The sequence below is a fragment of the Pseudoxanthomonas suwonensis 11-1 genome, from assembly GCF_000185965.1.
Lineage (GTDB): Bacteria > Pseudomonadota > Gammaproteobacteria > Xanthomonadales > Xanthomonadaceae > Pseudoxanthomonas > Pseudoxanthomonas suwonensis_A.
In genome coordinates, this window is sequence record NC_014924.1 from 2,570,633 (window position 1) to 2,625,370 (window position 54,738).

Annotated in this window: 54 protein-coding genes and 5 tRNA genes (2 of these 59 only partly in view); 23 read left to right on the forward strand and 36 right to left on the reverse strand. The window is 70.9% G+C overall.

From position 1 onward, the window contains the following. The 20 genes from rpoB to PSESU_RS11830 all read right to left on the reverse strand — a co-directional run. Positions 1–2,707, reverse strand: partial view of a DNA-directed RNA polymerase subunit beta gene (gene rpoB, locus PSESU_RS11735; protein WP_013536003.1) — the 5' portion only. It extends 1,484 nt beyond the left edge of the window; 2,707 of the gene's 4,191 nt are visible here — the first part of the coding sequence; it begins with the start codon at positions 2,705–2,707; its stop codon lies off the left edge, out of view. 273 nt (positions 2,708–2,980) lie between these two features. Further along, positions 2,981–3,352, reverse strand: a complete 372-nt coding sequence (gene rplL, locus PSESU_RS11740; RefSeq protein ID WP_013536004.1) for a 50S ribosomal protein L7/L12 — start codon at positions 3,350–3,352, stop codon at positions 2,981–2,983. 57 nt (positions 3,353–3,409) lie between these two features. After that, on the reverse strand, positions 3,410–3,940 hold the full coding sequence (gene rplJ / locus PSESU_RS11745; protein ID WP_013536005.1) for a 50S ribosomal protein L10: 531 nt from the start codon (positions 3,938–3,940) through the stop codon (positions 3,410–3,412). A 370-nt stretch (positions 3,941–4,310) separates the two neighbouring features. Then, the gene (gene rplA, locus PSESU_RS11750) at positions 4,311–5,009 is read right to left on the reverse strand and encodes a 50S ribosomal protein L1 (protein WP_013536006.1); all 699 of its coding nucleotides are present in this window, start codon (positions 5,007–5,009) and stop codon (positions 4,311–4,313) included. Positions 5,010–5,013: 4 nt separating this feature from the next. After that, complete coding sequence (gene rplK, locus PSESU_RS11755) at positions 5,014–5,442, reverse strand: 50S ribosomal protein L11 (protein ID WP_013536007.1); 429 nt, start codon at positions 5,440–5,442, stop codon at positions 5,014–5,016. 202 nt (positions 5,443–5,644) lie between these two features. Further along, entirely contained in the window at positions 5,645–6,202 is a 558-nt protein-coding gene (gene nusG, locus PSESU_RS11760) for a transcription termination/antitermination protein NusG (RefSeq protein ID WP_013536008.1), read from the reverse strand. Positions 6,203–6,215: 13 nt separating this feature from the next. After that, a complete protein-coding gene (gene secE / locus PSESU_RS11765; protein WP_013536009.1) occupies positions 6,216–6,629 on the reverse strand; it encodes a preprotein translocase subunit SecE in 414 nt (137 codons plus the stop codon). Between the two features lie 66 nt (positions 6,630–6,695). Further along, positions 6,696–6,771, reverse strand: a tRNA-Trp gene (locus PSESU_RS11770). 103 nt (positions 6,772–6,874) lie between these two features. Further along, positions 6,875–8,065, reverse strand: a complete 1,191-nt coding sequence (gene tuf / locus PSESU_RS11775) for an elongation factor Tu (RefSeq protein WP_013536010.1) — start codon at positions 8,063–8,065, stop codon at positions 6,875–6,877. Positions 8,066–8,158: 93 nt separating this feature from the next. Next, positions 8,159–8,234, reverse strand: a tRNA-Thr gene (locus tag PSESU_RS11780). Between the two features lie 42 nt (positions 8,235–8,276). Continuing rightward, a tRNA-Gly gene (locus tag PSESU_RS11785) sits at positions 8,277–8,350 on the reverse strand. A 67-nt stretch (positions 8,351–8,417) separates the two neighbouring features. Continuing rightward, a tRNA-Tyr gene (locus tag PSESU_RS11790) sits at positions 8,418–8,503 on the reverse strand. Between the two features lie 103 nt (positions 8,504–8,606). Next, entirely contained in the window at positions 8,607–9,698 is a 1,092-nt protein-coding gene (ychF, locus tag PSESU_RS11795) for a redox-regulated ATPase YchF (RefSeq protein ID WP_013536011.1), read from the reverse strand. A gap of 66 nt (positions 9,699–9,764) precedes the next feature. Continuing rightward, positions 9,765–10,346, reverse strand: coding sequence for an aminoacyl-tRNA hydrolase (gene pth, locus PSESU_RS11800; protein WP_013536012.1), 582 nt, complete (start codon positions 10,344–10,346; stop codon positions 9,765–9,767). A gap of 56 nt (positions 10,347–10,402) precedes the next feature. After that, complete coding sequence (locus PSESU_RS11805; RefSeq protein WP_013536013.1) at positions 10,403–11,026, reverse strand: 50S ribosomal protein L25/general stress protein Ctc; 624 nt, start codon at positions 11,024–11,026, stop codon at positions 10,403–10,405. Between the two features lie 159 nt (positions 11,027–11,185). After that, positions 11,186–12,145, reverse strand: coding sequence for a ribose-phosphate diphosphokinase (locus tag PSESU_RS11810; RefSeq protein WP_041764908.1), 960 nt, complete (start codon positions 12,143–12,145; stop codon positions 11,186–11,188). A 117-nt stretch (positions 12,146–12,262) separates the two neighbouring features. Further along, positions 12,263–12,339: transfer RNA gene (locus tag PSESU_RS11815), tRNA-Gln, on the reverse strand. A gap of 3 nt (positions 12,340–12,342) precedes the next feature. Further along, positions 12,343–13,209, reverse strand: a complete 867-nt coding sequence (ispE, locus tag PSESU_RS11820) for a 4-(cytidine 5'-diphospho)-2-C-methyl-D-erythritol kinase (protein ID WP_013536015.1) — start codon at positions 13,207–13,209, stop codon at positions 12,343–12,345. Then, entirely contained in the window at positions 13,206–13,826 is a 621-nt protein-coding gene (gene lolB, locus PSESU_RS11825; protein ID WP_013536016.1) for a lipoprotein insertase outer membrane protein LolB, read from the reverse strand. The genes ispE and lolB overlap by 4 nt, the downstream gene beginning before the upstream one ends. Further along, positions 13,823–15,472, reverse strand: a complete 1,650-nt coding sequence (locus PSESU_RS11830; protein WP_233275292.1) for a tetratricopeptide repeat protein — start codon at positions 15,470–15,472, stop codon at positions 13,823–13,825. Before PSESU_RS11830 ends, lolB begins: the two co-directional genes overlap by 4 nt. A 212-nt stretch (positions 15,473–15,684) precedes the next feature. Here PSESU_RS11830 and hemA point away from each other — a divergent pair, with 212 nt between their 5' ends. From hemA to moaB, 3 genes are read left to right on the forward strand one after another with little or no spacing between them, the layout of a single operon-like run. Further along, entirely contained in the window at positions 15,685–16,995 is a 1,311-nt protein-coding gene (gene hemA / locus PSESU_RS11835) for a glutamyl-tRNA reductase (RefSeq protein WP_013536018.1), read from the forward strand. Then, entirely contained in the window at positions 16,967–18,049 is a 1,083-nt protein-coding gene (prfA, locus tag PSESU_RS11840) for a peptide chain release factor 1 (protein WP_013536019.1), read from the forward strand. The genes hemA and prfA overlap by 29 nt, the downstream gene beginning before the upstream one ends. 43 nt (positions 18,050–18,092) lie before the next feature. Beyond that, complete coding sequence (gene moaB, locus PSESU_RS11845) at positions 18,093–18,614, forward strand: molybdenum cofactor biosynthesis protein B (protein WP_013536020.1); 522 nt, start codon at positions 18,093–18,095, stop codon at positions 18,612–18,614. A 6-nt stretch (positions 18,615–18,620) separates the two neighbouring features. Here moaB and PSESU_RS11850 read toward each other — a convergent pair whose 3' ends face one another. Genes PSESU_RS11850 through PSESU_RS11860 form a run of 3 tightly spaced genes read right to left on the reverse strand, consistent with a single transcriptional unit; the run spans position 18,621 to position 20,725 of the window. Beyond that, positions 18,621–18,887, reverse strand: coding sequence for an acylphosphatase (locus PSESU_RS11850; protein WP_013536021.1), 267 nt, complete (start codon positions 18,885–18,887; stop codon positions 18,621–18,623). A 2-nt stretch (positions 18,888–18,889) separates the two neighbouring features. Next, positions 18,890–19,450, reverse strand: coding sequence for a TlpA family protein disulfide reductase (locus PSESU_RS11855; RefSeq protein ID WP_013536022.1), 561 nt, complete (start codon positions 19,448–19,450; stop codon positions 18,890–18,892). Positions 19,451–19,453: 3 nt separating this feature from the next. Next, on the reverse strand, positions 19,454–20,725 hold the full coding sequence (locus PSESU_RS11860; RefSeq protein ID WP_013536023.1) for a YihY family inner membrane protein: 1,272 nt from the start codon (positions 20,723–20,725) through the stop codon (positions 19,454–19,456). Between the two features lie 77 nt (positions 20,726–20,802). Between PSESU_RS11860 and wrbA the strand changes: the two genes are divergently transcribed. From wrbA to ybaK, 4 genes are all read left to right on the forward strand, one after another. Then, the gene (gene wrbA, locus PSESU_RS11865; protein ID WP_013536024.1) at positions 20,803–21,396 is read left to right on the forward strand and encodes an NAD(P)H:quinone oxidoreductase; all 594 of its coding nucleotides are present in this window, start codon (positions 20,803–20,805) and stop codon (positions 21,394–21,396) included. Continuing rightward, positions 21,396–21,731 carry a DUF2069 domain-containing protein gene (locus PSESU_RS11870; protein ID WP_013536025.1) on the forward strand — a complete coding sequence of 112 codons (336 nt, stop codon included), beginning with the start codon at positions 21,396–21,398 and terminating at the stop codon, positions 21,729–21,731. The genes wrbA and PSESU_RS11870 overlap by 1 nt, the downstream gene beginning before the upstream one ends. A gap of 118 nt (positions 21,732–21,849) precedes the next feature. After that, positions 21,850–22,335 (forward strand): asparaginase domain-containing protein, encoded by a 486-nt coding sequence (locus PSESU_RS11875; protein WP_013536026.1) that lies wholly within the window; start codon positions 21,850–21,852, stop codon positions 22,333–22,335. A gap of 10 nt (positions 22,336–22,345) precedes the next feature. Further along, entirely contained in the window at positions 22,346–22,834 is a 489-nt protein-coding gene (ybaK, locus tag PSESU_RS11880; RefSeq protein ID WP_013536027.1) for a Cys-tRNA(Pro) deacylase, read from the forward strand. Between the two features lie 187 nt (positions 22,835–23,021). Here the strand turns inward: ybaK and sufT are convergent, their stop codons facing one another. After that, complete coding sequence (sufT, locus tag PSESU_RS11885; protein WP_013536028.1) at positions 23,022–23,573, reverse strand: putative Fe-S cluster assembly protein SufT; 552 nt, start codon at positions 23,571–23,573, stop codon at positions 23,022–23,024. A gap of 122 nt (positions 23,574–23,695) precedes the next feature. Between sufT and PSESU_RS11890 the strand changes: the two genes are divergently transcribed. Further along, entirely contained in the window at positions 23,696–24,118 is a 423-nt protein-coding gene (locus PSESU_RS11890) for a hypothetical protein (RefSeq protein WP_013536029.1), read from the forward strand. 531 nt (positions 24,119–24,649) lie between these two features. Next, on the forward strand, positions 24,650–24,856 hold the full coding sequence (locus PSESU_RS16595; protein WP_155942767.1) for a hypothetical protein: 207 nt from the start codon (positions 24,650–24,652) through the stop codon (positions 24,854–24,856). Here the strand turns inward: PSESU_RS16595 and PSESU_RS11900 are convergent. The 3 genes from PSESU_RS11900 to PSESU_RS11910 are packed head-to-tail and all read right to left on the reverse strand — an operon-like array spanning position 24,822 to position 27,048. Continuing rightward, positions 24,822–26,252: an NAD(P)(+) transhydrogenase (Re/Si-specific) subunit beta gene (locus tag PSESU_RS11900; protein WP_013536030.1), complete on the reverse strand. Its 1,431-nt coding sequence runs from the start codon at positions 26,250–26,252 to the stop codon at positions 24,822–24,824. The two genes, PSESU_RS16595 and PSESU_RS11900, sit on opposite strands and share 35 nt — an antisense overlap. Further along, positions 26,249–26,743 (reverse strand): hypothetical protein, encoded by a 495-nt coding sequence (locus PSESU_RS11905; protein WP_013536031.1) that lies wholly within the window; start codon positions 26,741–26,743, stop codon positions 26,249–26,251. The genes PSESU_RS11900 and PSESU_RS11905 overlap by 4 nt, the downstream gene beginning before the upstream one ends. Continuing rightward, positions 26,740–27,048 (reverse strand): NAD(P) transhydrogenase subunit alpha, encoded by a 309-nt coding sequence (locus tag PSESU_RS11910; RefSeq protein ID WP_013536032.1) that lies wholly within the window; start codon positions 27,046–27,048, stop codon positions 26,740–26,742. Before PSESU_RS11910 ends, PSESU_RS11905 begins: the two co-directional genes overlap by 4 nt. A gap of 213 nt (positions 27,049–27,261) precedes the next feature. On the opposite strand from PSESU_RS11910, the gene PSESU_RS11915 reads away from it, so the two are divergent. From PSESU_RS11915 to PSESU_RS11925, 3 genes are read left to right on the forward strand one after another with little or no spacing between them, the layout of a single operon-like run. Then, positions 27,262–27,837, forward strand: coding sequence for an RNA polymerase sigma factor (locus PSESU_RS11915; RefSeq protein WP_013536033.1), 576 nt, complete (start codon positions 27,262–27,264; stop codon positions 27,835–27,837). Beyond that, a complete protein-coding gene (locus PSESU_RS11920; RefSeq protein ID WP_013536034.1) occupies positions 27,834–28,190 on the forward strand; it encodes a hypothetical protein in 357 nt (118 codons plus the stop codon). The genes PSESU_RS11915 and PSESU_RS11920 overlap by 4 nt, the downstream gene beginning before the upstream one ends. A 5-nt stretch (positions 28,191–28,195) precedes the next feature. Then, on the forward strand, positions 28,196–28,654 hold the full coding sequence (locus PSESU_RS11925; RefSeq protein ID WP_013536035.1) for a DUF3106 domain-containing protein: 459 nt from the start codon (positions 28,196–28,198) through the stop codon (positions 28,652–28,654). Positions 28,655–28,682: 28 nt separating this feature from the next. On the opposite strand, the gene PSESU_RS11930 is transcribed toward PSESU_RS11925, so the two are convergent. Both PSESU_RS11930 and PSESU_RS11935 read right to left on the reverse strand, forming a co-directional pair. After that, the gene (locus tag PSESU_RS11930; RefSeq protein ID WP_013536036.1) at positions 28,683–29,795 is read right to left on the reverse strand and encodes an NAD(P) transhydrogenase subunit alpha; all 1,113 of its coding nucleotides are present in this window, start codon (positions 29,793–29,795) and stop codon (positions 28,683–28,685) included. A gap of 180 nt (positions 29,796–29,975) precedes the next feature. After that, the gene (locus PSESU_RS11935) at positions 29,976–32,363 is read right to left on the reverse strand and encodes a DUF1631 domain-containing protein (protein ID WP_013536037.1); all 2,388 of its coding nucleotides are present in this window, start codon (positions 32,361–32,363) and stop codon (positions 29,976–29,978) included. 251 nt (positions 32,364–32,614) lie between these two features. Between PSESU_RS11935 and PSESU_RS11940 the strand changes: the two genes are divergently transcribed. The 5 genes from PSESU_RS11940 to PSESU_RS11960 all read left to right on the forward strand — a co-directional run bounded on the left by PSESU_RS11940 (position 32,615) and on the right by PSESU_RS11960 (position 36,402). Further along, positions 32,615–33,190: a nitroreductase family protein gene (locus PSESU_RS11940; RefSeq protein WP_013536038.1), complete on the forward strand. Its 576-nt coding sequence runs from the start codon at positions 32,615–32,617 to the stop codon at positions 33,188–33,190. Further along, entirely contained in the window at positions 33,187–34,167 is a 981-nt protein-coding gene (locus PSESU_RS11945; RefSeq protein ID WP_013536039.1) for a 5'-3' exonuclease, read from the forward strand. The genes PSESU_RS11940 and PSESU_RS11945 overlap by 4 nt, the downstream gene beginning before the upstream one ends. 52 nt (positions 34,168–34,219) lie before the next feature. Further along, positions 34,220–34,777: an NUDIX hydrolase gene (locus PSESU_RS11950; RefSeq protein WP_013536040.1), complete on the forward strand. Its 558-nt coding sequence runs from the start codon at positions 34,220–34,222 to the stop codon at positions 34,775–34,777. A 13-nt stretch (positions 34,778–34,790) separates the two neighbouring features. Continuing rightward, positions 34,791–35,555 carry an N-formylglutamate amidohydrolase gene (locus PSESU_RS11955; protein ID WP_013536041.1) on the forward strand — a complete coding sequence of 255 codons (765 nt, stop codon included), beginning with the start codon at positions 34,791–34,793 and terminating at the stop codon, positions 35,553–35,555. 109 nt (positions 35,556–35,664) lie between these two features. Beyond that, complete coding sequence (locus PSESU_RS11960; RefSeq protein WP_013536042.1) at positions 35,665–36,402, forward strand: DUF2242 domain-containing protein; 738 nt, start codon at positions 35,665–35,667, stop codon at positions 36,400–36,402. Between the two features lie 59 nt (positions 36,403–36,461). Here the strand turns inward: PSESU_RS11960 and pip are convergent, their stop codons facing one another. Together pip and prmC are read right to left on the reverse strand one after the other, a co-directional pair. Continuing rightward, positions 36,462–37,403 carry a prolyl aminopeptidase gene (pip, locus tag PSESU_RS11965; RefSeq protein ID WP_041764924.1) on the reverse strand — a complete coding sequence of 314 codons (942 nt, stop codon included), beginning with the start codon at positions 37,401–37,403 and terminating at the stop codon, positions 36,462–36,464. 68 nt (positions 37,404–37,471) lie between these two features. Next, entirely contained in the window at positions 37,472–38,311 is an 840-nt protein-coding gene (gene prmC / locus PSESU_RS11970) for a peptide chain release factor N(5)-glutamine methyltransferase (protein ID WP_013536044.1), read from the reverse strand. Between the two features lie 175 nt (positions 38,312–38,486). Here prmC and ahpC point away from each other — a divergent pair, with 175 nt between their 5' ends. The 4 genes from ahpC to rnk all read left to right on the forward strand — a co-directional run bounded on the left by ahpC (position 38,487) and on the right by rnk (position 42,468). After that, the gene (gene ahpC, locus PSESU_RS11975; RefSeq protein WP_013536045.1) at positions 38,487–39,050 is read left to right on the forward strand and encodes an alkyl hydroperoxide reductase subunit C; all 564 of its coding nucleotides are present in this window, start codon (positions 38,487–38,489) and stop codon (positions 39,048–39,050) included. Between the two features lie 221 nt (positions 39,051–39,271). Further along, the gene (gene ahpF, locus PSESU_RS11980; RefSeq protein ID WP_013536046.1) at positions 39,272–40,864 is read left to right on the forward strand and encodes an alkyl hydroperoxide reductase subunit F; all 1,593 of its coding nucleotides are present in this window, start codon (positions 39,272–39,274) and stop codon (positions 40,862–40,864) included. Positions 40,865–40,916: 52 nt separating this feature from the next. After that, entirely contained in the window at positions 40,917–41,864 is a 948-nt protein-coding gene (locus PSESU_RS11985; protein WP_013536047.1) for a LysR substrate-binding domain-containing protein, read from the forward strand. A 172-nt stretch (positions 41,865–42,036) separates the two neighbouring features. After that, positions 42,037–42,468 carry a nucleoside diphosphate kinase regulator gene (gene rnk, locus PSESU_RS11990; protein WP_013536048.1) on the forward strand — a complete coding sequence of 144 codons (432 nt, stop codon included), beginning with the start codon at positions 42,037–42,039 and terminating at the stop codon, positions 42,466–42,468. Between the two features lie 98 nt (positions 42,469–42,566). Here the strand turns inward: rnk and cysQ are convergent, their stop codons facing one another. Together cysQ and nudE are read right to left on the reverse strand one after the other, a co-directional pair. Beyond that, positions 42,567–43,364, reverse strand: coding sequence for a 3'(2'),5'-bisphosphate nucleotidase CysQ (cysQ, locus tag PSESU_RS11995; RefSeq protein WP_041764136.1), 798 nt, complete (start codon positions 43,362–43,364; stop codon positions 42,567–42,569). A gap of 2 nt (positions 43,365–43,366) precedes the next feature. Continuing rightward, positions 43,367–43,912, reverse strand: coding sequence for an ADP compounds hydrolase NudE (nudE, locus tag PSESU_RS12000; RefSeq protein WP_013536050.1), 546 nt, complete (start codon positions 43,910–43,912; stop codon positions 43,367–43,369). A 74-nt stretch (positions 43,913–43,986) separates the two neighbouring features. Between nudE and bioA the strand changes: the two genes are divergently transcribed. Together bioA and PSESU_RS12010 are read left to right on the forward strand one after the other, a co-directional pair. After that, positions 43,987–45,378, forward strand: coding sequence for an adenosylmethionine--8-amino-7-oxononanoate transaminase (gene bioA / locus PSESU_RS12005; RefSeq protein ID WP_013536051.1), 1,392 nt, complete (start codon positions 43,987–43,989; stop codon positions 45,376–45,378). Next, positions 45,369–46,100, forward strand: a complete 732-nt coding sequence (locus PSESU_RS12010; RefSeq protein WP_013536052.1) for a 16S rRNA (uracil(1498)-N(3))-methyltransferase — start codon at positions 45,369–45,371, stop codon at positions 46,098–46,100. Before bioA ends, PSESU_RS12010 begins: the two co-directional genes overlap by 10 nt. Positions 46,101–46,185: 85 nt before the next feature. On the opposite strand, the gene PSESU_RS12015 is transcribed toward PSESU_RS12010, so the two are convergent. The 3 genes in view from PSESU_RS12015 to PSESU_RS12025 are tightly spaced (at most 28 nt apart) and all read right to left on the reverse strand, a layout consistent with a single transcriptional unit that may run on beyond the window. After that, positions 46,186–46,653 carry a chemotaxis protein CheW gene (locus PSESU_RS12015; RefSeq protein ID WP_013536053.1) on the reverse strand — a complete coding sequence of 156 codons (468 nt, stop codon included), beginning with the start codon at positions 46,651–46,653 and terminating at the stop codon, positions 46,186–46,188. 28 nt (positions 46,654–46,681) lie between these two features. Further along, positions 46,682–48,085 carry a chemotaxis protein CheB gene (locus PSESU_RS12020; protein ID WP_013536054.1) on the reverse strand — a complete coding sequence of 468 codons (1,404 nt, stop codon included), beginning with the start codon at positions 48,083–48,085 and terminating at the stop codon, positions 46,682–46,684. Then, positions 48,072–54,738 carry the 3' portion of an Hpt domain-containing protein gene (locus PSESU_RS12025; RefSeq protein WP_013536055.1) on the reverse strand. Its footprint extends 266 nt past the window's final position, so 6,667 of the gene's 6,933 nt are visible here — the last part of the coding sequence; the start codon falls outside the window, past its right edge; its stop codon occupies positions 48,072–48,074. The genes PSESU_RS12020 and PSESU_RS12025 overlap by 14 nt, the downstream gene beginning before the upstream one ends.

The window sequence follows — 54,738 nt, forward strand, 5'->3', positions numbered from 1 at the left end:
CGATGTACACCACGCCCGACTCGTCGAGGCGGTTCAGCGCCTGCTCGGAGACGTTCGGGATGTCGGCGGTGATCTCCTCCGGGCCCAGCTTGGTGTCGCGGGCGACGCAGGTCAGCTCCTCGATGTGGATCGTGGTGTAGCGGTCTTCCTGGACCACGCGCTCGGACAGGAGGATCGAGTCCTCGAAGTTGTAGCCGTTCCACGGCATGAACGCGATCAGCATGTTCTGGCCCAGGGCCAGCTCGCCGATGTCGGTGGACGGACCGTCCGCCAGCACGTCGCCGCGCGCGACCACGTCACCCACGTGCACCAGCGGGCGCTGGTTGATGCAGGTGTTCTGGTTGGAGCGGGTGTACTTGGTCAGGGTGTAGATGTCGACGCCGGCATCGTGCTCGCCGGAGATCTCCTCCTCGTTGGCCTTGACCACGATGCGGCCCGCGTCGACCTGCACCACCTCGCCGCCGCGGCGGGCGTTGACGGTGACGCCCGAGTCGCGCGCCACGGCGCGCTCGATGCCGGTGCCGACCAGCGGGGTCTGGGCACGCAGGGTCGGGACGGCCTGGCGCTGCATGTTCGCGCCCATCAGGGCGCGGTTGGCGTCGTCGTGCTCCAGGAACGGGACCAGCGCCGCGGCGACCGACACGGTCTGCATCGGCGACACGTCCATGTAGTGGATCTCGCCCGGCGGCTTGAGCAGCGACTCGCCCTGGTGGCGGACCGGCACGAAGGCCTCGGTCAGGCGGCCTTCCTTGTCGTGGGCGGCGTTGACCTGGGCGATGACGTACTCGTTCTCCTCGATCGCCGACAGGTACTCGACCTGGTCGGTGATGCGGCCGTCCACGACCTTGCGGTACGGCGTCTCGAGGAAGCCGTACTGGTTGGTGCGGGCGAACACGGCCAGCGAGTTGATCAGGCCGATGTTCGGGCCTTCAGGGGTCTCGATGGTGCAGACGCGACCGTAGTGGGTCGGGTGCACGTCGCGCACTTCGAAGCCGGCGCGCTCGCGGGTCAGGCCACCCGGGCCCAGTGCCGAGACGCGACGCTTGTGGGTGACTTCCGACAGCGGGTTGTTCTGGTCCATGAACTGCGACAGCTGCGAGGAGCCGAAGAACTCCTTGATCGCGGCGGCCACCGGCTTGGCGTTGATCAGCTCCTGCGGGGTCAGGCCCTCGGACTCGGCCATGGACAGGCGCTCCTTGACCGCGCGCTCGACGCGGACCAGGCCCACGCGGAACACGTTCTCGGCCATCTCGCCGACCGAACGCACGCGGCGGTTGCCCAGGTGGTCGATGTCGTCGACCACGCCGCGACCATTGCGGATCTCGGTCAGCACGCGCAGCACGTCGAGGATGTCGGAGGTCTCGCCCTGGGCGGCGACCAGCGCCTTGGAATCCTCGTCGTTGCGCTCGGAGAAGTACTTGTGGTCGAACAGCACGGCCGGGCCGAGCACGTCCTTGCGGCCGACGCGGCGGTTGAACTTCATCCGGCCCACGGCCGACAGGTCGTAGCGCTCGAAGGTGAAGAACAGGTTGTGGAACAGGTTCTGCGCGGCCTCCTTGGTCGGCGGCTCGCCCGGACGCATCATCCGGTAGATCTCGACCAGGGCCTCCAGCTGGGTGCGGCTCGGGTCGATGCGCAGGGTGTTGGACAGGTACGGCCCACGGTCGAGGTCGTTCACCCACAGGGTGCCGACGCTGGCCACGCCGGCCTTGCGGAAGGCGGCCAGGTGCTCGTCGGTGATCTCGTCGTTGGCCGCGGCCAGCAGCTCGCCGGTGGCGGCGTCGACCACGTCATGGGCCAGGATGCGGCCCAGCAGGTACTCGTCCGGCACGGCCAGGGCGGTGATGCCCGACTGCTCCAGCTGGCGCACGTGGCGCGCGGTGATGCGCTTGCCGGCCTCGACGATCACCTTCTCGCCGTCGGCCAGGTCGAAGCCCAGGGTCTCGCCGCGCAGGCGCTCCGGGACCAGCTCCAGCTGCACGCCCTCGGACGGGTCAATGTGGAAGGTGTTGATCTCGAAGAACGCGCGCAGCATCTCTTCGTTGTTGTAGCCCAGCGCACGCAGCAGGATCGTCACCGGCAGCTTGCGGCGACGGTCGATGCGGGTGTACAGCGCGTCCTTCGGGTCGAACTCGAAGTCCAGCCAGGAGCCGCGGTAGGGGATGATGCGGGCGCTGTACAGCAGCTTGCCCGAGCTGTGGGTCTTGCCGCGATCGTGGTCGAAGAACACGCCCGGCGAACGGTGCAGCTGCGAGACGATGACGCGCTCGGTGCCGTTCACGATGAACGTGCCGTGCTCGGTCATCAGCGGGATCTCGCCGAGGTAGACCTCCTGCTCCTTGACGTACTTGATCGCCTTGGTCGAGGACTCGCGGTCGTAGATCACCAGGCGCACGGTCACGCGCAGCGGGGCGCCGTAGGACAGGCCGCGGTTGCGGCACTCGCGCTCGTCGAACACGGGCTCGCCGAGCTTGTAGCCGACGTACTCAAGGGCGGCGTTGCCGCTGTAGCTGGCAATCGGGAACACCGACTTCAGCGCCGCATGCAGGCCGGTGTCGCGGCGCTTGGCGGAGTCGGTGTCGGCCTGCAGGAAGTCGCGGTAGGAATCGACCTGGATGGCCAGCAGGAACGGCACCTCGAGGATCGAGCGCTGCTTGCCGAAGTCCTTGCGGATGCGCTTCTTCTCGGTGAACGAATACGTCGTCATGGGTGTACCACCTTTGGCAGTGCGGGCCGCGCGTCCGCGGTCCCGGGGGAACATGAAGCTGTCAGTCGGTAGTCGCTGGTATTGCCGGCACCAGCACGCCATCTCCCGCTACTTCCGACTACCAGCTCCCCTGTATGGAACTGGGTTTTACGGTGTCGCCAGGCCCTCGCGGGCCCCTTCGGGACGCGTGGCCCCGGAAACGACCGAAGGCCGGGGGCTTTCGCCCCCAGCCTTTGGCGCATCACCGAGCAATACGGCGATGCAAGGTACGACTTACTTGAGCTCGACGGTGGCGCCGGCGGCCTCGAGGTCCTTCTTGAACTTCTCGGCGTCTTCCTTCGACACGCCTTCCTTGACGTCCTTCGGGGCGCCTTCGACCAGGTCCTTGGCTTCCTTCAGGCCCAGGCCGGTGATGGCGCGGACGGCCTTGATGACTTCGACCTTCTTCTCGCCGGCGGCCTTCAGCACGACGGTGAACTCGGTCTGCTCCTCGACGGCGGCAGCCGGGCCAGCGGCGGCAGCCACGGCGACCGGGGCGGCGGCGGAGACGCCGAACTTCTCTTCGATGGCCTTGACCAGCTCCATCACTTCCATGAGGGTCTTGCCGGCGATGGCTTCGACGATCTGCTCGTTGGACAGGGACATTGTGATTACCTTCTGAAATGTTTTCTGGAAAGGGATTTCGGAAATCGTCGATGCCGCTTACGCGGTCTCGGCGGCTGCCTCGGCCGGCGCGGCTTCGCCGCCACCCTGCTGCTCGCCGACGGCCTTGACGGCGCGGGCGAACATGGTGACCGGCTCGGCAAGTACGCGGGCCAGCATGGCCAGGGCCTGGTCGAGGGTCGGCAGCGAGGCCAGGACCTCGACGTGGCTCGCCGGGTACAGCTGGCCGCCAACGGCGACCACCTTCGGCTTGAGCTTGTCGTTGGCCTTGGCGAACTCCTTGATCAGGCGACCGGCAGCGCCGGGCTCCTCGGTCGAGAACGCGTAAAGCAGCGGACCCACGAGCGCATCCTTGGTGCACTCGAACTCCGTGCCTTCGACGGCGCGCGCGGCCAGCGTGTTCTTGACAACCTTCAGGAACACGCCGTTTTCGCGGGCCTTCTTGCGCATCGCGGTCAACTGCTCGACCGTGGTGCCAGCGTACTCGGCGGCGATCAGGGAGTGCGCGCTGGCGGCGACGTCGGCCAGTTCGGCGACGACTTCCTTCTTCTGGGACAGATTGAGAGCCATAACACTCCTCCGTATGAACTCCGCTCGCGGCTCCTGCCGGTTGCGGTCCTGGGCGGCGCCCTTCCGTGCGCGCCGGGGATGCCGGGGGCATCCCGGTGCTGGCCTTTCTGACCCGTACGTCCGAGGATTCGGTCGCGCCGGGAAAACTTCCAGAAGGCGGCACCATCTACGCAGGCCGGGATCCTCGCGGACCTCCGATTAAGCGACCCCGCTGCACCGACGGCGATTCCCTGCCATAGCGAGCATCCATGCCCGTCGTCGATGTGCGCCGACCGCACCTGCGGTCTTTGACGGCTGTCGGTCCATGCAGGCCCCGACTGCCCTCAAAACGTGCACCCGGGCCACCCGTGGGGCGGCCCGGGGTATTGCATTACTTCAGGGACAGCGAACCCTGGTCGACGGTCACGCCCGGGCCCATGGTCGAGCTCAGCGAGACCTTCTGCAGGTACTGGCCCTTGGAGGTCGCCGGCTTGGCCTTGATCAGGTCCAGCAGCAGCGCCTGCAGGTTCGACTTCAGCGCGTCGTCGGCGAAGTCGGCCTTGCCGATGGTGGCGTGGATGATGCCCGCCTTGTCGGTGCGGTAGCGCACCTGGCCGGACTTGGCGTTCTTCACCGCCTCGGCCGGGTTCGGGGACACGGTGCCGACCTTCGGGTTCGGCATCAGGCCGCGCGGACCCAGGACCTGGCCCAGCTTGCCCACGACGCGCATGGCGTCCGGGGTCGCGATGACCACGTCGTAGTTCAGGTCGCCGGCAAGCATCTTCTCGGCCAGGTCGTCCATGCCCACGGCCTCGGCGCCGGCGGCCAGGGCCTCGTCGGCCTTGGCGCCCGCCGGGGCGAACACGGCCACGCGCACGCTCTTGCCGGTACCGGCCGGAAGCACGGTCGAACCGCGGACCTGCTGGTCGGACTTCTTGGCGTCCACTCCCAGGCGCACGGCCACGTCGACGGACTCGACGAACTTGGCCTTGGTGAAGCCCTTGATGATCTTCAGCGCCTCATCGATGGCGTAAGCCTTGCCCGGCTCGACCGCCGCCTTGATCGCCTTCTGTCGCTTGTTCAGTGCCATGTGCTCAGCCCTCCACCACCAGACCCATCGAACGGGCGGAGCCCGCGATGGTACGAACCGCCGCATCCAGGTCGGCCGCGGTCAGGTCGGGTTCCTTCGCCTTGGCGATTTCCTCGAGCTGCTTGCGGGTGACCTTGCCCACCTTGTCGGTGTTCGGGCGCTTGGAGCCGGAGGTGATGCCCACGGCCTTCTTCAGCAGGATGGTCGCCGGCGGCGTCTTCGTGATGAAGGTGAAGGTACGGTCCGAGTAGGCGGTGATGACCACCGGGATCGGCAGACCGGGCTCGAGCTTCTGCGTGGCGGCGTTGAACGCCTTGCAGAACTCCATGATGTTCAGGCCGCGCTGACCCAGCGCAGGACCGACCGGCGGCGAGGGGTTGGCCTGACCGGCCTTCACCTGCAGCTTGATGTAACCGACGACTTTCTTTGCCATTTCTCTTGTCTCCGGGTGCTAGCGCCTGCGCTGCAGGCTCCCCATCGTTCCGGGAAAATCACGCGTCCCGGCATCGCGTTGAACTCTTTGGCCCCTTCCGCGCGAAAGGCCGCCTGGGCGGCGGCCATCGGGGTTGCCCGGCTTTCCGGACGGGAAGCCGCGCAGTATATCAGGTTTGCCGGCCCGTCGCCGGGCCGGCGGCTCAGGCCTTCTCGACCTGGCCGAATTCCAGCTCCACCGGGGTGGAACGGCCGAAGATGAGCACGGCCACGCGCAGGCGGCTCTTCTCGTAGTTGACTTCCTCGACCACGCCGTTGAAGTCGTTGAACGGGCCGTCGATGACGCGGACCATCTGGCCCGGCTCGAACAGCACCTTCGGACGCGGCTTCTCGACGCCTTCCTGGACGCGGTCCAGGATCGCGGCGGCTTCCTCGTCGCGGATCGGCAGCGGGCGGTCGGCGGTGCCGCCGATGAAGCCCATCACCTTGGAGGTTTCCTTGACCAGGTGCCAGCTCTCGCTGTCGATGCGCGGGATGCCGTTGTCGTCGGTGGTCTCGATCTGGACCAGCACGTAGCCCGGGAAGAACTTGCGCTCGGAACGGCGCTTCTGGCCGGACCGCATCTCGACCACTTCCTCGGTCGGGACCAGGACGTCGCCGAAGCGGTCTTCCATGCCGTGCATGACGATCCGGTCGCGCAGCGCCTGGGCAACGGACTTCTCGAAGCCGGAATAGGCGTGGACCACGTACCAACGCTTCACTTGGACATTCTCCTCAGCGGCCGAAGTTCAGGAACAGCTCGATCGCCCACTTAACGAAGAAATCGAAGCCAGCAAGGATCAGGCTCAGCACCACCACGACCGCGACCACGACCCAGGTCATGCGGGTGGCTTCCTGGCGGGTCGGCCACACCACCTTGCGCAGCTCGAAGCGCGACTCGGACAGGAACTCGCGGAAATCGCGGCCCTTGGCGCTGAGCATGAACACGAGGGTGCCGGCGACGAGGCCGGCGATGACGGCGGCGCCGCGGATCTGCGGGGCCCACTGGCCCAGCTGCGCCGAGCGGGCGGCATCGCCGAACCAGAACCACACGAACAGCCCGCCGAGCACCAGCAGCGCCGCGAGCGCGTACTTGACCATGTCGCCGCCGGTGGTGGCAGCCTGTGCCGGATCGATCTTGCTGTTCAAGTCGCTGTCGCTCTCTTGACTGTTGCGGCGCGGGAGCCGGATGGACGGCCCCGCATCGCGGGGAAGTGGCACGCCAGGAGGGACTCGAACCCCCAACCTGCGGTTTTGGAGACCGCTGCTCTGCCAATTGAGCTACTGGCGTACGCGTGAACCTTGACCTTCCCTTAGACGGCGAAGGCGGACCGGGGTGCCGGCCCGCCCTTCGCGCTTTCCGGCGAGCCCGTCACCGGGATCCCGCAGGGGGCTTACTTGACGATCTTGGCGACCACGCCGGCGCCGACGGTACGGCCGCCTTCGCGGATGGCGAAACGCAGGCCTTCGTCCATCGCCACCGGGTTGATCAGGGTGACCGACATCTTCACGTTGTCGCCCGGCATCACCATCTCCACGCCTTCCGGCAGCTGGATCGCACCGGTGATGTCGGTGGTGCGGAAGTAGAACTGCGGACGGTAGCCCTTGAAGAACGGGGTGTGGCGGCCGCCTTCGTCCTTGGACAGCACGTAGACCTCGGCCTCGAAGTCGGTGTGCGGCTGGATCGAACCCGGCTTGGCCAGCACCTGGCCACGCTCGACCTCGTCACGCTTGGTGCCGCGCAGCAGCAGGCCCGCGTTGTCGCCCGCCTGGCCCTGGTCCAGCAGCTTGCGGAACATCTCCACGCCGGTCACGGTGGTCTTCTGGGTCGGGCGGATGCCGACGATCTCGATTTCGTCGCCCACCTTGATGATGCCGCGCTCGATACGGCCGGTCACCACGGTGCCGCGGCCCGAGATCGAGAACACGTCCTCGACCGGCATCAGGAACGACTTGTCGACGTCACGCTCCGGGGTCGGGATCCAGGTGTCCAGCGCGTCCACCAGCTTCAGGATCGCCGGCACGCCGATGTCCGACTGGTCGCCTTCCAGCGCCAGACGCGCCGAACCGGCGATGATCGGGGTGTCGTCGCCCGGGAAGTCGTACTTGCTCAGCAGCTCGCGGACTTCCATCTCCACCAGCTCCAGCAGCTCCGCGTCGTCCACCATGTCGGCCTTGTTCAGGAACACGACGATGTACGGCACGCCGACCTGGCGCGACAGCAGGATGTGCTCGCGGGTCTGCGGCATCGGGCCGTCAGCGGCCGAGCACACCAGGATCGCGCCGTCCATCTGCGCCGCACCGGTGATCATGTTCTTGACGTAGTCGGCGTGGCCGGGGCAGTCAACGTGGGCGTAGTGGCGGGTCGGGGATTCGTACTCGACGTGCGCGGTCGAGATCGTGATGCCGCGAGCCTTCTCTTCCGGCGCCGCGTCGATCGCGTCGTACGCCTTGAACTCGCCACCGAAACGCTCGGCGCCGATCTTGGTCAGCGCGGCGGTCAGCGTGGTCTTGCCGTGGTCAACGTGGCCGATGGTGCCGACGTTCACGTGCGGCTTGGTGCGCTCGAACTTACCCTTGGACATGGCTGCCTATCTCGCTGACGTTTGTGTTGGGTGACTTCAACTGGAAACCCGGCGACCGGCGCCGGGCTTCCCTGCGGGGAAACCCGCGAATAGTGGTGCTCACGAATGGAATCGAACCATCGACCTCCTCCTTACCAAGGAGGTGCTCTACCGACTGAGCTACGTGAGCACAGGAAAACCTGCCTTGCCGGAACTACCAGGTGCGGCGCAATGGAGCGGGAGACGGGAATCGAACCCGCACCATCAGCTTGGAAGGCTGAGGTTCTACCATTGAACTACTCCCGCGAGGGGAACCGCTCTCCCGGCCTACCGCTCCGGGCCTTACCTTGTTGTTCCGTTACCGCTTTGAAACTGGTGGAGGGAGGTGGATTCGAACCACCGAAGGCGTAAGCCAGCAGATTTACAGTCTGCCCCCGTTGGCCGCTTGGGTATCCCTCCGGGATCTGCCACCGCGACCTCAAATGCTGCCGGGGTGAAACAGCCCGCTATTCTGGTGATGCCGAAACGATCTGTCAACGCGTTTCTGCAACTTTTTTTAACTTCACACGTTGAACCGGAAGTGCAGGATGTCGCCCTCCTGCACGCGGTACTCCTTGCCCTCCAGGCGCATGCGACCGGCCTCGCGCGCACCCGCCTCGCCACGGTACTTGATGAAGTCGTCGTAGGCGATGGTTTCGGCGCGGATGAAGCCCTTCTCGAAGTCGGTGTGGATCACCGCCGCGGCCTGGGGCGCGGTGGCGCCGGCCTTCACGGTCCAGGCGCGGACCTCCTTCACGCCGGCGGTGAAGTAGGTCTGCAGGCCCAGCAGCTTGTAGGCGGCGCGGATGACCCGGTTCAGGCCCGGCTCGTCCAGGCCGAGGTCGGCCAGGAAGGTGTCGCGGTCGGCGTCGTCCAGCTGCGACAGCTCCTCCTCGATGGCCGCCGAGACCGGCACCACCTCGGCACCCTCGGCCTGCGCGTGGGCGCGCACGGCGTCCAGGTGCGGGTTGTTATCGAACCCGTCCTCCAGCACGTTGGCGATGTACATCACCGGCTTGAGGGTGAGCAGGAACAGGTCGCGGACCAGGGCCTTCTCCTCCTCGTCCAGGCCGGCGCTGCGGGCGGACCTGCCCTCGCCCAGCGCGGCCTGCAGCTTCAGCAGCACCGGCTTGCGCGCCTGGGCCTCCTTGTCGCCGCCCTTGGCCGAGCGCTCGGCGCGGTTGAGCGCCTTCTCGACGCTGTCCAGGTCGGCCAGGGCCAGCTCGGTATCGATGGTCTCGATGTCCGACAGCGGGTCGACCTTGCCGGCCACGTGGACGATGTCGCCGTGCTCGAAGCAGCGCACCACGTGGGCGATCGCGTCGACCTCGCGGATGTGGGCCAGGAACTTGTTGCCCAGGCCCTCGCCGCTGGCGGCGCCGGCGACCAGGCCGGCGATGTCGACGAACTCGACCGCGGTCGGCACGACCTTCTGCGGGTTGATGATCTCGGCCAGCTGGTTCAGGCGCGGATCCGGCACCGGCACCACGCCCACGTTCGGCTCGATCGTGCAGAACGGGAAGTTGGCCGCGGCAATGCCCGCCTTGGTCAGCGCGTTGAACAGGGTCGACTTGCCGACGTTGGGCAGGCCGACGATGCCGCATTTGATACCCATGGGTAGATCCGTGATCCGTGATTCGTGATTGGCGATTCGCGGCTTCCACGAATCACCAATCACCAATTACGGTTTCGAGGTATGGAGGCGCTTCATCGCCTCGTTGATTTCGCCCCCGACCACCAGTGGCAGCACGTCGATGGCGTCGTCGATCGCGCGCCCGATCAGGATGTCGTCGTCCTTGCCCGGCTTGCCCAGCACCCAGCCCACGACCCGGTCCTTGTGGCCCGGATGGCCGATGCCGATGCGCAGGCGGTGGAAGCGCCCGTGGCCCAGCAGGCGGATGGTGTCGCGCAGTCCGTTCTGGCCGCCATGGCCACCGTCGAACTTCAGCCGCGCCGTACCCGGCGGCAGGTCGAGCTCGTCGTGGACCAGCAGCGCCTGTTCCGGCTCGATCTTCCAGAACCGCAGCGCGGCGGTGACCGACTTGCCGGAGAGGTTCATGAAGGTGGCGGGCTTGAGCAGCCAGACCTGCTGGCCGCCGATGTCCACCCGCGCGGTCTCGCCGAACAGCTTCGACTCCAGGCCGAAGCGCACGCCCTGCCGCTCGGCCAGGGTATCGACCAGGCGGAAGCCGGCGTTGTGCCGGTCGAGCGCGTGTTCCGGGCCGGGATTGCCCAGGCCGACGATGAGACGAATTTCCGCCATCGCGCAGGAAACAGCCGAGGTCCCGCCCGGCACCAGCCGGGCGGGACGCTACGGGCTTACTTGGCCTCGCCCTCGCCGGCAGCCGGGGCCTCGTCGGCCTCGCCCTGCGCATGCTTGGCGACCACCACGGCCACGTCGTGGTCCGGGCCCAGGGCCAGGGCCGGGATTTCCACGCCGGTCGGCAGCTTCAGGCCCGACAGGTGGACGACGCCGCCGACGGCCAGGTCGGACAGGTCGACCTCGATCGCTTCCGGCAGGTCCTTCGGCAGGCAGGCCACGTTGACTTCGGTCAGCTCGTGCATGATCACCACGCCGGCGGTCTTGCCGGCCGGGGACTTGGCCTCGTTGACGAAGCGCAGCGGAACGGCGGCGCGCAGCACCTCGTCGTCGCTCACGCGCTGGAAGTCCAGGTGCATGATCTGCTGCTTGTACGGGTGGCGCTGCATGTCACGCAGCAGCACCTTCTGGACGTCGCCGTTGAGGCTCAGGTCCAGGATGGACGAGTAGAACCACTCGTTCTGCTGGGCCAGCCACAGCTTCTCGTGGTCCAGCTGGATGGAGACCGGGGCCAGCTCGCCACCGTAGACGATGGCCGGCACCTTGCCGTCGCGACGCAGGCGGCGGCTCGCACCCTTGCCCTCGTCCTCGCGACGCTCGACGTTGATCACATGATTTGCCATTTGCTTTTACTACCTAGGTTGATGAACCGCCTCGCGGCGGCTTGGGTGGCTCCCCCGCGACCAGGGAAGCCGATTGAAAGCGGTGATTCGGGATTCGTGATTGGTGATTCGAAGAAGCTGAAGCGCGGGCCGCTTCTACGAATCACGAATGACCAATCACTAATCCACGTAAAGCGAACTGACCGACTCGCCGAAGGCGATGCGGCGGATGGTCTCCGCCAGCAGCTCGGCCACGCTGACCTGGCGGATGCGCGGGCAGTTGCGGGCCGCCGGCGACAGCGGGATGGTGTCGGTCACCACCAGCTCGTCGAGGTCGGAGTTGTTGAGGTTGTCCACCGCCGGGCCCGAGAGCACGGCGTGGGTGCAGTAGGCGGCGACCTTGGTCGCGCCCCGCGCCTTGAGCGCGGCGGCGGCGGCGCACAGGGTGCCGGCGGTGTCGACGATGTCGTCGACCATGACGCAGGTCTTGCCCTCGACGTCGCCGATGATGTTCATCACCGTCGACACGTTGGCGCGCGGGCGGCGCTTGTCGATGATCGCCAGGTCGGCGTCGTCCAGGCGCTTGGCCACCGCGCGGGCGCGGACCACGCCGCCCACGTCCGGCGAGACCACGATCAGGTTCTCGGTGCCGTAGGCGCGCCAGATGTCGGCCAGCAGCAGCGGCGAGGCGTAGACGTTGTCGACCGGGATGTCGAAGAAGCCCTGGATCTGGTCGGCGTGCAGGTCCACGGTCAGCACCCGGTCGGTGCCCACCGCGGTGAACATCTTGGCCGCGACCTTGGCCGTGATCGGCACGCGCGAGGAACGCAGGCGGCGGTCCTGGCGCGAGTAGCCGAAGTACGGCACCACCGCGGTGACGGAGGCGGCGCTGGCGCGCTTGAGCGCGTCGATCAGCACCAGCAGCTCCATCAGGTTCTCCGCCGCCGGCGCGCAGGTCGGCTGGATCACGAAGACTTCCTGGCGGCGGACGTTCTCCTCGATCTCGACCTGGACCTCGCCGTCGGAGAAGGTGGAGACCAGGGCCTTGCCCGGGCGCACGCCCAGCTGGCGGCAGATGCTGTCGGCCAGCGGACGGTTCGCGTTGCCGCTGAAGATGAGCAGGTTGCGGTCTTCTTGCATCGTCTTCATCCCGGCAGCGGCTCGGATCGCATCAGTGTGGACGGGGGTGTACATCTCGCCGCGGTCCATGCGGCGCTTGCATCGTGTTTCCCACGCACCGGAGCGGACTCCAGGCCGTGGCAGGGGCGGCAGGATTCGAACCTGCGGATGCCGGGATCAAAACCCGGTGCCTTGGACCACTTGGCGACGCCCCTGTGTCAGGGTTCCACTTCCGCCGGGCGCGCAAGCGCGTCCAGCAGCGGCGAGCGGACCACGCCGGTTGCGAGCCAGGCACGCAACCCGCGAGGCAACCGCGCCAGCGCCGATTCGGCACTGCCACGGTCGGGAAACTCGACGAAGCATCCACTGCCGGTACCGGTGAGCCTGGGCTCCCCGACCTGGGCCAGCGCATCGAACACGGCCTGCACGGCTGGCTCGCGGCTGCGCAGCACCGGCTCGAACGCATTGTCGAGCACGGAGCCGGCGGTGAAGTCGGCTATTTTCGCGGGCGCGGCAGTACGCGTCAAATCCGGGGCTGCGAACAGGGTGGCGGTCGGCACGTGGACGCCGGGATCGGCGAGCACGTACCAGGCCGGCGGGAGGTCCAGCGCGACCAGCTTCTCACCCACCCCCTCGGCCCAGGCGGTGCGGCCGCGGACGAATACCGGGACATCCGCACCCAGGCGCAGGCCCAGGGCGGCAAGCTCGTCCTCGGGCAGGCCCAGTCTCCAGAGCCGGTCCAGCGCGCGCAGCACGGTGGCGGCATCGGATGAGCCACCACCGAACCCGCCGCCCGCAGGAACGCGCTTTTCGACGGAGATGTCCGCACCCAGCTCGCAATTGACGTGCGATTGCAGCAACTTGGCGGCGCGCACGGTGAGGTCATCGGCTTCGGCGACGCCCGGCGCGGAAGTGCCGTGGCGTACCACCTGCCCATCCTCGCGCACCCGCAAGCGTATGGTGTCGCCCCAGTCGAGGATCCGGAACACGGTCTGCAGCTCGTGGTAGCCGTCGGGGCGACGGCCGGTGATGCGCAGGAACAGGTTCAGCTTGGCCGGGGCCGGCCACTCGGTCCATCCACTCACGGAGCGCTCCACCCGTCCACCACCAGCCGCACCCGGGCGGTGCCGCGCTCGGCCTGCAGGCGCCGCGGCATGGCCGGGAAGCCGTCCTGCGGCGGCAACCATTCCTGGTACTCGATGGTCCAGCCGGAGGCCTGCATGCGCTGCAGGCGGCCGTCGGGACCGTACTCCACTCCGGCGGCACCCGGGGTTTCCAGGCCGCGCACCCACCAGCCCAGTTCGTGGACCGGGATCTCCCAGCCGGTGGCCTCGCGCAGCAGCAGCGAGGGGTCCCAACCCTGGCGCGGACCGCCCTCGACACCCTCGAGCAGGGCACGCCCCTCGGGATCCAGGGACAGCGACCAGCTCTGGCGGGTGACCGGGGCGCTCAGCGAGACGCGGTAGGCACCGTCCTGCTGCGACCATTCCAGGCGGCCGCTGCCACCCTTCTGCGCGGTGCTGATCGCCACCCTGCCCGCCAGCGACCAGGCCGGCAGGGCCTCCAGGGCCTCGCGCCGCTGTGCCTGCTGGCGCTCGGCTTCGGCCATGGGCACGGCCGGGGCCTGGATGCGCGGGGCGGTGGTACAGGCGGCCAGCCAGAGCAGCGGCAGCAGCGCCGCCAGGCGCAGACAGGTCTTCATCGGGCAGCCTCCGGGGCGGTTGCGGGCTTGGCCGGGGCCTCGCCGGCGCCTTCGGCCGGCGGCAGGGTGATCCCGAACTGCTCCAGGGCGCGGCGCAGGGCGCGGTTGTCCGGATCCAGCGCGCGCGCCTCCTCGAAATAGCGCTGCGCGTCGGCGCGCCTGCCCATGCGCCACAGCACCTCGCCGAGGTGGGCGGCGACCTCCGGGTCCTTCATCAGCCCCCAGGCGCGGCGCAGCTCGACCAGCGCCTCCTGGTTGCGGCCCAGGCGGTAGAGCACCCAGCCGTAGCTGTCGATGATGGCGGCGTTGTCCGGCTCGGCGGTGCGGGCGCGGTCGATCAGCTCCAGCGCCTCGCGGTAGCGGTCCGTGCGGTCGGCCAGGGTGTAGCCGAGGGCGTTGAGCGCGGCCACGTTCTCCGGGTCGGTGACCAGCACCCGGCGCAGGTCGGCCTCGGCGCGGTCGATCCAGTCCTGGCGCTCCCAGGCCAGGCCACGGGCGTAGAGCAGGTCCGGATCGTCCGGCCAGGCGGCCAGGCCGCGGCCGAGCACCTCCAGCTCGCCGGCGTCGTCGCCCTCGCGCTGGCGCATCTCGGCCTCCAGCAGGTAGGCCTCGCGGCGGGCCTCGTCGGCCACCGAAGCGTCGTCCTGCAGCGCGCGCGCCTCGGCATAGGCCTCGTCGCGGCGCTCGAGGTTGTGCAGGGCCACGGCCGCGCGCATCCGCGCCTCGGTCCGGTGCGGGCCGCCGGCGACGCCGCGGTACCAGTCCAGGGCCTCGGCCGGGCGCTCCAGGAACTCGGCGATCCGGCCCAGCAGCAGGCGCCGGGTCGGATCCGGGCGGGTGGCGTCCTCGGCCAGTTCCTCGTACAGGGTGGCCAGCGCCCGGTTGTCGCCGGCGCGCGCCAGCAGCGAGGCGCGCACGCCGTAGCTGGAGGTGTCCTGCGGACCCTGGGCCATCACCCGGGCCGCGGCCTCGAGGTCGCGCACCGTCTCGTAGGCGATGGCGAGCATCGCGCGCATTTCCGGATCGACCGCCGCCTGCGGCTCGACCTGGGCCAGGATCGCGCGGGCCTCGTCGGCCTGCCCGGCCTGCTGCAGCTGGGTAGCACGCAGCAGCGCGACCCGCGGCTCGCCCGGGAAGCGGCGCACCACCTCGTCCATGATCCGCCGCGCCAGCTTCGGGTCGTCCAGGCGCAGGGCCATGCGCCCGAACTCCTGCCAGGCGGCCAGGTCGTCGGGGATCGCCCCGCGCTTGACCAGGCGGTCCAGGACCCTGGCCGTGGCCTGCGGGTCGCGGCCGCCATTGAGTGCGACCGAGGCATAGCGCCAGCCGCGCGGGTCGCCGTCCTCCAGCAGCGTTTCCAGGTCCTTGCCGGCCTGGCGCAGCTTGCCGGCGCGCAGGGCCAGGGTGGCGCTGGCGGCGAGCATGCCCGGCGACTCCGGCGCACGGGCGCGCCACAGGCGCAGGGCCTGGGCGGCGCGGGTGTCGTCGTTGGCCAGGATCGCGATACGGGTGGCGCGCTCGGCCAGAGGCTCGTCATCGCCGGCGGCGCGGGCCGCCTCCAGGTACCAGCGCGCGGCCTCGTCCAGCTGCCCGGACTGCAGGGCGAACTCGCCCGCCATCAGCGGCGCCAGGGTGTCCGGCGGCATGCCTTTATCAGGCCCGGCGGCCTGGGCCACGGGCGCCAGGGCCAGGGCCAGCAGCAGCGGCAGCCGGCGCCAGCCGGCGCCCCTGGAACGGAGCGCGGCGGTCCGGGAGGGCACCGCCGCGCGGTTGTAAATCTGCAATTCGGGCATTGGCACCCACCGGGCCGTAAAATGGCGGCCCAAACAAGCCAGCAGATTAACGCAAGCACCTGAACATGACGCTTTGGCTCCTCGGGCTGAACCACCAGACCGCGCCGGTAGACCTGCGCGAACGGGTGGCCTTTGCCGGCGATGCGCTGGGTCGTGCGCTGGGCGCGCTGCGTGCGCTGCCCGGGGTGGCCGAGGCCGCGCTGCTGTCGACCTGCAACCGCACCGAGGTCTATGCGGTGGCCGAGGACGGCCAGGTGCTGGCCGACTGGCTCGAGACCCACGGCTCGGGGATTTCCGCCTACCTGTACCGCCACAGCGACGCCGACGCGGTGCGCCACCTGTTCCGGGTGGCGACCGGTCTTGACTCGATGGTGCTGGGCGAGCCGCAGATCCTCGGCCAGGTGAAGGACGCCTGGGCGAAGGCACGCGAGCACGGCGCCCTCGGCGGTCGCCTCGACCGCCTGTTCCAGCAGACCTTCTCGGTGGCCAAGCGCGCCCGCACCGACACCCGCATCGGCGTGAACCCGGTTTCGGTGGCCTCCACCGCCGTACGCCTGGCGCAGGACTCGTTCGCGCGGCTGCCGGATTCGACCGTGCTGCTGATCGGCGCCGGCGAGACCATCGAGCTGGCGGCCCGCCACCTGGTCAAGGGCGGCGTCGGCCGCCTGCTGGTGGCCAACCGCACCCTCGCCCACGCCCAGGACCTGGCCGCGCGCCATGGCGGCTACGCACTGCCGCTGACCGAGCTTGACCGGCACCTGGCCGAGGCCGACATCGTGTTCTCCGCCACCGCCGCGCGCGAACCGGTGCTGCTGCGCAGCCAGGTCGAGGCCGCGCTGGCGGTGCGCCGGCGCAAGCCGGTGCTGCTGTTCGACCTGGCCGTGCCGCGCGACATCGAGGCCGGCGTATCCGGCCTGGACGACGCCTACCTCTACACCGTCGACGACCTCGAACGCGCGGTGGAGGACAACCGCCGCGGCCGCCACGAGGCCGCCGAGGCGGCCGAGGCGATCATCGACCTGCAGGTGTCGCGGTTCATGGAAACCGTGCGTGCCGGCGAGCGCCAGGACAGCCTGCGCCGGCTGCGCGCCATGGGCGACGCCACCCGCGAGGAGATCCTCGCCCGTGCCCGCCAGCAGCTGGCCTCCGGCCGCGACCCGGACGAGGTCCTGCAGTTCCTCGCCCACACCCTGACCAACCGGCTGCTGCACCCGCCGACGGCCGCGCTGCGCGAGGCCGCGCTGGCCGGCGACACCGGGCTGGCGCGCGCCGCCGACCGCCTGTTCCCTGCCCGCGCCCCGTATTCGCACCCGGCGGTCGCCAACCTGCCCCCGCCCCGGATGCCCGATGACCCCGAGCCTGCGCCGCAAGCTTGAAGCGCTGGCCGAGCGCCGCGAAGAACTCGAACGCCTGCTCGCCGACCCCGGCGTGATGGGCGACCCCGCGCGTTTCCGCGACCTGTCGCGCGAGTTTTCCCAGCTCGAACCCGTCGCCACCGCGCTGGCGGCCGAAGCCCGTGCCCGCGAGGACCTGGCCACGGCCGAGGCCATGCGCGACGACCCGGAGCTGGCCGAACTGGCGCAGGAGGAGATCGCCGCCGCGCGCGGGCGCCTGGAGCAGCTGGACCACGAGCTGGCGCTGCTGCTGGTGCCGAAGGATCCGCGCGACGAGGGCAACCTGTTCCTCGAGGTACGCGCCGGCACCGGCGGCGACGAGGCCGCGCTGTTCGCCGGCGACCTGTTCCGCATGTATGCGCGCTACGCCGAGCGCCAGGGCTGGAAGGTCGAGGTCGAATCCGACAACCCGGGCGAGCACGGCGGCCACAAGGAGATCGTGGCGCGCATCGTCGGCCGCGGCGCGTACTCGAAGCTGAAGTTCGAGTCCGGTACCCACCGCGTGCAGCGCGTGCCGGCCACCGAATCGCAGGGCCGCATCCACACCTCGGCGGCGACCGTGGCGATCATCCCCGAGGCCGACGAGATCGAGGAGATCACGATCAACCCGGCCGACCTGAAGGTCGACACCTTCCGCTCCTCCGGCGCCGGCGGCCAGCACGTCAACAAGACCGACTCGGCGATCCGCATCACCCACCTGCCCAGCGGCCTGGTGGTGGAGAGCCAGACCGAGCGCAGCCAGCACGCCAACCGCGACAAGGCGATGAAGCGGCTCAAGGCGCAGCTGCTGGACGCCGAGCGCAGCAAACAGCAGGCCGCGCAGGCCGAGAGCCGGCGCCTGCAGGTGGGCAGCGGCGACCGCAGCCAGCGCATCCGCACCTACAACTTCCCGCAGGGCCGGATCACCGACCACCGGGTCGAGGGCCTGACCCTGTACGACCTGCCCAATATCCTCGAAGGCGACCTGGACCCGCTGGTCAGCCGCCTGCAGCAGGAGCACCAGGCCGACGAACTGGCCCGCCTGACCACCGAATAAGTTCACGGGGCACGGGCACCGCCACCCGCGCTAGGCTAGGGGCATGACCGCCCAGACCGATTTCGTCCCGCTGCAGCTGTGCGTGCTGACCGTGTCCGACACGCGCACCCCCGACAACGACAGCTCCGGCGACTACCTCGCCGGCGCGCTGCAGGCCGCAGGCCACGTGCTGCACGCACGCGGACTCCTGCCTGACGACCGCTACCGCCTGCGCGCGCTGGTCTCGGCCTGGATCGCCGAACCGGCGGTGGACGGCATCCTGGTCACCGGCGGCACCGGCTTCACCGGGCGCGATTCCACGCCCGAGGCGCTGCTGCCGCTGCTGGACAAGGAAATGCCGGGTTTCGGCGAACTGTTCCGCGCGATCAGCGTGGAGGAGATCGGCACCTCGTCGCTGCAGTCGCGTGCCTTCGCCGGCGTGGCCAACGCCACCTTCCTGTTCGCCCTGCCCGGCTCGACCTCGGCCTGCCGCACGGCCTGGGAGAAGATCATCGTCCACCAGCTGGACGCGCGTACCCGCCCCTGCAACCTCGCCGGCCTGCGCCCGCGCCTGCGCGAGGCCTGAGCGCCGTCAGCCGACGCTGAAACCTTCGGGCCCCCGCTCCTGGTACGGATAGCGCTCGACCGTCTCGACCTTCGCGGTCGGCGGACCCACGCGCAGCCACTGCTCCAGCGCGTCGATCGCCTCCGGCGCGCCGGTGGCGATCACCTCGACCCGGCCGTCGGGCAGATTCACCGCGCTGCCATCCAGTCCCAGGCGCCGGGCCTGCTCGCGGGTGGAGGCGCGGTAGTAAACGCCCTGGACCCGGCCGCTGACCAGGAAACGTGCACCGTGCATGCTCAGCCCTCCACCTTGCCGGCCACCGCCAGTTCGATGTCGGCTGCGGTCACCGGGCCGAGGAAGCGGCGCGCGACCTTGCCTTCGGGGTTGATGAGATAGGTCATGGGCAACCCGCGCGGGGTGGCGAAGTCGCCCGGCGGCGCGTAGGGATCGAGGATCACCACCGGATAGGCGACCGGACGCTCCTGCAGGAAGGCCTGCATGTCCGCCAGCTCGATGTCCTCGTAGGCCAGGCCGACCACGTCGATGTCCTCGCGGGTGCCGTGCAGGGCCGACAGCTCCGGCATCTCCTTGATGCACGGCTTGCACCAGGTCGCCCAGAAGTTCACCACCACCCAGCGCCCGCGCAGCGCGGCCAGGTCGTAGGGCTGGCCGTCCACCGTGGTGCCGGTGAAGGCCGGGTAATCGACGGTTTCCTGGACCACGCCCGGGGTGTCCAGCGCCGGCGGCGCCTCCTCGGCGGCCGGGGGAGGCGTGGCATCGGTGGCAGCCTGCGGGTCCTGGCGCCCGCAGGCGCACAGCAGGGCAAGCATGGCCAGCCCGAGGATGGGGGAACGCATCTTTCAGTCTCCGTGGGATTGGGGATAGAGCGCGCCGACAGGGCGGCGCAGCACGTCGCGCAGCGGTAGGCGCATTGCGTCGAGCACGGTGGTGGCGTCCTGGCCCAGTGCGTCCTCGCGGCACGGCAGCCAGGCCTCGTCGGACGGGATGCGCAGGCCGCAGGCCTCGTACAGCTCGCCGAGGGCGACGCCGTCCAGGTCGCGGCCGAGCAGCCACTCGCCCTGCTCGTCCCGGCGCAGGACCCGGATCTCCGCCAGCTGGCAGAGGAATTCCTGCAGCAGCGAGTCGGTAAGCATCGGCTCCAGCTCCAGGATCCGCGCGGTATGCAGGCCATGGCCCTCGCGCCGGGCATCGCGGAAGCGGCCCACCAGGCGCAGCAGCGCATACACCTCGTAGCCGGGCGGCAGGCGCATCGCCGCCGGCTGGTAGCGGAACGCCGCCAGCGAGGAGGCCAGCGAGGCGCCCAGCAGGATCGCGATCCAGCCCAGGTAGATCCACAGCATCAGGATCGGCACGAACGCCAGTGCGCCGTACAGCTTCTGGTAGCCCTGGAAGCTGCCCAGGTACACGCCCAGGCCCGCCTTCACCGTCTCCAGCACCAGCACCGCCAGCACCGCACCGGCCAGCGCGTGGCGCCACTTGACCGTGTGGTGCGGCACCACCTTGTACACCAGCGCCACCACCGCCAGCTCGATCAGCACAGGCGCCAGGCTCAGGCTCAGGTGGGCGATGGCGCGGCCCTCCGGGGTGGCGAACAGCGGCAGGGCGAAGATCCGCGCCGAGATCGACAGCGAGGCGGCGGCCAGCAGCGCGCCCAGGGTCAGCACCGTCCAGTACACCAGGTAGCGCGACAGCCGCGGCCGTGCGCTGGCCACCCGCCAGATGCGGTTGAAGGTGGACTCGACGCTGTTGAGGGTCACCAGCAGCGACACCACCAGCGCGACCACGCCGGCGGCGGTGAGCTGGCGCGAATTTTCGGCCAGCCGGTCCAGCGAGGACTCGATCGCGCGCGCGGCGCTGGGCACGAAGTTGGAGAACACGTAGTCGACCAGGGCGTTGCTCCACTGGTCGAAGACCGGGAAGGCGGCCAGCACGCCCAGCACCACCACCGCCAGCGGCACCAGGGCGAAAGCGGTGGTGTACGCCAGCGCGGCGGCGGCCTGGAACAGGCGGTCGTCGACGAAGCGGTGCCACAGGAAACGTGCGAACGACACCGCGCGGGCGCGGTCGCGCACACGTTCCCGCCAGCTGCCGGTCAGACCCCCGATGCCCATCACGCAAGCCTACCCGATGCGCCGTGCGCGCCGCATCGTCGATACTGGCGCCCTCGCACACCTGGGAAGCACCACGCATGGCCGAGATCCTGGTCCTCTACTACAGCCGCGGCGGTTCGGTCGCGCGCCTGGCGCGGCAGATCGCGCGCGGCGTGGAGGAAGTCCCGGGCATGCAGGCGCGGCTGCGCACGGTGCCGCCGGTCGCGGCGGTGACCCAGCAGGCGGCGCCGCCGGTGCCGGAGGACGGCGCGCCCTACGTCACCAGCGCCGACCTGGCCGAGTGCGCCGGCCTGGCCCTGGGCAGCCCCACCCGCTTCGGCAACATGGCCGCGCCGGTGAAGCACTTCCTCGACGGACTCGGCGGCGAATGGGCCAGCGGCGTGCTCGCCGGCAAGCCGGCAGCGGTGTTCACGTCCACCGCCACCCTGCACGGCGGCCAGGAATCGACCCTGCTGACCATGCACGTGCCACTGCTGCACCACGGCTGCATGATCGTCGGCATTCCCTACACCGAGCCGCTGCTGAGCAGCACCCGCAGCGGCGGCACCCCCTACGGCGCCAGCCACGTGGCCGGAGGCGACGACGATCCGCAGCCCACCGGGGAGGAGGCGGTGCTCGCGCGCGCCCTCGGTCGGCGCCTGGCCGACATCGCCGCCAGGCTGGCCCGCTGATGCGCGCGCCCTCGCACCGGATCCTCGGCATCGCCCTGCTGGCACTGGCCGTGCTGTACATGGCCTGGTTCCGCGAGGACCGCCACGCCGCCGCGGCCCTGCTGGTGTTCGCCCTGCCGCCGCTGCTGCTGGCGGTGCCGGCCTGGCGCGGCGGACGCAAGGCGGCGTTCTGGTCCGGCGTGCTGGCCCTGTTCTGGTTCAGCCACGGGGTGATGCACGCCTGGGCGCATCCGGAGGGTGCACTGTTCGCCTGGACGACGATCGCGCTTTCGCTCGTGGTGGTGACGGCCTCCAGCTGGCCGGGACTGAAGGCGCGCTTCGGCCGCCGGGGCTGAGCGAAGGTTTCAGTCGCACCTTTCCCGCGGGCGGCGCGATAATCGCGCCTCGCGGTGGCGCCCGGCGCCGCCCCCACCTTCACGGGCGTGGCCATGGCCGCGCCGCAGGAGCCGTTCCATGGAAGAACTGCTGATCGTCACCACCGGTGGCACGATCGACAAGATCTACTTCGACGACAAGTCCGACTACCAGATCGGCGAGCCGCAGATCGGCATGATCCTGCGCGAGCTGGGGGTGAACTTCCGCTTCAGCGTGATCCCGATCCTGCGCAAGGACTCGCTGCACATCACCGACGCCGACCGCGAGCTGGTGCGCGCCACCATCGCCGCGCAGCCGGCGCGGCACGTGCTGGTGACCCACGGCACCGACAGCATGGTCCAGACCGGCCTGGTGCTGAAGTCGATCCCGGACAAGACCATCGTCATGACCGGCGCGCTCAGCCCCGCGCGGTTCCGCGGTTCGGATGCCGAGTTCAACATCGGCTGTGCGATCGGCGCGGTGCAGACCCTGCCGGCCGGCGTCTACATCGCCATGAACGGCCTGATCTGGGACCCGGCGCGGGTGCGCAAGAACGTAGCCGCCAACCGCTTCGAGCCGGCCTGAGGCACGGGCCATGTCGAAGGCGACCCGTGCCACCCGCGCACTGGATGCCGCCGGCGTGGCCTATCGCCTGCACCCGTACGACTACGACGCCGATGCGCAGGCCGCTGCCGGCGGCAAGGGCCTGCAGGCGGCCGCCGCGCTAGGCATCGCGCCGGCGCGGATGCTGAAGACGCTGATGGCCTGGGTCGATGCCCGGGCGGTGTGCGTGGTCCTGCCCAGCGATCGCCAGCTGCAACCCAAGGCCCTGGCCGCGGCGACCGGCGGCAAGGCCGCGCGGATGATGGAAGTGGCCGAGGCCGAGCGCCGCACCGGCTACAAGGTCGGCGGGATCAGCCCGTTCGGCCAGCAGCGCCCGGCACCGACCTGGTTCGAGCAGGACGCGCTGGCGCAGGAAAGCGTGTTCATCAATGCCGGCCAGCGCGGCCTGCTGCTGGAGCTGGCGCCGGCGGATGCGGTGCGGGTGCTGCAGGCACAGGTGGCGGCGATCAGCCGCCCGTAGCCCGACGTAGCCCGGATAAGCGAAGCGCATCCCGGGATTGATCAGAACAAGGACCTGTTCGCAGCGGAGACGCTTATCCCCAGCATGCGGCGTAGAACCGTGTCCGGGCGAAGTGCCCACGAATCACGAATCCCCAATCACCAGTCACGTACTCCGACGCCACGCCGCCGGAGTACCTGTTGCGGCCTCAGAACATCCCGGTCTCGAGACGCGCGGCCTCGGACATCATGTGCCGGCCCCACGGCGGGTCGAACACCAGCTCGACGTCGGCGTTGGTGATCGTCGGGATCTGCTCGAGCTTGCTGCGCACGTCGTCGACCAGGATCTCGCCCATGCCGCAGCCGGGCGCGGTCAGGGTCATCTTCACGTCGATGCTGCGGCTGCCGTCATCCAGGTGCTTGAGGTTGGCCTCGTAGACCAGGCCCAGGTCGACGATGTTGAACGGGATCTCGGGGTCGAAGCAGGTGCGCAGCTGGCGCCAGACCATGGCCTCGACTTCCTCGTCGCTCGCGTCGGCGGGCAGGTCCAGCTCCGGCGGGACTTCCTTGCCGATCGCGTCGGCATCCTTGCCCGCGATGCGGAACAGGTTGCCTTCGACGAAGACGGTGTAGCTGCCGCCCAGTCCCTGGGTGATGTAGCCGACGCTTCCGGCCGGAAGGGTCACCGATTCGCCCTGCGGCACCATGACGGCGGCGCAGTCGCGCTCGAAACGGACGGGTTCGCTGCTGCGGGAGTACATGGGGCGGATATGGGGCAGCCCGCCCGCGGTTGCAAGCGACGGCCATCGAGGCTGTTGGGAGGCGCTCATTCTAGCGCATGGCCGCTGCGCGTATGCTTGGCCGCCCCGTCCGGACCGGCCAGATGCCCGCAGCCCCGCTTCGCCCACGATCCCGCCGCGCATGGCTGTGGCTGCCGTTGCTGCTGCTCGGCATGGCCACCACGGTGGTCGCGTGGAGCTCGCTCGGGCTGGCCAGCGGCCGCCAGCATGGCTGGATCGCGCTGCTGGCGGCGCTGGAAATGGGCCTGATGCTGCGTCTTGGCGGGATGAGCCCGGGCTGGGGCCGCGCCCTGCTGGGGCTGGCCGGCACCGTGCTGGTGGTGGTGGCGGTGCAGTGGGGCATCGCCTCCGGCCACATCGGCGCGCAGATGGGCATGGCCCCCTGGCAGGCCGTGCCGAAGATGGGCGCGCACTACGTGCTGACCCTCAGCCAGCTCGCCAATACCCGGATCGACCTGCTGTTCCTGGCGCTTTCGCTGCCGCTGGCCCTGCGCGCAGGACGCTGATTTCCGCCAGCGGCAACGGGTTCAGGCGGCGTCGTCCAGGCATCGGCCGAGCAGCGCGACGGCCTCGCGGATCCCGGCCGTGGTCAGGCTGGCGAAACCACGCAGCAGGCCGGCACGGCCCGGCGGCCAAGTAGTACGGCGCGATCGCGTAGAGACCCAGGCCGCGCCCCTGGGCATGTGCGATCAGCGCATCGCCGGCCGCGGCGTCGCGACCGTGTAGCCAGGCCACCAGGTGCATGCCGGCGCGCGGGTCCTCCACCTGCCGCTGGCGGTCTTGCGCGCGGAGTCCTTCCAGCAGCACCTCGCGAAGCCAGCCTGGACTGGGAGAACGGGCCCTGGGGCGCGACCTGGGGCACGCGCTACTACTCCTCGCAGAAAGAAACCTGCTTTTCGGCATCGCTGTTCCCGGAGGAATGCACGGACCCGGACTACGTCGCCGCGAATCCGGCGCATACGCGCGCGACCAGGAAGGTCGGGGCCAACACCTTCCACGACCTCGAGCTGCGCTGGAACGCGCCCTGGGAGGCGACGGTGGCAATCGGGGCCAACAACGTGTTCGACCACGTCGGCCCGGTGCTGTACAGCCAGCCCAGCGCCAACGTGCCCACCGGCCAGTTCGACATCGGCCGGTTCGTGTACATGAAGTACCAGCAGCGGTTCTGGGGAGGATGGCGCCCGGTAACGACCAGGCGCCATCGCGGCGTCAGTGGCCGCCGTCCAGCGCCTTCAGTTCGCTGACCAGGGCGTTGGCCATCTCGGCGCCGTCGCCGTAGAGCATGCGGGTGTTGTCGGCATAGAAAAGCGCGTTCTCGATGCCGGCAAAGCCCGTGCCCTTGCCGCGCTTGATGACGATGGTGTTCTTCGACTCGACCACGTCCAGGATCGGCATGCCGTAGATCGGGCTGGCCGGATCGGTCCTGGCGACCGGGTTGACCACGTCGTTGGCACCGATCACCAGCGACACGTCGGTGTTCGGGAACTCCGGGTTGATGTCGTCCATGTCGGCGATCAGGTCGTAGGGCACGCCGGCCTCGGCCAGCAGCACGTTCATGTGCCCGGGCATGCGTCCGGCCACCGGATGGATGGCGAACTTCACCTTCACCCCGCGCTCGATCAGGCGCTGCGCCAGTTCCCAGATCTTGTGCTGGGCCTGGGCCACCGCCAGGCCGTAGCCGGGGACAATCACCACGCGCTCGGCGTAGGCCATCATCGCGGCCACGTCGCCGGCCTCGATCGGCTTCTGCGAGCCGCTGATCTCCTGCGCCTGGCCACCACCGCCGAAGCTGCCGAACAGCACGCCGGAGATCGGCCGGTTCATCGCCTTGGCCATCAGCCTGGTCAGCAGGATGCCTGCCGCGCCGACCATCATGCCGGCAATGATCAGCGCCTCGTTGCCCAGCACGTAGCCTTCGAACGACACCGCCAGGCCGGTGAACGCGTTGTACAGCGAGATCACCACCGGCATGTCGGCGCCGCCGATCGGCAGGGTCATCAGCACGCCCAGCAGCAGGGCAAGCACGAAGAAGCCGATGATCACCGCCGGCTGCAGGCTGATGGCCGCCCACGCGCCCAGCACCACCATCGCCAGTGCGACCAGCAGGTTGAACGCCTGCTGGCCGGGGAACACCAGGCGCTTGTCGAGGCGGCCGTCGAGCTTGGCCCAGGCGATGATCGAACCGGACAGCGACACCGCGCCGATCGCCGAACCCAGTACCGCCAGCGACAGCACCACCACGCCGGGGCCGGCCACCGGCACCCCGCCGGGCACGGCGTGGACCAGGCTGGAATAGCGCAGCAGTTCCACCGCACCGATCGCCGCGGCCGAACCGCCGCCCATGCCGTTGTAGAGGGCCACCATCTGCGGCATGTCGGTGATCGCCACCTTCTTGCCGGAGACCCAGGCCACCACCGTGCCCAGCACCAGCGCGGTGACGATCAGCGGCAGGTTGTGCAGGCCCGGCAGCAGGAAGGTCGCGAAAGTCGCCACCAGCATGCCCAGCCCCGCCCAGCGGATGCCGCTGCGCGCGGTGGCCGGCGAGGCCATGCGCTGCAGGCCGAGCAGGAACAGCGTGGCCGCCACCAGGTAGCTGGCACCGACCAGCCAGGTACGGATATCGAATTCGCCGCCACTCATGCCTCGTCCCCTTCGTTGCCCGTGCGCGCCGCGCGCGACGGGTTACGGTCCAGTCGATGGTGTTCGAACATCCCGATCGCGGTCTTCAGCAGCGCGAACATGCCCAGGCCCAGCCCCACCAGGCCCATCGCCAGCTGCGACCAGCGCGCGCCGCCCAGGTAAAGCCCGGCCACGCCGCTGCCGAGACTCAGCACCACGGCGGCGGCGATGAACCCGATCATCCGGCTGCCCTTGCGCGGATCCTCCAAGACCCGGCGCGACACCTCGTTCTGGGTGGTCGTCGGATCCTGCAGCGAGGAGAAACCGATACCGATGCCGGCGTGCAGCATGGCCAGGTTGAGGTCGGCGAAGATCGTGGAGAAGCCGTTGGTGTAGGGCCGGATCACGTAGGCCAGGGCCAGCAGCATGAACGGGTACTGCAGGTAGCTCGCCACCTGGAACAGCTGGCGCGAGCCGTACCGGCCGCGCGCCGCCGCCTCATGGCCGCTCACTTGCCACCTGCGCCGGCGGCCGGCTTCCGGCTGCTCTTGAACATGTCGAGCATGCGCTCGGTCACCACGTAGCCGCCCGCCGCGTTGCCCGCGCCCAGGGCCACGGCGATGAAGCCCAGCGCCTTCTCCAGCGTGGTATCGGCATGTCCCAGGACCACCATCGCGCCGATAAGCACCGCGCCATGGATGAAGTTGGAGCCGGACATCAGCGGCGTATGCAGGATCACCGGCACCCGCGAGATGATCACGTGGCCCGCGATCGCCGCGAGCATGAAGATGTACAGCGCTACGAAACCGTCGTTCATGGCGTCCTGACTCTCCCCGGGCACACGCCCGTCCGGATGATAACCGCAGCCTGAACCCGGAAGGCGGCTGTCAACCGCGGCCCTGCCCGCGCGTTTACTGGCATGTCGATCCCACTCGGAAGGGTGCAGATGAAACCGCCGCTCCTGCTGTCGCCACGCGCATCCGCCGCCGGCTCCGGTCCGACGCGGCAATCGCCCGCCGGCCGCTAAGCTGTGCTGGTGACCACGCCCGCACCGCCCGAGATGGAAGCGCCCGCCGCCGCGGCCTGGGGTTCGCTGGACGCGTTCCTGGCCGAGGTCGGCACCCGCGCGTTCCGTTTCGCCGAGGCCGGCCTGCGCAACCGCGACGACGCCCTGGACGCGGTTCAGGACGCGATGATGCGCATGATCGCCTACCAGGACCGCCCGGCCGCCGAGTGGACGCCGCTGTTCTGGAGCATCCTGCGGCGCCGGATCATCGACCTGCAGCGGCGCTCGCGCTTCCGCCTGCGCTGGATGCTGCCGGCAGTGGCCAACGACGATCCGCGCGGCGAGGACACCGGCATCGACTGGGCCGACACCGGCCCCGGCCCGGCCGAGACCCAGGAGCGCGGCGAGACCTACGCGCGCCTGGTCGAGGCGCTGCGCACCCTGCCGGCACGCCAGCGCGAGGCCTTCACCCTGCGCGTGCTGGAGGAGCTGGACGTGGCCACCACCGCCCAGGTGATGGGCTGTTCGGAAGGCTCGGTGAAAACCCACCTGTCGCGTGCGCGGCAGGCCCTGAACTTGCAACTGGAGGACGTCCTGTGACGACCGCGCCCGAACCCATCGACCGTCGCGCCCGGCAGCTGCACGCCGAAGCGCTGGCGCATGTCTCGCCCGAGGTGCGTGCGCGCCTGCGCCGGGCACGCCAGCAAGCGATGGCGGCCGGCACCGCACGTCCATGGTGGCGGCTGCCGCCGTGGCTGGCCGGTGGCGCCGTGGCCGCGGCCCTGGTCGTGGCGGTGGCGCTGCGCCCGGATCCGGGCCTGCCGGCACCGGATGCCGGCAACGCGGGCCCGGCCATGGCCACGGTCGTGGATCCGGCCGCGACCCTGGAAGAGGATCCCGGCTTCTACCTGTGGCTGGCGTCGGCCGACGTCACCGCCCTGGCCCTGGAGTGAGCGCCATGGAACTTCGCCTGACCCTCAGCCTGACGGCCGCCCTGCTGCTGCCCGGCCTTGCCATCGCCGCCGACGCCCACGCGGACACCGCGCCCGCGGCCAGCCGCCAGGCGGAACTGCCGGCCTGGGAACAGCTGAGCGCCGAACAGCGCGAGCTGCTCATCTCGCCGCTGCGCGACCGCTGGAACGCGCAACCGCAGGAACGCGCGCGCATGCTCGAGCACGCCAAACGCTGGAAGGCGCTGCCGCCGGAGGCTCGCGAGCGGGCCCGCAAGGGCGTGCACCGCTTCGAGCAGATGGATCCGGAACAGCGCAGGATCGCGCGGGCGATCTTCGCCGCCACCCGCGACATGAGCCCGGAGCAGCGCGAGCAGTTCCGCAAGGACTGGGCACGGATGAGTCCCGCCCAGCGCCAGGAGTGGCTGCGCAAGCACCCGGCGCCGGAAGGCGGCAGGGGCCGCTGAGGGCGGCGTTGCCGGAACGCGACGCGGCTCAGGCCGCGTCGACTGCCGCGGGCGTGGCCGGCGGTTCCGGCCAGGCGGTTTTCGCCAACAGTTCGTCGTTCCAGTCGAAGGACAGCGCGCCGTCCTTCAGGAACAGGGCCACGAAGTTGTAGACGTTGCGCGCGTACATCTCGCTGGCATGCACCGCGCCCATGCTGGCGAGGTTGAGCGGACCGGCAACTGTCACGCCCTGGTGGTCGATGGTCTCGCCGCGCACGGTCAGTTCGCAGTTGCCGCCGGTCTCGGCGGCCAGGTCCACGATCACGCTGCCGGGCTTCATCCCGTCCACCATCGCCGCGCTGATGATCTTCGGCGCCGGCCGCCCCGGTACCGCGGCGGTGCACACGATCACGTCGATGTTGCGCACATGCTCGGCCAGGCGGCGCTGCTGCTCGGCGCGCTCCTCGTCGGTCAGCGCGCGCGCGTAGCCACCCTCGCCCGCGGCGCTGACGCCCAGGTCCAGGAACTTGCCGCCCAGCGACTCGATCTGCTCGCGGGTTTCCGGACGCACGTCGAAACCCTCCACCTGCGCGCCCAGCCGGCGCGCGGTGGCGATGGCCTGCAGGCCGGCCACGCCGGCGCCGACGATCAGCACCCTGGACGGGCGGATGGTGCCGGCGGCGGTGGTCAGCATCGGGAAGAAGCGCGGTGCCAGCTGTGCAGCGATCAGCACCGCCTTGTAACCGGCCATGCCGGCCTGCGAGCTGAGCACGTCCATGGCCTGGGCGCGGGTGGTACGCGGCAGGCGCTCAAGCGGGAAGGAACGGATGCCGCGTGCCTGCAGGGCGGCGGCGCGGGCCTCGTCGGCCTGCGGATGCAGCATGCCGACCAGCACCGCACCCTCGCGCAGCGCGCCGAGGGCCCCGGCCGGCGGCGGCTGCACGCACAGCACAACCTCGGCGGCGGCGCGGGCCTCGCCGGCGGCCAGCACCGCCCCAGCCTCGGCATAGGCCTGGTCGGTGACGCCCGCACCCAGTCCGGCGCCCGGCTCGACCCGCACGGTGGCGCCCGCGGCAACCAGCTTGCGCACCGTTTCCGGCGTGGCGGCGACGCGGCGCTCGCCCGCGGCGGTTTCCTTCAGCACCAGCACTTCCACTGCCATGCCGCGTTCCCCTCGCGATGTCGGATCGCCCGGATGCTAGCAAACGCCGGTCGCCGCGGTCCGTTTGGTTTCAGCGGCATGCATCGGCCATGACGTGCGGGCGCGCGCGGCGATGGGCGCGCGGCGGAGGCCGCGCCCGGCAATCGGCAGGGGAGCGGGCGCGACACGCGCCCGCGTGGCTCAGTGCAGGGTGGCCGCGCCGCGGGTGGCGAGCACGGTGTCGAGGCGGTCGATCACGCCCTGCATCGCGGCGTCGAACGCGCCCTCGTCGGCCACGTGCATGCGCAGGCGGCCCATCCGCACCATCACCGCCAGCTCCTCGGCCGAGGCCACGCAGAAGCGCACGCCGCGGCGGTTGACGAACAGCAGGCGCTGCGAGATCGGGCTGACCCAGGACAGCTTGCCCGGCTGCACCCGGCCTTCCTTGTCGATGAAGTCCAGCCAGGTACCGACCGGCAGCGCGCGGATCTGCTCGACGTCGGCGTTGTCGAACTCCTGCGCCTCGGCGCCGAGGCCGGCCACGTCGACCGGGCTGTTCTCCACCGGCGCCGGTTGCGGCAGGGCCACGGCCGGCAGCTCGGGCAGGGTCTTTTCCATCTGCGGGTTGGCGGTGGCCACGGCCTGCAGGGTGTCGCTCATGGCGACGATGGCGGCGCTGGCGGCGTCGCCGTGCAGGCCCACGCTGGCCAGCACCTTGAACAGGGCCGGATGCCAGGCCTGCAGCCAGTCCTTGCCGGCCACGTGGCTGCGCGCCTCGGCGACCTCGTCCAGCATGCCGTCGGCCAGCGCCATGGCCTCGACGAAGGCATCGCCGGTGTCGCCTTCGCGCAGCAGCGCGAGGGTGACGTGGTGCTGCCAGGCGTTGTGCAGGAACTCGGCGATCGCGCGCGGCAGTTCCACGCCCTCGACCCGCGCCTCCAGCTCGGCCTGGGCGCGCTGGCGCGCCTGCTCGAGCCGCTCCTGGCCACGCTGGATCTCGGCGGCGCGGCGCTCGGTGATCTCGACCCGGCGGCGGTGCTGCTCGAGGAATTCGCGGAACTCCTCTTCCAGGGTCATGAAGATGGCCAGGTTCTCGTTGAACTCGGCCACCAGGCGCTCGATGATCTCCTCGACCTTGGCCAGCAGGGTGCGCTCGGCGGCGCTCTCGCCCTGGTTGCCTTCGCAGGCCTCGGCCAGCGCATTGAGCAGGCGCCGGGCCGGATGGGTCTTCTGCACGAACATGCGCCGGTCCAGCAGCGCCACCTTCACGAACGGCACGACCAGGCGGCCGATCAGCTCGCGCGGGCGCCCGCTGAGGTCGCGCTCGTCCAGCAGCACGTCGAACAGCATGCCGACCAGGTCGATCGCGTCCTCGTCCTTGGGATCGAGGCGGGCGCTGGACGGATCCAGGCCCAGCTGGCTGGCGTTGGCCAGCACTTCGCTCTTGAGCCGCTGCGACAGCGACTCCTGCTGGTCGCCGATGGCCGCGCGCAGGGTTGCGGTCGGCGTGGCCTGCAGCAGCGACAGCACCGACAGCATCTCGCGCTGGCTCAGCGAACGCTGCTGGCCCTGGGCGTTGCGGATGGTGCCCGCGGCCTGCTCGGCGCCGCCGCGCAGCTCGCGGCTGTGCTCGAGCAGGTGGTGCAGGGCTTCCAGCAGCATGCCCTGAGCGGCCGGGTCGTTCGGCAGCACGCCGCCGGGACCGGCGGGCGCACCGGTCGCCGCGGACGCGGCAGCGGCGGCGTTCTCCATGGCCGAGCGCTGGCCCGCCCAGCGCTCCATGAAGCGCGCAGCCCAGGCCGGGGAATAGTCCTCGACCGGGGCCTCACTCCAGCTGCGGCCGGCATTGGGCTCCTCGGGCACGCGCTCGAACAGTTCGTCAGCCTGCGGCGCGGGCCGCGGCGGCGGCGGAGCGCGGTCGGGCGCGCGCGTGGCCTGGGGCTGGTTGAGGGCGCCGGCGCGGACCAGGCGCTGGTCCAGGCCCTCGTACAGGCGGGCCACCAGCGGCGCCAGGTCGCGCTCGCACAGCTTGATCAGGACCAGGCGCACTTCCGGCGCCAGCTCGCAGGCGGAGAAGGCCTGGTGCACGGCCACGCCGATGTGTTCGGGGCCGACCGGGTTGCTGTCAGCGTCCAGGCTGTCGCCGCCGGCGATCCAGGCCAGCCGGCGGTCGAGCCGGGCCAGCACTTCCTTGCACTCGCGCAGCAGCGCGGCGGCGAGGTTGCGCGCGGCCAGGCGCGATTCCAGTTCGTGTTCGGGGACCAGGCTCAGGCCGGCCTCCTGGCCGGACAGGGCGCCCTCGGCCGAAAGCGGCTCGCCGTCCTCCAGCGCGCGCCAGGCCCGGTCCATGTGTTCGCGGAAACGGGCGACGATCACCTCGCGCTGGCGGCGCAGTTCGCGCATGCCATCCAGGAACAGCAGCTGCGACGCCCCGGCGCGCTCGGCGCGGTCGAACAGGACGTCGTCGTAGCGGGCCACGGCCACCGAGAAGGCCTCGCCCAGCGCGGGCAGGAACGACTCCCGCGCCTGCGCTAGCAGGGTGGCGTCAGGGGCTCGCTCGCGGCGGAATTCTGCTTGGGCTGGGCTCATGCACGTGGGCTCCGGCACGCATGACGGAGACGTTCGACTACGGGGGCGGTTTCCCTCGACCGCCACCGAATCGTACGTGCTGCCGCCATACCTGACCGTGATCAAGTAGGCACTTCAGGGTTTCCCGGTCAGGAACTTTAACAGGCGGTTTCCAGACCGCCTTCGCGCGCCCTCCACATTCCGACGGCCGGTGCGGACGACACCTATAATCAACGACTTCGGCGACCGCAGTCGCCCAGCAAGGCCCGGATATGCCCACCTCCCCCGCCCTGGAGGCGCTCGACCAGCGTCGCTCCGTCCCGTCCAAGCAGCTCGGCGAGCCCGGCCCCGACGAGGCCACCCTGCTGCGCATGCTGCAGTCGGCGGTACGGGTGCCCGATCACGGCAAGCTGGTGCCGTTCCGGTTCCTGCGCATCGCCGGCGACGCCCGCCACGCGCTGGGGGAGTTCCTGGCCGCCCGCACCCTGCAGCGCGACCCCCAGGCCCCGCCCGCGGCGGTGGAAAAGGACCGCCTGCGCTTCTCCCATGCGCCGGTGGTGGTGGCGGTGGTCGCCCGCATCCAGGCCGGGCACAAGGTCCCCGAGCAGGAGCAGCTGCTGACCGCCGGCTGCGCCTGCTTCGCCCTGCTGCAGGCGGCCCAGGCGCTGGGCTTCGGCGCACAGTGGCTGACGGCGTGGATGGCCTACGACCCGGAGGTCGTGCGCCTGCTGGGCCTGGGGCCCGACGAGCGCATCGTCGGCTTCATCCACATCGGCACCGCGAAGACCGATGCACCCGAGCGCGACCGCCCGGATCCGCGCAGCCTGCTGTCGGACTGGGCCCCGTGAGCCTGGACGACGCCGGTCTCCCGATCGCTCCGGCGGCCGACGTGCCGCGCGGATCGCTGTACCTGGTCGACGCCAGCCTCTACGTGTTCCGCGCCTGGCATTCGATGCCGGACGAGTTCCGCGACGCCCAGGGCTGGCCGACCAACGCCGTGCACGGCTTCGCCCGCTTCCTGCTGGAACTGCTGGAGCGCGAGCGTCCGGGGCATATCGCCATCGCCTTCGACGAGGCGCTGGACAGCTGCTTCCGCCACCGCATCTACCCGGCCTACAAGGGCAACCGCGAGCCGGCGCCGGACGAGTTGCGCCGCCAGTTCGCCCACTGCAAGGCGCTGTGCGCGGCGCTGGGGCTGGCCGTCCTGGCGCACACCGAATACGAGGCCGACGACCTGATCGGCACGGCCCTGTATCGCGCCCGCCCGGCCGGCTTCCGCGGGGTGATCGTCTCGGCCGACAAGGACCTGTCCCAGCTGCTGGGCGAGCACGACGAGCAGTGGGACTTCGCCCGCGGCCTGCGCTGGGGCGCGGCCGGGGTGAAGGCCCGCCACGGCGTGCACGCGCACCAGATCGCGGACTACCTGGCCCTGACCGGCGACGCGGTGGACAACATCCCCGGCGTGGGCGGCATCGGCGCCAAGACCGCGGCGATCCTGCTGTCCCACTTCGGCAGCCTGGACGAACTGCTGGCGCGGGTGGACGAGGTCGCCTTCCTGCGCCTGCGCGGTGCCGCCCAGGTCGCGGCGCGGCTGCGCGAGCAGCGCGAGCTGGCCCTGCTGTTCCGCCAGCTGACCACCATCGCCTGCGATGCCCCGCTGGGGTATGCCGAAGCGGCCACGCCGCGCGGCGAGGCCGACCCGGAAATGCTCGACGCCCTGGCCAATACCCTGCGCTTCGGACCGATGACCCGGCGCCGGCTGCGCATGGCCGCCGGGCTGGAAGAGCAGGCGCCGCCCGCCTGGCATCCGGGCGCCCCGGCCTGAGCCGCGTCCGGCGCGGCTGACGCACCCGGCCGTTCCGGCTTAGCATCGGCGCATGGATACCAATGACAGGGACGCGCCGCGCGTCGTCTACGAAGGCAAGTACCAGCGCATGGTCGTGCGCGGGACCTGGGAATACTCCGAACGCACCCATGCCGGCGGGCTGGCCGCGATCATCGTCGCGGTGACCCCGGACGACCGCGTGCTGTTCGTCGAACAGTTCCGGGTGCCGCTGCAGGCACGCACCATCGAGATGCCGGCCGGCCTGGTCGGCGACATCGATGCCGGCGAGTCGATCGAGGTTTCCGCGGTGCGCGAGCTTGAAGAGGAAACCGGCTGGACCGCGGAGCACGCCGAGGTGCTGCTGGTCGGCCCCACCTCCTCCGGCGCCAGCAGCGAGAAGGTCGCCTTCGTGCGCGCCACCGGGCTGCGCAAGGTCGGCGCCGGCGGCGGCGACGCCAGCGAGGACATCACCGTGCACGAGGTCCCGCGCGCTTCGGCCGCGGCCTGGCTGGTCGGGAAGATGCGCGCCGGCTACCAGCTGGACGCCAAGCTCTGGGCCGGGCTGTGGATGATCGAGCACGAACTCGACGGAACCCCGCGTGCCCCCTGATCCCCGCGCCGGCATGCAGCTGCTCCAGGAAGGCGACCCGGCACCGCTGGAACTGCTCCACCCGCAGGGCCGCTCGCCCTGGCTGTTCGTGGTCGACCACGCCGGCCAGGCCATCCCGCGCGCGCTCGGGGACCTCCGCCTGCCCCCGGGCGGGATCGACCGCCATATCGGCTGGGACATCGGCATCGCCGGCGTTGCCCGGCAGCTGGCCGGCCTGCTCGACGCCTGGACCATCCTGCAGCCGTACTCGCGGCTGGTGATCGACTGCAACCGGCCGCCGGAATCGCCGACCTCGATCGTCGAGGCCAGCGACGGCACCGCGGTACCGGCCAACCTGGGCCTGGCCGACGAAGCCCGCGCCGCGCGCCAGCTGGAAATCTTCAAGCCGTACCACGACACCATCGCCGCGGCGCTGGACCAGCGCGCGGCCCAGGGCCGCCCGACCCTGCTGGCGACCCTGCACAGCTTCACCCCGGCGATGGCCGGGTTCGAGCGGCCGTGGCACTGCGGCGTGCTCTACCACCGCCATACCGCCCTGCCGCACGCCCTGCTCGCGGCCCTGCGCGCGGAGGGCGACCTGGTGGTCGGCGACAACCAGCCCTACGCGGTGACCGCGACCAGCGACTACGCGATCCCGGTCCACGGCGAGGCCCGCGGCCTGCCACACGTGGAGCTGGAGATCCGCCAGGACCTGATCGCCGACGAGGCCGGGCAGCTGCTGTGGGCGCAGCGGCTGGCGCGCATCCTCCCGGCGCTGGAAACCGGCTTCACCAGCTGAACGCACCGGCAATGTCGGTCCACCCCCGGCGGAAACGTTTCCACCGGTCTCGTCCGATGGCGGCCGCATCCGGCATACTCGCCCGGCCCTCCTGTTCCACCGAGTCACCATGCCAGGCCATCGCTCCATCGCTCCGTTCGCCCTGCTGGTCCTGCTGACCGGATGCGCCTTCGGTCGCAGCGTGCCGGACCGTTCGGCGTTCGAGACCTTCGAATCGTCCAACACGTATTCGCGCAGCTTCGACCACTCGCCGGGCCAGACCTGCGAGGCCGCGCGCCGCGCGCTGCTGAGCCAGGGTTTCGTGGTCGGGCGCGCCGAGGCCGACGTGGTCGAGGCACGCAAGTACTTCCAGCACGACGACAGCCACGAGCAGGTCGAGTTCCGCGCGGTGTGCATGCCGCAGCTGCGCGGCGACCAGCAGACCGTGGTGTTCGTCAACGCCGTGCAGGACCGCTACGTGCTCCGCCGCAACAACACCTCGGCCAGCCTGGGCGTGAGCGCGCTGGGTTCGGTGTCGCTGCCGATCGGTTCGACCGAGGATTCGCTGGTCAAGGTGGCCAGCGAGACCCTGCAGGATTCGACCTTCTACAAGCGGTTCTTCGGCGTGCTCGAGCGCTTCCTGCCGGAGGAGATCGAGCGCCCGGCCAAGCCGGCGGCACAGGTGCAGCCGATGCTGTTCCCGATGCCGCAGTACCCGCAACCGACCCCTGGCGAACTACCCGGCGCGCTGCGGATCGAGGAGCTGCCGGCGCCGCCGCCAGCCACCCCGGCCGAAACACCGGCTGCCGCGCCCGCGGTGCCGGTACTGGAACCCGCGCCCGTGGAGCGGCCGCCGTCCGGCGAGTAGACGGGGGATCGCCGACGGCATGATGGCCGCCGGCAAACATCACTGCGGCAGCCCGGACCTCAGGCGAACGCGTCGGTCGCCCGTACCAGCGCGTCCACGTTCTCGGCCTCGAACGCGGAGTGGCCCGAGGCCGGCGTGATCTGGAGCCTGGCCTTCGGCCAGGCCTTGTGCAGGTCCCAGGCGTTCTGCAGAGGGCAGACCACGTCGTAGCGGCCGTGCACGATCACGCCGGGGATGTCGGCGATGCGGTGCGCATCGCGCAGCAGCTGGTCCTCGACCTCGAAGAAGCCGCCGTTGACGAAGTAGTGGTTCTCGATCCGGGCGAAGGCCAGGGCGAACTGCGGATCCTCGTGGCTGTTGACGAAGTCGTCGTCGACGTGGAGGAAGCTGGTCGCGCCTTCCCACACGCTCCAGGCCTTCGCCGCGGCCAGGCGGGTGGCCTCGTCCTCGCTGGTCAGGCGGCGGTGGAAGGCCGAGATCAGGTCATGCCGCTCCACCGGCGGGATTGCCTTGACGTAGTGCTCCCACGCATCCGGGAACAGGCGGTTGGCGCCCTCCTGGTAGAACCACTCCAGCTCCCAGCGGCGCAGCATGAAAATGCCGCGCAGGACCAGCTCGGTAACCCGCTGCGGATGGGTCTCGGCATAGGCCAGGGCCAGGGTCGAGCCCCAGCTGCCACCGAACACCTGCCAGCGCTCGATGCCCAGCTTCTCGCGCAGCTTCTCGATGTCGGCGACCACGTCCCAGGTGGTGTTGTCGACCAGGTCGGCGTGCGGGGTCGAGCGGCCGGAGCCACGCTGGTCGAACAGGACGATGCGGTACTTCGCCGGGTCGTGGAAACGGCGCATCTTCGCGGTGCAGCCGCCGCCGGGGCCGCCGTGCAGCATCACCACCGGCTTGCCGTCCGGGTTGCCGCACTCCTCGAAGTACAGCTCGTGGCGATCATCGACCTTCAAGGTGCCGGTCGAATACGGTTCGATCTCGGGGTACAGGCTGCGCATGCGGGATTCCTTGCGGCTGAAAGCATCCATTGTATCGGGCCGCCCATGGCCGTCCCTGGAAGGGTGCCTCAGCCCGGGCGACGCCCCAGGCTGACCCGGTCGCGCTGCTCCAGGTCCTGCGCGGTGGCGACCTCGACGAAGCCGGCCTGCTCCAGCAGTGCCCGTACCGCAGCACCCTGGTCATAGCCATGTTCCAGCAGCAGCCAGCCGCCGGGAACCAGGTGGTCCGGCGCGGTCGCCACGATGGTGCGGATCGCATCCAGCCCGTCGGCGCCGGAGGACAGCGCGCGCGCCGGCTCGTGGCGCAGGTCGCCCTCGGACAGGTGCCGGTCGCCCTCGGCGATATACGGCGGGTTGCTGGCGACCAGGTCGAAGCGGTCGCGACCCAGGGCCTGGCACCAGTCGCCACGGCGGAACCAGACGTTGCCCACGCCATTGGCCTGGGCATTGCGCACCGCCACCGCCAGCGTGGCCTTGGCCACGTCGGTGGCGACCACCGCCGCCAGCGGGCGCTCGCTGGCGATGGCCAGGGCGATGGCTCCGGTGCCGGTGCCCAGGTCGGCCACCCGCACCGGCTCGTCAACCGGGAGGCGCCCCAACGCCAGCTCGACCAGCAGTTCGGTTTCCGGGCGCGGGATCAGGGTTTCGGGGGTGGTTTCCAGGTCCAGCGTCCAGAAACCGCGGTGCCCGGTCAGGTAGGCCACCGGTTCGCCGGCCAGCCTGCGCCCTAGCAGGGCGCGATAGGCCTCGGCTTTCGCCGGGTCCACCGGGTCGTCGCCGTGGGCGAACAGCCAGGCGCGGTCCTGTTGCAGGGCATGCAGGAGCAGGGGCTCGGCGTCTTCCCGCGGCAGGCGGCCATTGGCTTCGCCGAGGAGGGTTTTCGGGGTGGGAGCTTGGGATTGTTCCATCGCGCCACCATGAACGAGGCCGGGCAGATTGCCAATGGGTCGCAGGATCAGATGAGAATCCTGCGGTCTTGATAGACAAGATCTATCTATCCAATCCTATCAATTGATTTGCCCTGCCTATCACGAACGCCTAGCATGGCGTCTCAGTTTTCCACCCCAACGCGAGAGAGGACCCATGTCCCTGATCAACACCGCTGTCCAGCCCTTCAAGGCCAATGCCTTCCGCAACGGCGAGTTCATCGAAGTCACCGATGCCGACCTGAAGGGCAAGTGGTCGGTCGTGATCTTCATGCCGGCTGCCTTCACCTTCAACTGCCCGACCGAGGTCGAGGACGCCGCCGACAACTACGCCGAGTTCCAGAAGGCCGGTGCCGAGGTCTACATCGTGACCACCGACACCCACTTCTCGCACAAGGTGTGGCACGAGACCTCGCCGGCGGTTGGCAAGGCCCAGTTCCCGCTGGTCGGCGACCCGACCCACCAGCTGACCCGCGCTTTCGGCGTGCACATCGAGGAAGAAGGCCTGGCCCTGCGCGGCACCTTCATCATCAACCCGGAAGGCGTGATCAAGACCCTCGAGATCCACGACAACGCCATCGCCCGCGACGTCTCCGAGACCCTGCGCAAGCTGAAGGCTGCCCAGTTCGTCGCCGCCAACCCGGGCCAGGTCTGCCCGGCCAAGTGGAAGGAAGGCGCCAAGACCATTGCTCCGTCGCTGGACCTGGTCGGCAAGATCTAAGCCGTACCCGCCCCGGCCTCGCCGGGGCATCCCTCCCCTGCCCTACGGCGGGGGAGTGGACCGGAGCCATCGCGCCCACGCAGCCGCCCGCGCGGCACGCCACGCAGGCAGCGTCGGCTCCGGTCCACTTCCCCATCCACTGGCACCCGCCGCGAGCGGGCGCCATGGTGGCGGCTTGCCCGCCGCCAGACCCTCGCAATCCCTACCGGAGTTCGCCACCGATGTTGGACGCCAACCTCAAGACCCAGCTGCAGGCCTATCTGGAACGCCTGACCCGCCCGGTGCACCTGATCGCCTCGCTGGACGACAGCGCCGGCTCGAAGGAGATGCTGGAGCTGCTGCAGGACATCGAAGGCCTGTCGCCGCAGGTGAGCCTTGAAGTGCGCCGCGACGACGCCGAGCGCAAGCCGTCCTTCGCCATCACCAGCCCGGGCCAGGACATCAACCTGCGCTTCGCCGGCCTGCCGATGGGCCACGAGTTCACCTCGCTGGTGCTGGCCCTGCTGCAGGTGGGTGGCCATCCGTCCAAGGCCGCGGCCGACGTGATCGAGCAGGTGAAGTCGCTGGAAGGCGAGTTCCGCTTCGAGACCTATTTCTCGCTGTCCTGCCAGAACTGCCCGGACGTGGTGCAGGCGCTGAACCTGATGGCGGTGCTGAATCCCAACATCAGGCACGTGGCCATCGACGGCGCCCTGTTCCAGGAGGAAGTCGAGCAACGCCAGGTGATGTCGGTGCCGACCATCTACCTCAACGGCGAGGTCTTCGCCGCCGGCCGCATGGGCCTGGAGGAGATCGTCGCCAAGCTCGATACCGGCGCGGAGGAGCGCGAGGCCGGGAAGATCGCGAAGAAGGCCCCGTTCGACGTGCTGGTCGTCGGCGGTGGCCCGGCCGGTGCCGCGGCGGCGATCTATGCCGCGCGCAAGGGCATCCGCACCGGCGTGGCAGCCGAGCGTTTCGGCGGCCAGGTGCTGGACACCATGGCGATCGAGAACTTCATCTCCGTGCAGCACACCGAGGGCCCGAAGCTGGCCGCGGCGCTGGAGCAGCACGTGCGCGAGTACGAAGTCGACGTGATGAACCTGCAGCGCGCGCAGGCCCTGGTCCCGGCCGGCGCCGACGGCCTGGTCGAAGTGAAGCTGGCCAACGGCGCCTCGCTGAAGTCGAAGACCGTGATCCTGTCCACCGGCGCGCGCTGGCGGCAGATGAACGTGCCTGGCGAGGACCAGTACCGCAACAAGGGCGTGGCCTACTGCCCGCACTGCGACGGCCCGCTGTTCAAGGGCAAGCGCGTGGCGGTGATCGGCGGCGGCAACTCCGGCGTCGAGGCGGCCATCGACCTGGCCGGCATCGTCGCGCACGTCACCCTGTTCGAGTTCGACTCGAAGCTGCGTGCGGACGAAGTGCTGCAGCGCAAGCTGCGCAGCCTGCCCAACGTGACCATCATCACCAGTGCCCAGACCACCGAGGTGCTGGGCGACGGCCAGAAGGTCACCGGCCTGGTCTACAAGGATCGCGCCGGCGGCGACAGCCACCGCGTCGAACTGGAGGGCATCTTCGTGCAGATCGGCCTGCTGCCCAACACCGAGTGGCTCAAGGGCACGGTGGAGCTGAGCCCGCGCGGCGAGATCGTGGTCGACGACCGCGGCCAGACCAGCGTCCCGGGCGTGTTCGCCGCCGGCGACTGCACCACCGTGCCGTACAAGCAGATCGTGATCGCGATGGGCGAAGGCGCCAAGGCGTCGCTGGCCGCGTTCGACCACCTGATCCGCACCTCGGCCCCCGCCACCGCCCCCGCGGAGGAAATCGGCGCCTGAGGCAACGGGGCGGACCCAGGTTCGCCCCGCGGTTTCCGCCCGGACCAAGGCAATGAATCTCCGCGACCTCAAATACCTGGTGGCCCTGGCCGACCACAAGCACTTCGGCCGCGCGGCCGCGGCCTGCTTCGTCAGCCAGCCCACCCTGTCCACCCAGATCCGCAAGCTGGAGGACGAGCTGGGCGTGCCACTGGTGGAGCGCGCGCCGCGCAAGGTGATGCTCACGCCGGCCGGCCGGGAAGCCGCCGACCGCGCCCGCCGCATCGTGGCCGAGGTCGAGCAGATGAAGGAAGCCGCGCGCCGCAGCCAGGACCCGGAAGCGGGCACGGTGCGGCTTGGCATCTTCCCCACCCTCGCCCCCTACCTGCTGCCGCACGTCATCCCCCGCGTGCGTGAGCGCTTCCCCCACCTCGAGCTGCTGCTGGTGGAGGAGAAGAGCGACGAGCTGCTCACCCGCCTGCGCGAAGGCCGGCTGGACGCGGCGATCCTGGCCCTGCCGGTGCTCGACGACCAGCTGCACACCGAGTTCCTGTTCGAGGAACCGTTCGTGCTCGCTGTGCCGGGCCAGCATCCGCTGGCGAGCCGTTCCAGCCTGACCCTGGGCGAGCTGTCCGAGCAGCGCCTGCTGTTGCTGGAGGACGGCCACTGCCTGCGCGAGCAGGCGCTGGACGTGTGCCGCCTCTCCGGCGCGCACGAGAAGACCGGGTTCCGCGCCACCAGCCTGGAAACCCTGCGGCAGATGGTCGCGGCCAACGTCGGCGCCACCCTGCTGCCGATGCTGGCGGTGAAGCCGCCGGTGGCGCAGTCGGACAACATCCACCTGGTGGGTTTCTCCGACTCGCACCCGAGCCGCAGCCTGGCCATGGCGTGGCGCCGCAGCTCGGCCATGGGCAGCTTCCTGGTGCGCCTGGCCGCGGTGGTCGGCGACCTGCCGCTGGACCTGCTGGCGCCCCTGCCGGTGCCGACGCACGTGGCGGAAGCGGAAGCCGCGCGCGCCTGAGACCCGTGGCGCCGGGTACTGCCAGCCACGCCGGCACGATGCGCGCAAGCGCTTGATTCCGTTCCCGTTCCGGGCTACGGTGGGGCCACAACCTGTTTAGCCAAGGCGGAGCGGAAACGCGCCGCCTTTTCTTCATGGGCGCGATCCGCGCCCGCAACCACGAGGTGTAACGATGTCGACCCAGCCCGCGAGCGGACTGCCCCCTTCGCTGATCATTTCCAGCCGTGACATGGCCCGCCTGGAAGCCATGCTCGATTCCCCGGTCCTGGCCCGTCTCCCGGCCGCGACCGCCCTGATGGACGAACTCAACCGCGCCGAAGTGCTGCCTCCCGAGCAGGTGCCGGCGGACGTGGTGACCATGCACTCGCAGGTCGAGTGCGAAGACATCGCCAGCGGCGAGAAGCACGTGCTGACCCTGGTGTATCCGAACGAGGCCGATGTCGAGAAGGGCCGCGTGTCGGTGCTGGCTCCGGTCGGCAGCGCGCTGCTGGGCCTGTCGGTGGGCCAGAGCATCGACTGGCAGGCTCCCGGTGGCCGCCCGCTCAAGCTGCGGGTCACCGGCGTCCGCTACCAGCCTGAAGCCGCCGGCGACCTGCATCGCTGAGCTGGCAGGCGCGGGGTCGCGCGCGGCCGTGGTCCACGGCAGGCGGCGCGACCCGGCGCGAAGGGCGCCGGATCGTCACCGGCGCCCCGACGCATCCCTCAGAGCCACTCCTGCCAGGGCAACTCGGTATCGCCCAGGGCGATGAAGTCGCCGTTGAGCAGGGTCTCGCGGCGGTTGTAGCGGAACGGCTTGCCGGTACCGGCTGCCAGCACCGCGCCGCCGGCCGCATGCAGCACGCACTGGCCGGCCGCGGTATCCCACTCGGAGGTGGGACCGAAGCGCGGGTACACGTCCAGCCCGCCCTCGGCGATGCGGCAGAACTTCAGCGACGAACCCAGCGCCACTTCCTCGATCTCGCCCATCCGGTCCAGCACGGACTGGGTGCGGGCATCGCGGTGGGAGCGGCTGGCCGCCACCCGCAGCGGCGCGGTGGCCGGGGCGCGCACGCGCAGCGGCTCGTCGCGCTGGCCATCGCGGCGGTAGGCACCTTCGCCACGCACCGCGTGCCAGACCTGGCCGCCGACCGGCGCCTGGATCACTCCCATCGCCGGCGCGCCCTGCACGATCAGGGCGATGTTCACGCTGAACTCGCCGTTGCGCTTGATGAACTCGCGGGTGCCGTCGAGCGGGTCGACCAGCCAGTAGCTGGGCCACAGCTGGCGCACTTCCCACGGCACGTGGGCCGATTCCTCCGACAGCACCGGCAGCTCCGGGGTCAGGCGCTCGAGCCCGTCGACGATGATCCGGTGCGAGGCCATGTCCGCGGCGGTCAGCGGGCTGGCGTCGGCCTTGTGGGTGACCTCGAAGCCTTCGCGGTAGATCTGCATGATCGCCTCGCCCGCCTGGCGGGCGATCGCGATGACGGTCTCGCGCAGGTCGACGGTGATGCGGGTCATCGTCATTGGCGTGCCAGCCATTCGCGCGCCACGAACAGCGCCGCGAGCGAGCGGCCCTCGGAGAAATCCTCGCGCAACATCAGTCGGTCCAGTTCCTGCAGTTTCCAGGGAATGACTTCCAGCTCCTCCGGCTCGTCGCCGGGCAGCCGCTCGGGGTACAGGTCGCGCGCCAGCACCAGCCACGAGATGTGGCCCATGTAGGTCGGCACCAGGGTCAGCTGGCGCAGCACGTCCAGGCGACGGGCGCCGTAGCCGGCCTCTTCCTTCAGTTCGCGGTCGGCGGCCTGCTCCGGGGTTTCGCCCGGGTCCATGCGGCCCTTGACCAGGCCCAGCTCGTAGCGGTTCACGCCGGCGGCGTACTCGCGTACCAGCAGCACCGTCCCATCATCCAGCATCGGCACCACCACCACCGCGCCCGGGCCACGCGGCACCATGCGCTCGAAGCGCCGGCGCTCGCCGTTGGAGAACTCCAGGTCCAGCCGCTCCAGGCGGTACGGACCGGCTTCCTCGCTGGTGATGCCGTGGATGACCGGGAGGCGACGGCTCACGGCAACGCTCCGCGATCCGGCCCGTGTGCGACCGTTATCATGGCGGGATGCAGGAACGTATTCATCGGCCGGCCATGCTAGCAGAGACACCGGTGCCAGCGGACGCGCGCTGGCGCCAGCGCGACCTCGCGGTGCTCTGGCACCCGTGCACCCAGATGCGCGAGCACTCGGACGTGCTGCCGCTGGTGCCGATCGAGCGTGGCGAAGGCGCGTGGCTGCATGGCTACGACGGCCGCCGCTACCTGGATGGGGTCAGCAGCTGGTGGACCAACCTGCACGGGCACGCCGAGCCGCGCATCGCCGAGGCGATCGCCCGCCAGGCCCGCAGCCTCGAGCAGGTGATCCTGGCCGGGTTCTCGCATGCCCCTGCGATCGAGCTGGCCGAGCAGCTGCTGGCCATCGCCCCGCGCCAGCCGGGCCGCGCCCCGCTGTCGCGCGTGTTCTATGCCGACAACGGCTCGGCCGGCGTCGAGGTGGCGCTGAAGATGGCCTTCCACTGGTTCCGCAACCGCGGCGAGGACCACCGCACCCGTTTCATCGCCCTGGAAAACGGCTACCACGGCGAGACCCTGGGCGCGCTGGCGGTGGGCGACATCCCGCTGTACCGGCGGGTGTACGCGCCGCTGCTGGCCGAGGCCCTGTTCGCGCCCTCGCCCGACGCCTACATGGCCCGCCCCGGCGAAAGCGACGAGCAGTGCGCCCTGCGCGCGGCCGATGCGCTGGCAGACCTGTTCGACCGGCATCCCGGCGAGATCTGCGCCCTGATCCTGGAGCCGCGCCTGCAGTGCGCCGGCGGCATGCGCATGCACCATCCGGCCTACCTGCGCCGGGCGCGCGAGCTGTGCGACGCCAATGGCGTGTTCCTGGTCGCCGACGAGATCGCCACCGGCTTCGGCCGTACCGGCACCATGTTCGCCTGCGAACAGGCCGGCATCGCCCCGGACCTGCTGTGCCTGTCCAAGGGCCTGACCGGCGGCTTCCTGCCGCTGGCCGCGGTGCTGGCCAGCGAGGCCATCTACGAGGGCTTCCTCGACGACTCGCGCGAGCGCGCCTTCCTGCATTCGCACAGCTACACCGGCAACCCGCTGGCGTGCGCCGCGGCGCTGGCTTCGCTGGACATCTTCGGGAGCGACGGCGTGCTGGAGCGCAACCGCGCCACCTCCGCGCGCATGGCCACGCTGGCAGCGCAGGTGGGCGCCGGCAGCCCGCATGTCGCCGATGTCCGCCAGGCCGGCATGGTCGTGGCCTTCGAACTGGCCCGCGACGGCCAGCGCGAAACCCCGTTCGATCCCGCGCTGCGGGTCGGCCTGCGCGCCTACCGCGGGGCGCTGGAGCGCGGCGTGCTGCTGCGCCCACTGGGCGACATCCTGTACTGGATGCCGCCGTACTGCATCGACGAAGCCCAGCTGCAGCTGCTGGCCGAAACCACCGCCGCCGTGATCGCCGAGGCCACCGCATGCGCCTGACCCGCTGCCACGTCGAGCTGCCGCTGCAGCCCGGCTCCACCATCACCCTGCCCGAGCACGCGGCCAACCACCTCGTCCGGGTCCTGCGCCTGCGCGAGGGCGAGTCCTGCGTGCTGTTCAACGGCGACGGCCACGACTATGCCGCGCGCCTGGCGTCGGTGACGAAGCGCGAGGTCAGCGCCGAGGTGCTCTCGGCCACCGCGGTCGACAACGAATCGCCGCTGCGGATCGTGCTGCTGCAGGGCATCGCCCGTGGCGAGAAGATGGACCTGATCCTGCAGAAGGCCACCGAACTGGGCGTGGCCGCGATCGTGCCGGTCAACGGCGAGCGCACCGAAGTGCGGCTGGATGCCGAGCGCGCGCAGAAGCGGCTGGCGCACTGGCGCAGCGTGGTCGAATCGGCCTGCGAACAGTCCGGGCGTGCGCGGGTGCCGGAGGTCCAGCCGCCGGCCTCGCTGGAAACCGCCGCGGCCACCCTGCCCGGCGACGCGCTGCGGCTGCTGCTCGATCCGCAGGGCGAGCACCGCCTAGCCTCGATGCAGCCCGACGCGAGCACCGTGGTGGTGGCGATCGGCCCGGAAGGCGGCTGGTCCCCGCGTGACCGCCAGGCACTGCAGGCGGCCGGCTTCAGCGGGCTGCGCCTGGGGCCGCGCGTGCTTCGCACCGAGACCGCGGGACTGGCAGCGATCGCCGCGCTGCAGGCACGGTTCGGCGACCTGTAACCACGCACGAAAAACGCCGGCGCACAGGCGCCGGCGTTTCCCGTTTTCCAGCTAAGGTGCCGCGGCCCGGGGCGCGGCGAGGCCTTTAGGCGATCGCGCCCAGGGCGTCGATGACCAGCTGCTCGATGCCTTCCAGGTCAGGCAGCAGCGCGCCCTGCTCGCCCAGCAGCACGCGCATCTGCACGCCGCGCGGCAGGTCTTCCTCGGACGCGTCGGCCAGCAGGCTGTCGCGCGGCACCGAGACCAGCTGCGGGAACGAAGCGGTCTGCAGCGCGAGGTACGGCAGCCCCTCGTCGCCACCCAGCGCCTTGAGCACCACCACGCGGATGCGGCCCGGCGGATCCTCGCCCAGCCCGGCCAGTCGTGCGAAGTCGACCAGCGGCACGTCCCAGCCGTGCCAGGCGATGTGGCCCGGCAGCCAGCCCGGCGTGCCTTCCAGCGGCTGCACCTCGACCTTCGCCAGCACCTCGGCAACGGTGGCGTTGGGCAGCAGCAGGCGCTCGCGCCCGGACTGGATCATGACGCCACGGATTTCGTCGCTCTTGAATGCCATCTACAGGTTTCCTCCGCGCGCCCGGGCCTCAGCCCCAGCGCGCCACAAGCTGTGCGGCGAGCGCCGACGGCGCCGCCAGTTCACCACCACCGGCCTCGAGCATCCGCGCCGCGGTGGCGTCGTAGCAGCCGTCAAGGGCCTGGCCGGCGACGTAGCCGCCGCGGGTGGACAGGGCCAGCACCGCGTCCATGCGCGAGGCTTCGGCGCCGCTGAGCACCAGCACCGCGCTCTCGGCCGGCGGCAGGGCCGCGATCGGCTCGTGGTCCGGGCCGGCGTCGATGAAGCGCAGGCCATTGCTGGTCTGCTCCACGCCCACGCCATCGGGCAGCACGTAGGCCGAACCGGCACCGACCGGGTCGCCCGGCATGGCCAGGGCCACCGGCACCGGCGAGACCCGCGCCATCTGCTTGACCAGGTTGTCGTAGCGGCCGCCGTCCAGGCGCAGCTGCACCAGGACCGGGGTCTGGAAGCCGGCTGGCAGCGCGCCGAGCAGCTTGCGCACCGCGTCCGGGCCGCCGATGCCGGCCAGGACCAGCACCGCGCCCCTGGCCGTGGGCGCCGCGGCGGCAGCGAGGCCGACCGGCTCCAGGTCCACCAGCGACAGGTTGCTGAAATCCGGCAGCGGCGGCGGCCCGCCAGCCGCGGCTGCCGCGGCCGGCGCCACTTCGGCAACCGGTGCGGCAGGCGCGACGAAGGCGTCGTCGGCCACTTCCCAGCCGGGCACGGCCGGCGGCGGCGGGGACGCCGGCGGCGGGGCCGCGACCTGCTCCCAGCTCGCGACCAGGTCGATGTCCTGCGCCGGATCCAGGTCCGGCAGCGCCGGAGGTGCCGCAGCCGCGACTGCCGGCAGCGGCAGCGGCGGCAGCGGCGGAATGGCGGATGCGGCGGGCTCGACCGGCGGCAGCGGCGGGATCGCCGGCGCGGCGGGCGCGACCAGCTCGTCCTGCGGCAGGCCACCGGCCAGGCCGGCGGCCTCGTCCAGATGGGCGTTGAAGCTGGCCTCCACCGGAGCCCGCACCGGCACCTCGGGGCGGCCCGGCTGCAGCTGGGCGGAGAGATCCATGTCGTGCTCGCGGCCCGGCGGCAGCACGTCGTCGTGGCCGTGCAGCTTGGCCGCCAGGTGGCGGATCCAGCGCTGCGCTTCCCAGCCATCGCGACGCGCGGCCAGGTCGGCCTCGTCGAAGATCACCAGCAGGTCGGGCGCTTCCAGCGCCGGCTCGAGCACCACGAGGGCGTCCTCGACCGCCGGCTCCAGCGCGACCAGCACCGCCTGGACCTGGGCGCCGGCCAGGGTGGCCACGTCCAGTTCCACCGGGTCGGCTTCCAGCACCACCCTGCCACCGGCTGCGTCGAGTGCCTGGCGCAACCGCTCGCGCGCCTGGCCCTCGCGGGCCAGCAGCGCGACCGCCTTGGAAGAATCAGTCGCGGGCACGGGCGATCCCCAGCAGGTCGTACACGTTTCGCATCAGGTCCAGTTCCTGGTACGGCTTGCCCAGGTACCGCTGGACGCCGATTTCGAAAGCGCGCTGGCGATGCTTCTCGCCGGTACGCGAGGTGATCATCACGATCGGCACGTCGCGGAAGCGCGGGTCGGCGCGCATCGCGGTCGCCAGCTCGTAGCCGTCCATCCGCGGCATCTCGATGTCCAGCAGCATCAGGTCGGGCACGCGCTCTTCCAGGCGTTCCAGCGCCTCGACGCCGTCGCGCGCGGTCGCCACCTCGAAGTTGTGGCGTTCCAGCACGCGGCCGGTGACCTTGCGCATGGTCAGCGAGTCGTCGACCACCATCACCAGCGGGATGTGGCGGGCCTGCTGCGGCTCGACCGTGGCCGGACGCTCCGGCTGCGCCAGGTGGCGGCGGACCAGCGGGGCGACGTCCAGGATCACGACCACGCGGCCGTCGCCGGTGATGGTCGCGCCGTAGATGCCCGGGACCGAGGAGATCTGCAGGCCGACCGGCTTGACCACGATTTCGCGGTTGCCGACCACCTGGTCGATCGCCACGGCGGCACGCAGGTCGCCGGCACGGACCAGCAGCAGCGGCACCTGGGCCTGGCCTTCGGCCCTGGCCGGGCCCTGCCCGACCAGCAGGCCGAGGTCGTGCAGCGCGTACTCCTCGCCGGCATAGCGGTAACCGCCGGTGCCGCTCTCGAAGCGCTCGCGCGAGATCCGGCCGATACCGCTGACCGAAGCCACCGGCACCGCGTAGGTGGTCTCGCCGATCTGCACGAACACCGCCTGGGTGACCGCGAGGGTCTGCGGCAGGCGCAGGGTGAAGGTGACGCCGCGGCCGACCACCGAGTTGATTTCGACGGTGCCACCGAGCTGGCGGACTTCGTTGCGGACCACGTCCATGCCCACGCCGCGGCCGGCCAGCTGGCTGACCTGCTCGGAGGTGGAGAAGCCGGCCTCGAAGATCAGCGAATCCAGCTCGGTGTCGGTCAGCACCGCGCCCGGCTTGAGCAGGCCACGCTGCTCGGCGCGGCGACGGATCGCCTCGCGGTCCAGGCCACGGCCGTCGTCGGCCACCTGCAGCACGATTTCCGAACCTTCGTGGCGCAGCGAGATGGTGATCGTGCCTTCCTCGGCCTTGCCGGCGGAGGAACGCTCGGCCGGGGTCTCCAGGCCGTGCGCCACCGAGTTGCGCAGCATGTGCTCGATCGGCGCGACCATGCGGTCGAGGACGTTGCGGTCGAGCTCGCCGTGGGTGCCGTCGAGGCGCAGCTGCACCTGCTTGCCGGTGTCGTGGCCGGCCTGGCGGACGACGCGGCGCAGGCGCGGGACGACGCTGTCGAACGGCACCATGCGGGCGCTCATCAGGCCGTCCTGCAGGTCCGAGCTGACGCGCGACTGCTGCTGCAGCAGGACGTCGTACTGGCGGGCCAGGTCGTCGAGCACGCCCTGCAGGCCGGTCAGGTCGGCCGCGGACTCGTTCAGCGCGCGGCTGAGCTGCTGCAGGGTGGAGAAGCGGTCCAGCTCCAGCGGGTCGAAGGTCGGATCCGCGCTGTCCTGCTCGCGCTGGTAGCGGGCGACGATCTGGGCCTCGGTCTCCAGGTCCAGGCGGCGCAGCTGGTCGCGCAGGCGGGCGTTGGTGCGGTCCAGCTCGGCCATGGCCGCGCGGAAGGCACCCAGCTGCTGCTCCAGGCGGGCGCGGTAGATCGCCACTTCGCCGGCGTGGTTGACCAGGTTGTCCAGCAGGTCGGCGCGCACGCGCACCTGCTCCTGCGGTGCGCGCGGAGCGGCGGCGTCCTCGGCGACCGGGGCCGTTTCCTCGTCCTCCACCGGCGCCGACAGTGCAGGCAGGGCCTCGGCGGTGGCGGCCAGCTGGACCGGCTGGGCAACCACCGGCTGCGGTGCGGGGGCGACCGGCTCTGCGGCGACGGCTGGCTGCGGCTCCTCGACGGCGGCGGTGGCCACCGCGGCGGCGGCCTGCGGCTCGACCGCGGCGGGCGCCGTGTCCAGGGCAGGAACGGCTTCGCCGCGGATACGGGCCTCGAACGCCGCGATCAGCGCGTCCGGCATGGCCGTGGCGCGGTGGGCACGGGTCTGCACCAGCAGCTGGTGCAGGGTGTCGAAGCCACGCTCCAGCAGCTGGACGTCGTTGCGGTCCAGGTCGGTGCGGTGTTCGGCGGCGGCTTCCAGCAGTGACTCGATCACGTGGCCGAGGTCGCCGATGGTGGCGATGCCGGCCATGCGCGCACCGCCCTTGAGGGTGTGCAGGTCGCGCTGCAGGCCGATGATCGGCTCGCGCGCGGTGCTGTCGGCGCGCAGCTCGACCAGCAGCGCGTCGACGTGGTCGAGCAGGTCGCCACCTTCCTCGACGAAGATGTCGACCAGGTCGCGGTCCAGCTCGTTGAAGTCGAGCATCGGCAGTTCCGCGGCCGGGGCGGCGGCGGCCGGCGCGACGACCTCGGGCTGCGGCGCTTCGTCCGCGGCCTCGACCGGCTGGGCCTCGGCGACCTCTTCCTCGGCGAATGCGGCCGGCGCTTCGGCAACCACTTCCTCGACCGGCTGCTCTCCAGCAACCGGCGCCTCGGCGACGGTCTCCTCGACGGTCTCCTCGACGGTCTCCTCGACGGTCTCCTCGACGGTCTCCTCGACGGTCTGCTCGACCGGCGCGGCCTCGACGGCCTCGACGGGGGTGGCCTCGAACGATTCGACCCCAACCTGATCCCCGAACGAAGGCGCGTTGGCGGCGACGTCCTCGACCGAGGCGGTGTCGGCCGACGCCGCGATCTCGCCGGACAACCCGGCGGTCTCGACCGGCTCGACGCTCCAGTCGCTGGAGGTGGCCTCGATCGCGACCGGCTCCTGCACCGGCTCGGCGACGGCCTCTTCCAGCTGCATTGCCTCGACGGTCCAGCCGGACGTGGCGGCGGCCTCTTCGACCGGCCCGGCCTGCGTGGCCTCGATGCCAGCGTCGGCCAGCGGCGCATCGGACAGCTGCCAGGCAGCGCTGCCGGCGGCGTCGGACACGACCGCATCGCCGGACAGTTCGGCGGCGATTTCGAAGGCTTCGTCGCTGGCGGCGGGCGCCTCGACCGACGGCGCGTCGAAGGACGCGACCTCTGGCTCGAACGCCGCCTGCGCGTCATCCAGGCTCCACTCCGGTGCCTGCGGCGCGGCGTTCCCGACGGGATCGGCGGCCGGCGATTCGCCGGTGGCCTCGGCTCGGGTCTCGCCCTCGTCGGCAGCCATGGACTCGACCAGGAAGCGGCTGAGGTCCATGTCGGTCAGTTCGACCGGGGTCTCGACCAGCGGGGCGACGATGGCCTCCGGCTCCTCGTCCAGGATTTCCGGCTGCGGCCAGCGCGCTTCCGGCAGGGCGGCGGCCAGCGCGCGCAGGCGCTCGGCCAGTCCGGCGTAGCTCGGGATGCGCGGTGACTCGGCCTGCAGGGCCTGGATGCAGCCGCGGATCGTGGCCGCGGTATCGGCCAGGGTCTCGATCGCGTCGGCACCCGGGACATGGGCGGCGGCGATGGCGCGCTTGATGTAGGTCTCGGCCGCGTCGGTGACGGAGGTGATCTCCGGCACGTCGGTCATCGCGAACGCACCGTTCATGGTGTGCATCGCGCGCAGCAGCGGATCGTCGACCTGCTGCGGACCCAGGCGCGCGGCGGCGATCCACGCGTCCACGGTTTCCAGGTGGGTGGCGACCTCGGTCTCGAGGATCTCGCGCAGCACGCTGTCCACCGAGGCCGGAGTGCCCTCGGCGACGACCGGGGCGACCGGCTCGACGGGCGCGGCTTCGGCAACCGGGGCAACGGCAGCGGCGACCGGGGCCAGGGTATGGAAGGCCTCCTCGCCGGCGGCGATGCGCTCGGCGACGGCTTCCATCGCGCGCAGGTCCAGGTCCAGGGTGCCTTCGCCACGCAGGGCGGCGTCGAACTGCGGCAGCACGGTGGCGGCCTGCTGGACCATCGAGGTCACCGCCGGGCTGGCCGGGCGGGTCCCGTCGAGCACGCGGTTGAGCATGCTCTCGATCTTCCACGCGAACTCGCCCAGGGCGCTGGCGCCGACCAGGCGGCCACTGCCCTTGAGGGTGTGGAACACGCGGCGGATCGGGCGCAGGCGCTCCATGTCGTCCGGGGAACGCAGCCACATCGGCAGCAGGCGCGCGAGGTTGGCGCGCTCCTCCTCGAACTCCTCGAGGAACACCTCGCGGATGTCGGCGTCGATGTCCTGGTTCTCGTCGAAGCCACCGGCGGTGGCACCCGGCACGGGCGCGGCGAGCGGCTCGGACGGCGGCCCGGCCACGGGCGCGGCCGGCGCCACCGGGGCGGCGGCGTACGCGGCGGCCGGCAGCGAGGCGGCGGCAGCGGCGACCTCGTCCAGCACGGACGGCTCGACCGGCGCTTCCTCGGCGGCAGGCGCTTCGACGGCGGGAGCCTGGATCGACTCCGGCGCGGCGTATGCGATTTCGGCCGGCGCTTCGGGAGCGCTTTCCGGCGTCGCTTCCGGCTCGGACACCGGCGGCAGGACCGGCGGCTGCGCGGCAACCGGCTCGGCCGGCGTGCGCGGACGGATGTGGACGGTCAGGCCCAGCCACTGGTTGTGCTCGGCCGGAATGGCCGGCGGCTGCGCGGCGACGGGCGCCTCGGGCAGCGGCGGCGGGACCGCGGCGGGCGGCGTGGCAGCCTCCGGTTCCTGGGCCGCCTCGACGGCCGGCGCTTCAGGCGCAGGCATTTCGGGCGGCAGCGCCGGCGGCTGCGGGGCTTCGTCCACCACGGGCGACTCGAAGCTGGCCGGCTCGAAGCTGCTCGGCTCGAAGCTGGCCGTGCCGGATCCGGACGGCGCGGCCGGGATGGCGACGTACTCGCCGGAAGCCGGGTCGTAGTGGAAGGCCTCGGCGACCGGCTGCGGCGGCAGCGCGGGCGGCTGCACCGTGACCGGCGGCAGCTCGAACTCCAGCGGCGGCAGTTCCAGGGATTCGCGCTCGGGAGCCGCGAACTCGGCGACGGCGGCCTCCGGGAAGGCCGGGGTCTCGTCGGCGGCAGGCGCAGCGCTCTCGGCCTGCACCGGATCCCAGGACGGGACTTCCGGGGCGGTCCCGGCCGGGGCGGCCGGCAGCGGCGGCGGCGCGGCGACGACCGGAGCCGGCGTCGGGGCCGCGACGGGTGCAGGCGCGGCATCGTTGACGGCGTCGGCGAGCGTGCGCTCGTCCGGCAGCGGCCAGTAGTTCAGGCTCTCGAGGCTGCTGCGCGCGATCTCGAGGATCTCCGACCGGTTCGGACGGCGGTCGCGCAACGCTTCCAGGTAGTACTCCAGGCTGGCCATGGCATCGGCCAGGGTGTCCAGCTGGCGACCGCTGGGCACGCGGCGGCGCCCGATCAGCTCGGTGACGATGTAGCGGCGCACGCCTTCCAGGTAGTCCGCCGGCTCCGGCAGCTCGAGGATGCGCAGCGCGCCGGAGACTTCCTCCAGCAGGCGCGGCACCGATTCGAGGCGGGCGTGGTCCCAGTTGGTCTCGATGAAGGCGACGAAATCCTCGCGCGCGGCGGCGAAGTTGGCGATCGCCTCGTGGGCGAGCACCTCCACCGTGCGCCGGGCCTCGGCGGCGGCGGCATCCTCGCCGCCCTCCTCGCCCGCGCCCAGGCTTGCGACCTGGTCGTCGAGGGTGGCGTCCACGTACAGCAGGGCGCCGGCGATATCCAGCAGCGCGCCCTCGCTGGCCGGCGCGCTGCCGGCGGCGATGGACTGCAGCGAGTCACGCTGCTGCAGCACCACGTCGCGGGCCACGCCCAGGCCGAGCATGCCCAGGGTGTCGGCGACGCGGGTCAGTTCGGCGGCCTGCGGCTGCAGCGCGGCGGCGTCGCCACCAGTGCGCAGGTGCAGGTCCAAGGCGTCCTTCACCCGCAGCAGCTCTTCCTTGACCACGCCGCCGACGGTGTTGAGCAGGTCGCGGTTGCGGCCGGCCAGGCTGCCGCGGGCGTGGTCCAGCTCGGCCTCGCTGGGCATCTGCGAGTCGAGGTCGAACGCCGCGCGCAGCTCGTCCAGCGCCGGATGCGAGGCGCGCACGTGGGCGATCGCGTACAGCAGCTGGCGGGTCGGTTCCTGGGTGGAAACGCCGCGCGAGGCAGCCGGCAGCGCTTCGTTCTCGCTGGCCTGCTGCAGGGTGCGCAGGGCCGCGTTGAAGGCGCCACGCAGAGCCTCGGCGGGGGCCAGGGCGCCGTCACGCAGGGCGCTGGCGACCGCCGACAGCACCCACAGCATGCGCCGGGTGTTCTCGTGCTGGGCCACCTGCAGCAGTTCGCCGGCCACGTCGGCCAGCTGGGCCGCGTCGGAAGGCTGGCCGTTCTCGGGCCAGCCCTGCATCGCGTCCTGGAAGCGGGCCAGGGTCGAGGCGACGCGGTCCTGGCGCTGCGACCACGGCAGCGCCGAGGGCTCCGGCAGCTGCGACGGCAGCGGCGCGCTCAGGTCCGGGGCGAACAGCACGCTCTCGTTGAGGCCGGCGGCGCCGCGGGCGGCACGGATGTCGTTGAGCAGCGGCAGCAGCACGATCGGGATGTCGCGATGGCCGTTCTGCAGGCGCTCGAGGTAATCGGGCAGCAGCACGGTGCCGCGCATCAGGGTCGCGCAGGCTTCG

What these genes read in the sequence shown, in the direction of transcription:
- rplL (WP_013536004.1), bottom strand. Translation starts at nt 3,352, where the DNA reads ATGTCCCTGTCCAACGAGCAGATCGTCGAAGCCATCGCCGGCAAGACC.
- rplJ (WP_013536005.1), bottom strand. Translation starts at nt 3,940, where the DNA reads ATGGCTCTCAATCTGTCCCAGAAGAAGGAAGTCGTCGCCGAACTGGCC.
- rplA (WP_013536006.1), bottom strand. Translation starts at nt 5,009, where the DNA reads ATGGCACTGAACAAGCGACAGAAGGCGATCAAGGCGGCGGTCGAGCCG.
- rplK (WP_013536007.1), bottom strand. Translation starts at nt 5,442, where the DNA reads ATGGCAAAGAAAGTCGTCGGTTACATCAAGCTGCAGGTGAAGGCCGGT.
- tuf (WP_013536010.1), bottom strand. Translation starts at nt 8,065, where the DNA reads ATGTCCAAGGGTAAGTTCGAGCGCACCAAGCCGCACGTGAACGTCGGC.
- ychF (WP_013536011.1), bottom strand. Translation starts at nt 9,698, where the DNA reads ATGGGTATCAAATGCGGCATCGTCGGCCTGCCCAACGTCGGCAAGTCG.
- pth (WP_013536012.1), bottom strand. Translation starts at nt 10,346, where the DNA reads ATGGCGGAAATTCGTCTCATCGTCGGCCTGGGCAATCCCGGCCCGGAA.
- PSESU_RS11805 (WP_013536013.1), bottom strand. Translation starts at nt 11,026, where the DNA reads ATGGCAAATCATGTGATCAACGTCGAGCGTCGCGAGGACGAGGGCAAG.
- PSESU_RS11810 (WP_041764908.1), bottom strand. Translation starts at nt 12,145, where the DNA reads ATGCAAGAAGACCGCAACCTGCTCATCTTCAGCGGCAACGCGAACCGT.
- lolB (WP_013536016.1), bottom strand. Translation starts at nt 13,826, where the DNA reads ATGAAGACCTGTCTGCGCCTGGCGGCGCTGCTGCCGCTGCTCTGGCTG.
- PSESU_RS11830 (WP_233275292.1), bottom strand. Translation starts at nt 15,472, where the DNA reads ATGCCGCCGGACACCCTGGCGCCGCTGATGGCGGGCGAGTTCGCCCTG.
- hemA (WP_013536018.1), top strand. Translation starts at nt 15,685, where the DNA reads ATGACGCTTTGGCTCCTCGGGCTGAACCACCAGACCGCGCCGGTAGAC.
- prfA (WP_013536019.1), top strand. Translation starts at nt 16,967, where the DNA reads ATGACCCCGAGCCTGCGCCGCAAGCTTGAAGCGCTGGCCGAGCGCCGC.
- moaB (WP_013536020.1), top strand. Translation starts at nt 18,093, where the DNA reads ATGACCGCCCAGACCGATTTCGTCCCGCTGCAGCTGTGCGTGCTGACC.
- PSESU_RS11850 (WP_013536021.1), bottom strand. Translation starts at nt 18,887, where the DNA reads ATGCACGGTGCACGTTTCCTGGTCAGCGGCCGGGTCCAGGGCGTTTAC.
- PSESU_RS11855 (WP_013536022.1), bottom strand. Translation starts at nt 19,450, where the DNA reads ATGCGTTCCCCCATCCTCGGGCTGGCCATGCTTGCCCTGCTGTGCGCC.
- PSESU_RS11860 (WP_013536023.1), bottom strand. Translation starts at nt 20,725, where the DNA reads ATGGGCATCGGGGGTCTGACCGGCAGCTGGCGGGAACGTGTGCGCGAC.
- wrbA (WP_013536024.1), top strand. Translation starts at nt 20,803, where the DNA reads ATGGCCGAGATCCTGGTCCTCTACTACAGCCGCGGCGGTTCGGTCGCG.
- PSESU_RS11870 (WP_013536025.1), top strand. Translation starts at nt 21,396, where the DNA reads ATGCGCGCGCCCTCGCACCGGATCCTCGGCATCGCCCTGCTGGCACTG.
- PSESU_RS11875 (WP_013536026.1), top strand. Translation starts at nt 21,850, where the DNA reads ATGGAAGAACTGCTGATCGTCACCACCGGTGGCACGATCGACAAGATC.
- ybaK (WP_013536027.1), top strand. Translation starts at nt 22,346, where the DNA reads ATGTCGAAGGCGACCCGTGCCACCCGCGCACTGGATGCCGCCGGCGTG.
- sufT (WP_013536028.1), bottom strand. Translation starts at nt 23,573, where the DNA reads ATGTACTCCCGCAGCAGCGAACCCGTCCGTTTCGAGCGCGACTGCGCC.
- PSESU_RS11890 (WP_013536029.1), top strand. Translation starts at nt 23,696, where the DNA reads ATGCCCGCAGCCCCGCTTCGCCCACGATCCCGCCGCGCATGGCTGTGG.
- PSESU_RS11900 (WP_013536030.1), bottom strand. Translation starts at nt 26,252, where the DNA reads ATGAGTGGCGGCGAATTCGATATCCGTACCTGGCTGGTCGGTGCCAGC.
- PSESU_RS11910 (WP_013536032.1), bottom strand. Translation starts at nt 27,048, where the DNA reads ATGAACGACGGTTTCGTAGCGCTGTACATCTTCATGCTCGCGGCGATC.
- PSESU_RS11925 (WP_013536035.1), top strand. Translation starts at nt 28,196, where the DNA reads ATGGAACTTCGCCTGACCCTCAGCCTGACGGCCGCCCTGCTGCTGCCC.
- PSESU_RS11930 (WP_013536036.1), bottom strand. Translation starts at nt 29,795, where the DNA reads ATGGCAGTGGAAGTGCTGGTGCTGAAGGAAACCGCCGCGGGCGAGCGC.
- PSESU_RS11935 (WP_013536037.1), bottom strand. Translation starts at nt 32,363, where the DNA reads ATGAGCCCAGCCCAAGCAGAATTCCGCCGCGAGCGAGCCCCTGACGCC.
- PSESU_RS11940 (WP_013536038.1), top strand. Translation starts at nt 32,615, where the DNA reads ATGCCCACCTCCCCCGCCCTGGAGGCGCTCGACCAGCGTCGCTCCGTC.
- PSESU_RS11950 (WP_013536040.1), top strand. Translation starts at nt 34,220, where the DNA reads ATGGATACCAATGACAGGGACGCGCCGCGCGTCGTCTACGAAGGCAAG.
- PSESU_RS11955 (WP_013536041.1), top strand. Translation starts at nt 34,791, where the DNA reads ATGCAGCTGCTCCAGGAAGGCGACCCGGCACCGCTGGAACTGCTCCAC.
- PSESU_RS11960 (WP_013536042.1), top strand. Translation starts at nt 35,665, where the DNA reads ATGCCAGGCCATCGCTCCATCGCTCCGTTCGCCCTGCTGGTCCTGCTG.
- pip (WP_041764924.1), bottom strand. Translation starts at nt 37,403, where the DNA reads ATGCGCAGCCTGTACCCCGAGATCGAACCGTATTCGACCGGCACCTTG.
- prmC (WP_013536044.1), bottom strand. Translation starts at nt 38,311, where the DNA reads ATGGAACAATCCCAAGCTCCCACCCCGAAAACCCTCCTCGGCGAAGCC.
- ahpC (WP_013536045.1), top strand. Translation starts at nt 38,487, where the DNA reads ATGTCCCTGATCAACACCGCTGTCCAGCCCTTCAAGGCCAATGCCTTC.
- ahpF (WP_013536046.1), top strand. Translation starts at nt 39,272, where the DNA reads ATGTTGGACGCCAACCTCAAGACCCAGCTGCAGGCCTATCTGGAACGC.
- PSESU_RS11985 (WP_013536047.1), top strand. Translation starts at nt 40,917, where the DNA reads ATGAATCTCCGCGACCTCAAATACCTGGTGGCCCTGGCCGACCACAAG.
- rnk (WP_013536048.1), top strand. Translation starts at nt 42,037, where the DNA reads ATGTCGACCCAGCCCGCGAGCGGACTGCCCCCTTCGCTGATCATTTCC.
- cysQ (WP_041764136.1), bottom strand. Translation starts at nt 43,364, where the DNA reads ATGACCCGCATCACCGTCGACCTGCGCGAGACCGTCATCGCGATCGCC.
- bioA (WP_013536051.1), top strand. Translation starts at nt 43,987, where the DNA reads ATGCTAGCAGAGACACCGGTGCCAGCGGACGCGCGCTGGCGCCAGCGC.
- PSESU_RS12010 (WP_013536052.1), top strand. Translation starts at nt 45,369, where the DNA reads ATGCGCCTGACCCGCTGCCACGTCGAGCTGCCGCTGCAGCCCGGCTCC.
- PSESU_RS12015 (WP_013536053.1), bottom strand. Translation starts at nt 46,653, where the DNA reads ATGGCATTCAAGAGCGACGAAATCCGTGGCGTCATGATCCAGTCCGGG.